We start from the raw sequence: 57,407 nt of genomic DNA, 5'->3' as shown, positions 1-57,407 counted from the left end.
GTAGGCGCCGTCCGGGCCGGCGCCCCAGAGGGCGGCGCGGCGCAGCAGGCCGCGCAGGCCGCGGCACGGGCGTGGAGCGGGCGCCGCAGCCGGGCGCCCGGGGTTCCAGGCGAGGTGCTCACCGTTCGGGCCGGCGCCCCAGAGCGCGGCGCGGCGGGCCAGCCCGCGCAGCCCGCCGGGCGCCGGCGGGGCGACGGCGACCGGCGCGGGGGTGGGGGCGACGACGGGCGCCGGCTCGGTCCGGCGCGCGGGAGCCGCGGGGGAGCGCAGCGGCGGCACGGGGCGCAGCGCCACGCCGCGGGACGAGCGGTAGGCCGTCGACCGGCGCGGGCGGTGCGCCGGGCGGTGCGCCGGGCGGGGCAGCATCGCGTCGGCCCGGTCGAGCACGTCCAGCAGGCCGGCGAGCGAGGTGTCGGCGTCGGCAGGGGAGGACGGCAGGAGCCGCGCGGCGGCCGGAGAACGCGTCTCGCTGCTCATGCCGTCCTCCCTTCCGTTCCGGTGACCGCGGCTGGGGAAGGTGCCGCGGACAAGGAGAAAAGTAGGCGGCGGGGCACGCCATTTCGGCTCTTTCACGACACCCCTGGAGTGCGCGTGACCGAACCGTTGCGGCAGCCCGCGGAACCCGGCGGTGACCTGCTCTTTCCGCCGTCCGCTTGTCGACATGAGACGCATTTCCCCGCTCGCGGGCGCCATTTCCGGCACCGGTCGCCTCGCGCGGCCACTGACACGCGCGGCGTGTCGGGGGATGTGGGGCTCGCGGCGGGTGGCGGCCTAGAGGCGCGCGGCGATCGCGGCGGCCAGCCGCTGGGCCGAGCCGGGCGCGACGGGCAGGTTGAGGCTCGGCTCGGTCAGCTCCACCTCGATCACGACGGGTGCGCCCTCGGCATCCGGCACGAGGTCGACCCGCGCGTACAGCGGCTCGCTGCCCGTTCGCTCGCGGACGGCGGCCAGCACCGCGTCGCCGACGGCGCGCTGCGCCGCGGTCGCGGTGCGGGCGGTGATGGTCTCGGCGGCGAACAGGCCGGGGCCGAGCGGCTCCCCCGCCAGCAGCGCCGCCTTGCCGAAGGCGTGGCTGTACGCGCCGGCGAGGTAGACCAGGCCGGTCTCGCCCTCGTCGTCCAGCCTGTGCAGGTAGGGCTGCACCATGACCGGCCGGCCGGTGCCGAGGACCCGCTCGGCGAAGGCGCCGGCCGCGGTCCGGTCGCCGGCCCGGAAGCGGGCCGTGTCGCGGGCCCCCGCCGACACCACCGGCTTGACCACCAGGTCGCCGTCCCACCGCGCGAGCGCGCCGGGCACCTGCGCGGCCGTGGCGGCCCAGGTCGTCGGGACGACGGCGATCCCGGCCTCGGCCAGCTCGGCGAGGTAGCGCTTGTCGGTGTTCCACTCGAGCACCGCTGCCGGGTTGTGCAGCGCCGTGACCGCCTCGACCGACCGCGCCCACGCGAGGAAGTCGGCGCGGCGCGGCGCGTAGTCCCAGGTGGAGCGGACGACGACCAGGTCGGCGCCCGCCCAGTCGGCGGCGGGATCGGCCCAGTCGGCGACGCCCGCGGTGAGGCCGGCGTCGGCGAGCGCGGCCAGCAGCAGCGGCTCGTCGTCGTCCAGACCCCGGGCCTCGGCGCAGCTGGCCAGGAGCACGGAAGGCACCCGGGCAGTCTGCCGGGCGGCACCGACGGGGCCCTCTGGTGGGATGCACCGGTGCCCACGCCACTGGTGATCGACACCGACCCCGGCATCGACGACGCCCTGGCGATCCTGCTCGCCCTGGCCAGTCCGGAGGTGGACCTGAAGCTGGTCACCACGGTGCACGGCAACGTGGAGCTGGAGCGGACGACGGACAACGCGCTGCGGGTGCTGCACCTGGCCGGCCGCAGCGACGTGCCGGTCGCCGCCGGGGCCGCGGCGTCGCTGGTGCACCCGCAGGCCGAGCGGGCCGGGCACGTGCACGGCAGGGCGGGCCTCGGCGGGGTGGTGCTGCCGCCGTCCCCGGCCGCCGTCGACCCGCGCCCGGCCGTGATCGCCCTCGCCGACCTCCTGCTGTCCTCGCCCGAGCCCGTCACCGTGGCGGCCATCGGGCCGCTGACCAACCTCGCCCTCCTGCTCGGCGTCTTCCCCGAGGCCGCCCGGCGGATCGGCCGGCTGGTCGTCATGGGCGGCTCGGCGTCCCACGGCGGCAACGTCACCGCGGCCGCCGAGTTCAACGTGTGGGCCGACCCCGAGGCGGCGCAGGCGGTGTTCGGCGCCGGCCTGCCCACCACGATGGTCGGTCTCGACGTCACCATCCCCACGGTGCTGACCGAGGACGGGATCGCCCGGTTCGCGGCCGCGGGCCCGGTGGGGGAGCAGGCGGCGGCGATCCTCCAGCAGTACCGGGACCACGCGCGCAGCTCCTACGGGACCAGCGGCGTGGTGGTGCACGACGCGCTCGCGCTCACCGAGGCCATCGCCCCGGGGACGCTGGGCAGCGTGCGCCGCTCCGTCGTCGTCGACACCACGCTGGGCGCCGGGCGCGGTCAGACGCTGGTCGACCGGCGCAACGTCTCGGCCGATCCCCGCGCCGTCGCGGTGGCCGAGACGGTCGACAGCGCGACCGCGGTCGAGTTCATGGTCGAGCGGCTGAGCCGCCTCGACCGGTGACGTCCCGGCTTCAGGCCCGGGCCGGCTCGCCCACGTCGTGGAGGTGGCGGAGCACCTGGGCGTAGGAGTCGAGCAGGCCGGTCTCGACGTACCGGACGCCCCGCTCGGCGCAGAACCGCTCGACCAGCGGCTTCGCGCGCCGCAGGTTGGGTCGCGGCATGCTCGGGAAGAGGTGGTGCTCGATCTGGTAGTTCAGCCCACCGAGCAGCCAGTCGGTGAAACGGCTGCCCCGGACGTTGCGCGAGGTCAGCACCTGGCGGCGGAGGTAGTCCTTCTCCTCCTCGGCGGTCAGCGGCGGCATGCCCTTGTGGTTGGGCGCGAACGAGCAGCCCATGTAGAAGCCGAACACCGCCTGGTGGACGGCGAGGAAGAGCAGCGCCTGGCCCCAGGTCAGGACGAGGAACGGCGCGGCGACGAAGGCGGCCACGTGGACGGCGAGCAGCGCGCCCTCCCGCCACCGCGCCCTGACCGTGCCGTCGCGCAGCGCCTCGATGCTGCCGACGTGCAAGTTCAGCCCCTCGAGCAGGAGGATCGGGAAGAAGACGACGGCCTGGTGGCGGGTGAGCCACCCGAAGAGCCCGGTCCGGCCCTCCGCCTGTCCGTGCAGGAAGACGAGCGGGCCGGCGGGCGCGACGTCGGGGTCGAGCTCCCCGTGGTTGGGGTGGGCGTGGTGCCGGTTGTGCTTGTCGATCCACCAGCCGAAGCTCAGCCCGGTCAGCAGGTTGCCCAGGAGCAGGCCGGTCACGTAGCTGCTGGTCCGGGTGCGCGTCACCTGCTTGTGACCGGCGTCGTGGCCCAGCATGGCGACCTGGGTGGACAGCACACCGAGGACGGCCGCGGTGAGCAGCTGCCACCAGCTGGGGCCGATGAGCGCGAACGCGGCCCAGGCGGCGGCGAACAGGCCCAGGGTCAGGGTGAACTTCGCGACGTAGTAGCCGGTGCGCCGTTCCAGCAGGCCGGCCGCCTTGATCCGGGCGGACAGGTCGGCGTAGTCGCTGCGCGCGCGGGTGCGCGCCGGTGCTTCGGCGGTGGTCAAGCGGGTCTCCTCGGCGCGGGAAACGCACGCGCCGGGGCCGGGGCGCTCGGGCCGGTGGCCCGATGGTCGTCCGGTGGTGCTCGGCCGGACGCCTGTCGTGCCCTCCACCATAGGCGCGTTCGCCGGTCCCCGCAGAACCGGCGGACGGACCGGTCCGTGCGCTAGGAGCCGAGGAGCGCCCGTGCGTCGAGCCGGCCCGCCACGACGGCCTCGGCGACCGCGGTGAGCGCGAGTCCGTGCCGCCGGGCGTGGGCGCGCATGCGGACGAACGCCTCGGCCACGCTCAGCCCGGCCCGGGCCGCCAGCACCCCCTTCGCCTGCTCGATGAGCACCCGGCTGTTCAGTGCCGTCTGCAGCTGCTCGGAGAGCACCGTCTGGTCGTGCAGGTTCCGTTCGTGCAGCAGGCCGATCGTGGCGACGTCCGCCATCGCCTGCCCGACCGCCACATCGTCGGCGGACAGGCGGCGAGGCGCGTCCGTGAACAGGTTCAGCGCACCGATCACCTGTCTGCGCAGCCGCATCGGCAGCGCGTGTGCTCCCCCGAACCCGGCCGCCACGGCCGCGGGGCGGAACCGCGGCCAGCGGTCGGAGACGGCCGCGAGGTCGATGTTGGCCTGCGCGACCCCGCTGCTGAAGCAGTCCAGGCAGGGGCCCTCGCGCACGTCCAGCTGGAACAGCTCCAGGAGCCGGGCCCGCTCCTCGGTGGCAGCCACGAGCTGCAGGTCCCCGCGCTGGTCGGCCAGCACCAGCCCGGCGGCGTCGGCGTCCAGCAGCTCGACGCAGCGGTCCACCAGCACCTGCAGGAAGTCGACCGGGTCGAACTCCTCCACCAGCGTGTCGGCGAGCTCGACGAAGACGTGCGCCAGACGCTCGTACCCGGCCATGCTCGGCTCCCCTCGTCCCGGACCTCGACGTCGCGTTGCTTCGATCACTGCCCCCGCTCGCCGGGGCGCTCGACCTCCGAGAAGGTCAGCACACCGGCCAGGACGTCCCGCGCGACCGTGCCGACCGGCCGCTCGGCGGCGTAGGCGCGCGCCCGCAGCAGCGCGAGGGCCTGCTCCAGCGGTACACCGGCCTGCACCGACACCATGCCGGTCGCCTGGTGCACCTCCGCGCGGTCCTCGACCACCGCCACCGGACCGGATGCGGCGTCGTCCCCCGGGTGCAGCAGGACGGCGGTCGCCACGTCGGCGAACGACAGCGCCTCGGCAAGCTCGGCATCGCTGAGCCCCCCGACGTGTGCCCGGTAGAGGTCCAGGCTGCCGAGCCGGATCGTGCCCACAACCAGCGGCAGCGCGAAGACCGCCCGGATGCCGGCGTCGAGAGCCGCGGCGCAGAAGGCCGGCCACCGCGTCGGTCCGTTCCGGCCGAGGTCCGGCTGCAGGACGAGGCGACCGGTTCGCACCGCGTCGACGCACGGCCCCTCGCCCACGGTGAACTGCAGCTCCTCCGCGAGCGACGCCCGCGGCCCGGCCACCGCGACCGTGGCGGGCGGGCCGTCCCGGCTCCGCAGCACGAGACCGACCCCGGTGCCCGGCAGTGCACGGGCGCAGGCGTCGGTCAGCCGAGGGAGCAGGCCGCCGTCGTCCTCGCCGGCCGCGAGGAGCGCGGCCAGGATCTCGCTCCCGCGCGAGGACACGGGGTCACCCGCGCTTCCCGTCCTGGGTGGAGGCGACGATGCCCTGGGCGATGTCACGCAGTTTGCGGTTGTAGCGCTGCGAGGCCTCGCGCAGCACCTCGAACGCCTGCTCGGCGTCGATGTGCCGCTGGGCCATGAGCACGCCCTTGGCCTGCTCGATCACGGCCCGCGAGTCCATGGCCAGCCGCATGTGCCGGGCCTGCTCGCCGAGCTGGGCGTGCGCGTCGGCGTTCACGACGGCGACCGCGATCGCCTCGGCGACCTCGAGGCCGGCCTCGAGCGACTCCGCAGAGGCGAAGGCCCGCGGCGTCGACGAGTAGATGTTGAGCGCGCCGATGCTGGTGCCCTGGTACGGCAGGGGGACCGACAGCGAACTGCCCACGCCCAGCTCGCGGACCCGCGCCACGTAGTCCGGCCAGCGCTGCTCGGTGGTCATGTCGTCGATCCGCAGCACGACGTTGCCGCGGCCGGCGTCGAGGCACGGCCCGTAACCGCGCTCGTACTGCAGCTCGTCGGCGTCGAGCGCCATCTGCCCGCTGTGCGCGGCGGTGAAGCCCTTGTCGTCCCGGATCAGGGTGATCGACGTCGACTCCGCCCCGGGGATGCTCCGCCGGGCGAGGTCGGTGATCTCGCCGAGGATCTCCTCGAGGCGGCGATCGGCCAGGACCACCCGGCTGAGCTCCCGCAGCAGCTGCTCCACGCCGGACAGTCTGCCAACAGCCACCCGGGATTCCGGGCCCCCTCTGCACGACGGCCAGCTTTCGGTCAGGATGGAGGCCGCCCGGGGACGCCGTCCCGACCGTGCGGAGCAGACGCGAGGGGTAGGGATGGTCCAGGAGCCGAGCCGGGACCCCGGTCCCCCTGCGGCCCTCGACACCTGGCCCTGTGCCCCGGTGCCCTCGGTGCCCGGCGACGTCTGGCACTGGCAGCTGGCCTCGATGCCCGTGGTGTCGCGGGTGCGCTCCGACCTGCGGGCGCGGATCGCCCACCCGTCGGTCAGCTCCCACTCCACCGACGACGCGCGCGACGGGCTGCTGCTGGTGTTCGAGGAGCTGGCGTCCAACGCCCTGCGGCACGGCGGTGGTGACGTGCGCGCGCTGGTGGTGGCCGGTCCCGACGGCTGGCTGCTCGACCTCAGCGACGAGGCGCCGCACAAGCCCCCGGTGCCGGCGGTCGACCGCGACCCCGCCCTGGGCGGCATGGGACTGCACCTGGTGGCCCAGCTGTCGGTCGACTTCGGCTGGGAGGGCCGGCCGGGGCGCAAGCACGTGTGGGCGCGGCTGCCCTCCGGGCGCACGGACCTGGAGAGCGCCCGGGACCAGCTGCCCGAGCCGCGGTCCCCCGACATCCGCTGGGGCGACTGACCCCTAGTCCGGGCGCTTGGCGCGGTCCTCGCGCAGCGCCTGGAACACGCGGCGGCGCACGCGGTCGCCCTCCCGCTCGGGCAGGCCGACGAAGCGCAGCGAGAGCAGCCAGCGGGTGCCCCGGGCCTGCAGGCGCACCACCTCCGCCCTGGTGCGCAGCGGCGCGTCCTCCATCTCGAGGACCAGGTCGACCTGGTCGCCGTTCTCGGGCGGCGCGCCGAAGCCCTCGGCGGTCACGCGCAGGCCGGCCTCGCTGAGGTCCACGGACTCGCCCTCGAGCTCGACGCTGCTGAAGCCGACCCCGGCCGGCAGCGTGAGCCGCGCGCGCACCGCCTTGCGGCGCTGGCTGACCCCGGCCGGTCCGGTGGCGCGCAGCCGCCAGCGCACCGCGGCGCCCTGCTCGACGTCGACGACCTCGGCGGGCAGCGCGCGGGTCTCCTCGTCGGCGATCCAGAAGACCTCGACCGCGTCACCGGGGACGACGACGACCTCGTCGACGAACTCGCTGACCGACGGCCGGACGGTCAGGGCACCTCCGCTGACCATCTCGACGCGCGTGCTGACCGAGACGCCCCGGCTGGTGAGCGTCACCTCGGCCTCGGTCTGCTCCTCCGGGTGGTCGACACCCGGCTCGCTGATCATCTGTGGTCACTCCGATCTGGGTCCGCGGTGTCCGAGGACCAGCCGGCGGACCCCGCGGTGACGAACCGTAGCCGTCACGCGGATCGTCAGGTTCCGTCGCCGGCCCGACTCGCCGACAGTGCCGCTCACCCCGACGGGGGAGCCGGTCACCCACGGTGAACGTGCTGTCGCCCGCGCATCCTTCCGCCCCGACCGGCGCGCGGGCAGACTGCGGCACCATGAGGTTCCGGACGACGGTGGAGCAGACCGGGGGGACGACGACCGGCCTGCCGGTCCCCGCCGAGGTGGTGGAGGCGCTGGGCGCCGGGCGCAAGCCGCCCGTGCGCGTGACCGTGGGCGGGCACACCTACCGGAGCACCGTCGCCTCGCGCAACGGCGGCTTCATGCTGTCGCTGAGCTCCGCGAACCGGGCCGCGGCCGGGGTGGCGGGCGGTGACGAGGTCGACGTCGACATCGAGCTGGACGACGCGCCGCGCGAGGTCGTCGTGCCCGACGACCTGGCCGCCGCCCTGGCCGGTGACGACGCCGCCCGCGCGACCTTCGAGAAGCTCGCCTACAGCCACCGGCAGCGCCACGTGCTGGCCATCGAGGATGCGAAGACCCCGGAGACCCGGGCGCGGCGGGTGGAGAAGGCCCTGGCGATGCTGCGTGAGGGCGGCCGCTAGAACTCAGGCCGAGTCGGCGACCGCGGCGCCCTCGTGCTCGTGCCGGGCGCAGTGGGCGCAGCAGTAGAAGTGGCCCTCGACCACGACGCCGTGGCCGATCACCTTGCAGCCGCAGTGCTCGCACACCGGGGCCATCTTGTGGATCGCGCACTCGAAGCTGTCGAAGGTGTGCCGGGCGCCGGCGGCGACCACCTCGAAGCTCATGTCGTAGTCGTTGCCGCAGACCTCGCAGACCGCCATCGCCCCTCCCCGGACCGGTGTCGGACGCGCTCCTTCCCCGGACGGCGCCGGCGGACACGCACGACGCACCGACCGTGTGCGCGAACTGTCAGCCCGCCGGGCCGGAACTGACAGTTCGCGCACACGGTCGCCGCCGGGGACGGCCCTCACCCCGCGGGGGCCAGGCGGGGTCGAGGCCCTCGGGTCAGCGGACCGGGGCGCCGATGGGACGGTGTGCCTGATCGCGGTGACCTGGCTGCCTCTGGCCGGCGCGGCCCTGCTGCCCGGGCTCGGCGGTGGGCGTGGAGGCGCTGACGACCGGCGTCTACCATGTCGCCACCGCCTGGATCATCGCGATCGTCGCCCACGCAGCGGGTGACCGTCAGCGAGCTCGGTGCGCGCGTGCGCCCGAAGCGCGAGCAGGACCGGACCCAGCGCCCTGCTGGCGCGGCTGGATCGGCTCAGCCACGAGGACCCGCTCACCGGGCTGGCCAACCGCCGCCGCTGGGACGCCGAGCTCAGCCCGGTCTGCGCGGAGGCCCGCGCTGAGGCCACCGACGTCGCCGTCGTCCTCCTCGACCTCAACCACTTCAAGCAGGTCAACGACCGCTACGGCCACGCCGGCGGCGACCAGTTCGGCATCCTGCTCCCCCGGGGCGGCCTGGAGCGGACCGTCGACCTGGCCCGTGCCCCGCGCGAGCGGGCCCGGGAGCTGTAGCGGGCCGGCTTGGAGCCCGGCGCGCGATCAGCCTGTCGCTCGGCGTGGCTGTCGGCACCGGCGCCCGGGCCTACCCGCTCGAGCGCGTATCCCGAGCCGACGCCCAGCTCCACCGCGCCAAGATCACCCACCGACGCGGTGGGCGCCCCCACCGCGTAGCGGCTCAGCCGCTGCGGCGGGCGGTGAAGCCGCTGACGAACTCGCGCAGGCTGCGGGTCGGCCGCAGCCACGCGCCGTCCGGCGGCAGCGCGTCCAGCCGGACCCGGTCCAGCGGCGCGGCGAAGGCTCCCGGCACGTCCTCGATGTCGATGAACTCGAGCAGGTCGGAGCTGATCGCGTAGCCGGCAACCTCGCTGAAGGCGACCACGACGACCTGCGTCCCCTGCCGGACCAGCTCCTCCAGCGGCTCGGCGAAGTTCCGGCCGTCACCCGAGAACACCACCAGCCGGCGCAGCCGGTGGCTGTGCGACCGGACGTCGATGTGGTCGAGCATGTCCTGGTCGATGTCGTCGTCCGGCTGCGTCTTGGGCCGGGCGAAGACGGCGAACCCGAAGCTGCGCAGCGCCTCCACCCACCGCTGCAGGCTGCCGACGACCGGCGGGATGTTGGCGAACACGCACGCCTCGACCTCGGGGGCGTCCGGCGCTCCCGGGTCCCCGGCCCCCTCGACGAACCAGGCGGCGATGGCGTCAAAGCGCGGCCGCGTCTCGGCGGTGGGCCGCGCGCCGATCACCGTCGACAGGGTCATGTCGATGTTCGGCGCGTCCCAGATGAGCAGGTCCAGCGGCGGTCGCGACCGGTCACCGGTCGACGCGGCGGCGGGGTCGTCCAGGACCGGGGTCTCGAGCACCCCCGCAGTCTGCCCGTCGCCGCCGCCGAGGACGCCGGGGAGGTCGGCCGCCGGCCGGGGTGGCCCCGCCGGGGCGCTGGCCCGGCGCACCCGCCGGCGGGCCGGCCGGTCGGTCAACGCCGCTGGCCCTCCACGGCGAGCGCGCAGCGGTCGCCACCGGCCGCGTTGACCGCGTGCACCCAGGCGGCGACCCGCTCGGCCGGCATCGGCTGCCCGAGCAGCCAGCCCTGGGCGAGGTCGCAGCCGGCGTCGCGGACCAGCCGCAGGTGCTCGGGGGTCTCCACGCCCTCGGCCACCGACCGGATGCCGAGCGTGCGGGTCAGCGCCACGATCGCGGCCAGCACGTCGCCGCTGCCGGACGCCGACACCTGCTGCGCGGCGCTGAGCAGCGAGCGGTCGATCTTCAGGGTGCCGATGGGCAGCGCCAGCAGCTGGGCGAGCGAGGACCAGCCGGTGCCGAAGTCGTCGATCGCGACGCGGACGCCGAACGACCGCAGGACCGACAGCTGCTCCTCGGCGCGGGCCGGGTCCTCGGCCAGGCTGGTCTCGGTCAGCTCCACGGTGAGGTGCTCCGGCGGCAGGCCGGACTCCCGCAGCGCCGATCGCACGTCGCGCACCAGGGTCTCGGTGGCGAAGTGCCGCGCGCTGATGTTGACCGCGATTCGCAGCGGCAGCCCCTCGGCCGCCCACTGCGCCGCGTTGCGGCTGGTCTCGTGCAGCAGCCAGCGGGTCATCGGGATCAGCTGGCCGGTCTCCTCGGCCACCGACAGGAAGGAGTCCGGCGGCAGCAGGCCGCGCTCGGGGTGCTGCCAGCGGACCAGGGCCTCGACGCCCTCGATCGCGCCCGTGTCCAGCCGGACGATCGGCTGGTAGTGGACGACGAGCTGGTCGAGCGCGCCGTCGCGCAGCCGGGTGGCGACCTCCAGGCGCCAGCGCGCGGCGTCGCGCAGGCCCGCCGAGAAGAGGTGGACGCGGTCGCGCCCGGAGGCCTTGGCCGCGTACATGGCCGAGTCGGCGTCGCTGAGCAGGCCGTGGGCGTCCTGGGACCCGGGCTCGGCCACCGCCACGCCGATGCTCGCCGACAGCGGCACGGCCAGCCCCTCGGCCGGGAACGGCGCGGTGAACGAGCCCTGCAGCCGGAACGCCAGCGCGGCCGCCTCGTTGCTGTCGACGTCCCGGGCCAGCACCAGGAACTGGTCGCCGGCCAGCCGGCCGACCGCGTCGCCGGGGCGCACCTGCTCGACCAGCCGGTAGGCCACCTGCCGCAGCAGCGCGTCGCCGACCTGGTGCCCCAGCGAGTCGTTGACCGTCTTGAACCCGTCGAGGTCGAGGTGCAGCAGCGCCGTCGAGCGGCGGCTGGGATCGTGCAGCGCGTCGGCGATCAGCTCCAGCAACCGGGAGCGGTTGGGCAGGCCGGTCAGCTCGTCGTGCCGGGCCTGCCACGCCAGCGCCTGCTCGCCGACCACCCGCTCGGTGACGTCGACGTGGCTGACCACGACCTGGCGGGACCCGACCACCCGGGACGCCTGCAGGTGGAACCAGGCGACCGACGGGCCCAGGCGTGTGGAGTACTCGTGGTCGAAGGGCCGGGTGTCCGCCGATCCCTCCACGAGCTCCTTGAGCCCGGCCGCGATCGCCGCGTGGTCGGCCGGGTCCAGCCCGTTGGCCATGCAGGTCAGGTAGTCGTCGCCGACGACGCCGGGCTCGTAGCCGTTCTGCCGGAGGAGGTCGCCGTTGAGCGCCCACGCCCGGTTGGCGGTCTGGATGCGGCCGTCCTCGCCGACCAGCACGGTCGCCGCGGGCAGCGACTCCAGGATCGCCGTCAGCTGGCTCGTGCGCGCCCGGCGCACCAGGTCAGCGCGGCGCCGCTCGTCGATGTCGCGGACGAAGATGGTGACGCCGAAGGAGTCGGGGGTCGCCCGGATCTCGTACCAGCGCTGGGACGGCTCGTGCACGTATTCGAAGGCGCGCGGCTGGCCGTCCTCGACGACGCTGACGAGCTGGTCGGCCAGCAGCCTCCCGGTGATCTCCGGACGGCAGTGCTTGAGCGTGTGGCCGAGGAGTTCGTCGGCGGAGGTGCGCAGCAGCCGCTCGCCGGCCGGGTTCACGTAGGTGAACCGCCAGCGGGGGTCCAGCTGGAAGACGGCGTCGGCGATCCCGTGGAGCGGGTCGTGACGGACCGGCGTCCGGTCGACGTCGTGAGACTCCACGCTGCCCGCTTCCTGCTCCCCCGGTGTGCCGGATCCGGCCGCGGGACACCGCGGACCGACCGACCTGGACGCCGCCGACGGCATCGGTGGCGCCGGCGCTCCCCACGAGAGTAGCCGGGGACAGCGGTGAGTCACACCGTTGTGACTCGCGCGCGATCGACGATCTTGCGGGTCGCCGTCCCCGCCGGGAGAGTGCCCAGCACAGCGCCCCAGTCGCCGCCCAGGCGTGTGGCGCAGAACGCGTCGGCGACGGCGGGAGGGGCGTAGCGCAGGAGCAGCGAGCCCTGCAGGCACAGGGCCAGCAGGCCCGCCACGCGGCGGGCGCGCAGGGGCAGCTGCTCGGGGTCGCCGAGCTCGGTGGCCAACCGCTTCACCGCCTCGTCGAAGCGGGCGTCGGCCCCGCGGGCGAGGTCGATCTCGGCGGTCACCGCGGCCAGCGAGTCGGAGTGCCGGCCGAGCGCACGCAGCACGTCGAGGGCGATGACGTTGCCGGAGCCCTCCCAGATCGAGTTCAGCGGGGCCTGCCGGTAGAGCCGGGGCAACCCGGAGTCCTCGACGTAGCCGTTGCCGCCGAGCACCTCCAGCGCCTCGGCGACGGTGGCCGCCGTCCGCTTGCACACCCAGAACTTCGCCGCGGCGCCGGCCAGCCGGAGGAAGTCGGCCTCCCCCGCGTCGAGCGCGGCCGCCAGCCGGACCGCCAGGACCGTGGCCGCCTCGCTCTCGACCGCCAGGTCGGCGAGGACGTTCTGCATCAGCGGCTGGTCGACCAGCAGCGCGCCGAAGGCGCGGCGGTGGTCGGCGTGGTGGACGGCCTGGGTCAGCGCCGCACGGACGGTGGCCGCCGAGCCGAGCACGCAGTCAAGGCGGGTCACGTTGACCATCTCGATGATCGTGGGGACGCCGCGGCCCGGCTCCCCCACCAGCCAGCCCGTCGTCCCGTCGAACTCCACCTCGCTGGAGGCGTTGGCCCGGTCGCCGAGCTTGTCCTTGAGCCGCTGCAACCGGAACACGTTGCGACTGCCGTCGGGCAGCACGCGCGGCACGAGGAAGCAGGAGACGCCCTCCTCGAGCTGGGCCAGCACCAGGAACAGGTCGCTCATCGGCGCCGAGGTGAACCACTTGTGGCCGGTGAGGGCGTACGTGCCGTCGGTGTTCGGGACGGCGCGCGTGGTGTTGGCGCGGACGTCCGAGCCACCCTGCTTCTCGGTCATGCCCATGCCGGCGACGAGGCCGGGCTTGCCGGCGGGGTCGGTCAGGCCGAAGGCGTACGCGGGCGCGGTGAGGCCGGGCTCGTAGCGGGCCGCCAGCTGGGGGTTGCGACGCAGTGCGGGGACGACGGCGTAGGTCATCGTGACCGGGCAGCCGTGGCCCATCTCGACCTGCGTCCAGCCGAGGTAGCCGACGGCGCGGCGGACGTGCGGGTGCGGCTCGGCGCTCGCCCACGGGGCGCCGGCCAGGCCGTGCGTGACGGCGGTGCGCATGAGTTCGTGCCAGGCCGGGTGGAACTCGACCTCGTCGATCCGGTGGCCGTAGCGGTCGTGCGTGCGCAGCCGCGGCGGGTTCTCGTTCGCCGCCCGGCCCCACTCCTGCGCCTGCTCGCTGCCGGCCAGCCGGCCGAGCTCGCCCAGGGACTCGAGGGCGTCCCGGCCCGCGTGCCGGACGCAAGCCTCGGCCAGGACGGCGTCCCCGGCGATCGGGTCGTGCCCGACCAGCGGCGGGACCTGGTTGGTCACCTCGTGGGTGGTGCTCATGCGCCGACGCTACCGGCCGGTAAGGCGCCGTCGACACCATCGGCCACGGCGGCGCCCCCGTGGTCGGCGTCGCGGTGGAACCGGCCGCTCGTGCCCGCCCGGCCCCGTGAAACCCGGGCGGACACGACGCGGCCTGCGTTCTGCCGGCGCACCGCGCGTGGCCGTCCGGCCCCGTGAAACCCGGGCGGACACGACGCGGTTCGTCCTGCTGGCGCCCCGCCCGCGCCCGCCCGGCCCCGTGAAACCCGGGCGGACGCGATGCGGCCGCCCCGGCGGATGGCCTCCCGACCCGCCCCGTGACGGGTCGGGCGGCCACCGCCGGTTCCGGTCGGAGGGGCCGCGCCGGACCCGGCGGAGCCTGAGCACGGCGACGGGTCCCTCCTCCCGGACCGCCCGGGCGCAGCGGCGTCCGGACGGCGGATCGGGAAAGGCCGGCCCGCCCCGGCGTCACGCGGACGCCCGGGGGGACCGGCCCGGAGGGACCTCAGTCGGGAGAGGTGGACGGCTCGGGATTCGAGCCGGTGCGGAGGACGGCGGCCGGGTCGGTGGAGACCGAGCCGACGTGCTCCGGATGCCGCGCCCCCGTCGGGATCACGGCGAAGAAAGCGGGCGCGGTCGAGCCGCCACCCGCCGAGGAAGAGGACGGCGGTGCCGAGGTCGGGACGTCGGCCGGCGTCCCGGAGGAGTGCGGAGCAGGAGCGCCCCGACCGGCGTCGGCCGGGGCGGTGCTGCCGTACGTCCCGACGGCGGGCACGGACGGCGAGAAGGCGAACAGGCCGGCGAGGGCCGCCACGGTTGTCGGGACGGCGGGGGAGACCAGGCTCGCGGCTGACGCGCTGACGTTCTCGGCGACCGGGATGAGGGCCTCGGCCATCGAGGCCGGCGTGCCGAGGACGGGGGTCGGCAACGGGGCGACAGCGCCGGTGACGACCGGAGCGAGGATCCCGCTCACCACCGGCGCGACGGCCTCGACCGCCGGCGTCAGGACGGGCGCGAGTACCTCGACCACCGGCGTCGCGACGGGCGCGAGGACCTCGACCGCCGGCGTCGCGACGGGCGTAAGGACCTCGACCACCGGGGTGAGCACGACGACGTCCGCGACCGGCGTCACGACGCTGTCGACCACCGGGACGACCTCGACGACGGGCGCGAGCACGTCCTCGACGATCGGGGTCACGACCAGCACTGCGTCCTCGACAGCGGGCGCCAGCACCTGATCGACCCCCGGGGTCACGACCGGGATGGCGACGTCCTGGACCACCGGCGTGACGACGTCCTCGACCACCGGCGTGACGACGTCCTCGACCACCGGGGTCACGACCTCGACCACCGGCGTCGCCACATCCTCGACCACCGGCGTGACGACGTCCTCGACCACCGGCGTGACGACGTCCTCGACCACCGGGGTCACGACCTCGACCACCGGCGTCGCCACATCCTCGACCACCGGCGTGACGACGTCCTCGACCACCGAGGCGATCACGTCCACAGCCGGGGTGACGACGCCCTCCACGACCGGCGCGAGCACCTCGTCCACGACCGGCGTGACCACGGGAGAGACGACGTCCTCGACGACCGGCGTCACCACCGGCGTCGCCCCATCCTTGACCACCGGGGTCACGACCTCGACGACCGGCGTCACCACCGGCGTCGCCCCATCCTCGACCACCGGGGTCACGACGTCGACGACCGGCGTCACCACCGGCGTCGCCCCATCCTCGACCACCGGGGTCACGACGTCGACGACCGGCGTCACCACCGGCGTCGCTACGTCCTCCACCACCGGCGTGACGATGTCCTCGACCACCGGCGCCACCACGTCCTCGACCACCGGGGTGACGACCGGGGCGACGATGTCCTCGACCACCGGCGTGACGATGTCCTCGACCACCGGCGACAGCACGTCCTCGACCACCGGCGTGACGACCGGGGCCACCACGTCCTCGACCACCGGCGTCGCTACGTCCTCGACCACCGGCGTGACGATGTCCTCGACCACCGGCGACAGCACGTCCTCGACCACCGGCGTGACGACCGGGGCCACCACGTCCTCGACCACCGGCGCCACCTCGTCCACCACCGGCGCCACGGACGACGGAACGACGTCCTCGACCACCGGCGTGACGACCTCGTCCACCGCGGGCGACACGGTCTGCTCGGCCACCGGCGCCACCTCGTCCACCACCGGCGCCACGGACGACGGAACGACGTCCTCGACCACCGGCGTGACGACCTGGTCGACCGCGGGCGACGGGGTCTGGACCACCGGCGTCAGGACTTCGTCCACCACCGGGGCGGGCGCCTCGGTCACCGGTGCGACCGAGTCCTGCAGCTCAGGGGTCGGGAGGGCAGGAGCGGGCAGGTCGGTGCCCGTGGGCAGGGGGGCGGTCACCTCGGCGGCGGGCTCGGTCACCGGTGCCGGGGTCGGGGCCACCACGTCCTCGGCGACCGCGGGCACGTCCTCGACCGAGGGGACCACGTCTTCGACCGCCGGGACCACGTCTTCGACGACCGGCACCACGGGGGCCGTCGACTCCTGCGCCGGCGCCTCCTCGGCCGGTGCCGTCACGTCCTCGACGGGTGCCGTCACGTCCTCGACGACCGGTGCCACCGGCTCCGACGGCGCGCCGGTCGAGTCCTCGACCGGCGCCACGACCGGCCCGGCGACGTCCTCGACCGGCGGGAGCACGTCTTCGACGACCGGCACCACGGGGGCCGTCGACTCCTCCGCCGGCGCCTCCTCGGCCGGTGCCGTCACGTCCTCGACGGGTGCCGTCACGTCCTCGACGACCGGTGCCACCGGCTCCGACGGCGCGTCGGTCGAGTCCTCGACCGGCGCCACGACCGGCGCGTCGACGTCCTCGACCGCCGAGCCAACCGGCTCCACGACGTCGGCCACCGGAGCGACCGGCGCCTCCACCGGCTCATCGGTCTCGACCGGCGCCTCGAGCGCAGTGGAGGGCACCTCGTCGGCCGCGCGCACGGGGCCGCTCAGGACGGCCAGGGCGAACAGGCCGCCGGCGGTGAAGAGCAGGAGGAGGAGCGCGCGCAGAGCCCACGGGTGGGGGAAGCGTCCCCCGGTCGCGGCCCCCGCGGGCTCGGGCATGCCACTGTCGTTAGGCAGGAGTTGGGGCCGCAAAACCTGCGATCGAGTGTTCTTCTGGTCGCGGCGCGGTGTGACGCATGTTGCACGTGGAACATGCCGGCACGGGTCAGACCCGCGGGCCGCCCACCAGCAGAACCCGCAGCAGGTGCATGGCGAGCACGACCGATCGGGCGCGGACCGCCGAGCGCGACCCGGGCAGCCGCAGCGACCGCTCCTGACGTCCGTCCGGGCCGACGGCGCACAGGTGCACCGTGCCGACGGGCTTGTCCGCCGTCCCGCCGCCCGGCCCGGCGATGCCGGTGATGCCGACGCCGATGTCCGCGCCGAACCGGGCGCGAGCGCCCTCGGCGAGCGCGGCGGCGACCTCGGGGCTCACCGCGCCGTGCGCGGCCAGGACGTCGGCGGGCACGTCGAGCAGCTGCTCCTTGGCGCTGTTCGCGTACACGGTGACCCCGCCGAGCACCCAGGCCGACGAGCCCGGTCGCTCGGTGAGGCGTGCGGTCAGCAGGCCGCCGGTGCACGACTCGGCCGTGGCGACGGTGAGCCCGCGGTCGGCGAAGCCCTGGGCGACGAGGTCGTCGAGGGTGGGGCCGCGGGAGAACAGCGTGTCGCCGAAGTCCGCCTCGACCACCGCGGCGAGCCGCTGGTACGCCTGCTGCGCGTCCGGCGCGTAGCGGGTGACGATCTCCAGCTCGCCGTCGCGAAGGCAGGTGGTGATCTCCAGGCCGGCCAGCTCGGCGTCGTGCTCGCGGAGTGTGGCCGCCAGCTGAGACTCCAGTGTCCCCCACAGCCGCAGCGTCTCCTGCCGCAGCTCGGTGCGGCCGGCCAGCGCGGTCTGCGTCGGCGCGGCGGCCAGCGCGGCCGCCCACATCCCCTGCAGCTCCCCGGGCGGGCCGGGGAGCACCAGCACCGGCGGTCCGTCGCGGCCGTCGGCGGGCGGCACGACGAGGCCGGGTGCCGTCCCCACCGGGTCCAGCACCGTGGCGCCCGCGGGCACCAGCGCCTGCTTGCGCACCCCGGCCGCCGTCGCCTCCGGGTCGGCCCGCCACCCGCGGCGGGCCATGAGCCGCTCGACGATGGCGCCGATCCGCTGCTCCAGCTCCGGGTCGACGGTCGACGGCCGCCCCTGGAAGTCCCCGACGACCTGCGCGGTGAGGTCGTCGGCGGTCGGGCCCAGCCCACCGGAGGTGATCAGCAGGTCCACGCCGGTGCCGACCAGGAACTCCAGGGCCGAGCGGACGTCGTCCGGCCGGTCGCCCACCACGACGACGTGCCCGACGTCGACGCCGAGCGCGCGCAGCTGCTCGGCCAGCCAGGGCCCGTTCCGGTCCGCGACCCGGCCGGTCAGCACCTCAGTGCCCGTGACGACGATGCCGGCGCGCGTGCCCACCCGGCGACCCTAACGGGAAGGGACCGTCCGGATGCGGACAGGAGCGACGCTCCCGACCCGCCCTCCGGCGTTCCCCGGGACGACGGACGTGGCGGAGCTAGCGTGCGCAATCGCAGCGGCGCCCGGCGGACGGGCCCGTCCCGTCCCCCTGGAGGCCGGCGTGTCCCTCTCCCCACCTCCCCCGCGCACGTCGACCCACCGCACCGTGCGGCTGACCCGCAACCGGGTCCGGGACGACGGCGCGCCGGCGACCGCGCCGCCGCCCGCGGAGGTGCACCCGACCGGACCGGTGGACGGCCTGCCGCGACCGCCCCGACCGACGTCGGCGGTGCCGCTGGTCCGCCCGAGGAGGGGCACCGCCGCCGTCCGCGTGCTGGTCCTCGGCTCGGCCGGGCTGCTGCAGGCCGGCCTGCTGCTGCGCCCGGACGGCGAGGCACCGCTGTGGTCGGCCGCTCCGCTCTGGGCCGCCTTCGCCACCCTCGCCGTCCTGCTCTCGCTGCTCGCCGCCGTGCGCTCGCGGCAGCTGCGCAACGACCGGGCGTGGAAGACCGCCGCCGCGGGGCTGACCGCGCTCGCCGTGTTCTGGGTGCTGGTGGTCCTGCCCGAGGCGACCACGAACCGGGGTTTCGTCCTCACCGCCGCGCTCGGCTGCCTCGGCGTGGCCCTCTGGCTCGCACCGGCCCACCGGCCCTGAGGCGGTCAGCGCCCTCGGCCGTTCCCGTTCCCGCCGCCGTTGCCGTTCCCGCCGCCGTTCCCGTTGCCCTGACCCCGGCCGTTCCCGGAGGACCCGCCGGAGCCGCCGGGGCCGGCGCTGCCGCCGTCGACCGTCTCCACCGGGGCGGGCGCCGGCGGCACGGCCGCCTGGACCGGGACGCTCGGCGCGGCGGGCTCCGGTGACGCGGACGGCGCCGACGCGGACGACGAGGCCGCGGACGGCGAGGTCGGCGGCGCGACGGCGTAGGTGACGGTGACCAGGTCGCCGGGGGCGAGCGCGCCGACCGGGCTGACGGCCAGCACCGTCCCGGGCGCGACGGTGTCCGTCGGCGAGGGCACCGTGGTCACCCGCAGCCCGGCGGCGGCGAGCGCGTCCTCCACCTCGTCCAGCGGCCGCCCCACGTGGTCGGTCGAGCGGAGCACGATCCCGGCGCCGGTCGCGGTGTCCGCCACGGCCGGTGGCACCGCGGCCGGGGCGGCGATCACCAGGGCGCCGACGCCGAGCCCGGCCCCCGCCACGAGGGCGGCCATCGGCACCAGCGCCCGCCGCAGCCGCCGGCGCGGCGCCCGGGCCACGTCCAGCGGCCGGGTCGGCGGGGGCGCCGGCAGCGGCCGCCCGGCGAGGACGGCGTCCACGGCGTCGCGGAAGGCCGCACCGTCGGGCAGGCGCTCCTCGGGGTCCTTGCGCAGCGCCCGCGCGACCAGCGCCCGCACCGGCTCGGGGACGTCGTCCGGCAGCGGCGCGGGCTCCTCGCGGATCTGCCGGAGGGCGATCTGCACGGGGGTGCCGCCGTCGAAGGCCCGCCGGCCGGCCAGGCACTCGTAGGCCACCATGCCGAGCGCGTAGACGTCGCTGGCCGGGCCGCTCCGGCCGCCGTCGGCCTGCTCCGGGGAGAGGTACTGGGCGGTGCCCACCACCTGCCCGGTCTGGGTGAGCGGCACGTCCGACGCCGACCAGGCCACCCCGAAGTCGGCGACCCGGACGACGCCGTCGGTGCCGACGAGCAGGTTGCCGGGCTTGACGTCACGGTGCACCACGCCGGCGGCGTGGGCGGCGGCCAGCCCGGCGGCCGCCTGGCGCAGCACGTCCAGGGTCCGGTCCACCGGCAGCCGGCCTTCGCGGGCCAGCAGGCCGGACAGCGACTCCCCCTCGACCAGCTCCATGACCAGGTAGGCCAGGTGCTCGCCGCTGCCGGCGGACGCCGGCACCTCGCCGTAGTCGAAGACCGCCGCGATGTTGCGGTGCACGAGCAGGGCGGCGTGATGGGCCTCGGCGCGGAACCGGGCGAGGAAGGTCGGGTCGTCGGCGTACTCGCTGCGCAGCACCTTGACCGCCACCGGCCGGCCGAGCAGGAGGTCACGACCGCGCCAGACCTGACCCATGCCGCCCGTGGCCAGCAACGACCCGAGCTCGTAGCGGCCGCCCAGCGGCGGACCACCCGGAGCGACCACCGACGCCTCCCTCGCGCGACCGGCCCCTCCCCTGCCCGGCGGAACCTCCCCGCACACCTGGGGCGCCCGAAGGGGTGACCGCGGGGTCAGTCCCCGTCGACGTCCGTCTCCTCGCCGGCGACGGTGCTCGTCGAGGTCGACGTCGAGGTGGACGTGCTCGTGCTGGTGGAGGTGGAGGTGTCGGAGGTCGGGGTGCTCGTCTCCGTGTCGCCCGCCGTCGTCCCGCCGGCGGTGGTGGTGGGCGGTGCGGACGTCGTCGTCGGCGCGGCGGTCGGCTCGGGCGCGTCGGTGATCTGCTCCTCGGCGCCGGTGACGTCGGCCGGCGCCTGCTCGCCGCGGACCCCGGTGTCGGGCAGGTCGGCGCCCGGGTCGGGCGCGCCCGGGTCGCGGGCGTAGGTGACGACGACGGTGTCGCCCTCGCGCAGCCGCGAACCGGCCGGGCTCACGTCGGTGACCTGCCCCGGCTGCACGGCCTCGTCGACCACCGGCTTGAGCTGGATCTCGAGGCCGAGCTCGCTCAGCTCGCCGACGACCTCGTCGACCGGCCGCCCCACGAAGTCGGCCGCCGTCAGCACGATGTCCTCGGTGCCGAGCTTGTTCGTGGCGGCCGCGGGCGAGGAGCCGCCGTCGTCGACGGCCCGCTGCAGGTAGAGGAATCCGACGCCGGCCCCGGCGACGAGCAGCACCAGCGCCAGCAGCACCAGCGCCAGGGATCGGCGCCGGCGCACCGGCGGCCGGGCCGGCGAGTCCGTGCGAGGGCCGCTCGCCCCGGTCACCTGCGTCGGCGGGTCGTCCGCGCGGCGCCGCGGGTGCGGGGGGACGGCCGCGGCGGGCCGCGGGACGGAGATCGTCTCGGGCTCGCGTCCGGCGATCACCGCCTCGACCGCGTCGACGAACGCCGCGCCGTCCGCGAAGCGGGCGGCCGGGTCCTTGTCGAGGGCGCGGGTGATCAGGGTGCGGATGCCCGGCGGCAGCTCCTCCGGCAGCGGGTCGGGGTCCTGCCGGACCTGCTTGAGGGCGATGGTGACCGGGTTGTCCCCGTCGAACGCCGGGCGTCCGGTGAGGCACTCGTAGCCGACCAGGCCCAGCGCGTAGACATCGCTGGCGGGGGTGGCGTGCTTCCCCTCGGCCTGCTCCGGTGAGAGGTACTGCGCGGTGCCGATGACCTGGCCGGTGCGGGTCAGCGGCACGCTGCCGGCCGACCAGGCGATGCCGAAGTCGGTGATCTTCACGCTGCCGTCGTCCCGGACCAGGATGTTCCCGGGCTTGACGTCACGGTGGACCATGCCGACGCGGTGCGCGTCGGCGAGGGCGAAGGCGGTCTGCCGCAGCACCGAGAGGGTGGCCGGCACGTCCAGCGGGGCCTCGCGGCGCAGCACCGCCGACAGCGGCTCGCCCTCGACGAGCTCCATGACCAGGTAGGCGAGCGTCTCCTCGCTGCCGTCCTCGGTCACGACCTCGCCGTAGTCGAAGACCGCGGCGATGTTCGGGTGCGACAGCGAGGCCGCGTGCTGCGCCTCGGCGCGGAACCGCGCCAGGAAGGTGGGGTCACCGGTGTACTCGCTGCGGAGCACCTTCACCGCGACGGGCCGCCCGAGCAGCACGTCGCAGCCGCGCCAGACCTGGCCCATGCCGCCGGCCGCGATCAGCTGCTCCAGCTCGTAGCGGTCACCCAGGCACCGTCGACCTGGTTCGACCACCGTGGGTCACTCCTCGCGCTGTCCGGCCCGACCTTCTGCGGGCCGCCACACTGCCGCCCCGTGGCACGTGCAGCGGGCGCCACCCGGATCACTGGATTCCCGGGCGGCGCACTGCTCACACATGCCCCAGGAAGACGATAGGACACCCCGCGCCGAGACGGACCGGTCCGCGCACGGGCGACCTGGGCTTTTGCGCCGTCAGCCCGCGAAGAGTGTCCGACCCCACCAGTCGTCGTCGTCCCGGACGCCCGGCGGGCAGGCGAACACCGCCGAGGAGCGGTGCCGGATGAACCGGTTGAGCGCGTCGCCGGCCAGGCTGCGCTGCACCTGGGTGAACCCGGTCGCCGGGTCGCGCTGGTAGGCGATGAAGAACAGCCCGGCGTCCATGCGGCCGGCGGCGTCGGTGCCTTCCGCGAAGCTGTAGCCCCGGCGCAGCAACGCCGTCCCCGCGTGGTCCGGGTGGGACAGGAACACGTGGGAGTCCGGCGGGATCGCCGGCCGGCCGTCGCGGACGACGGTGAAGTCGGTCGGGTCGAACTCCTCCAGCTGGCCCAGCGGCGCCCCGGCCGGCTTCGTCCGCCCGATCACCGCCTCCTGCTCGGTGACGGCGACCTGGTCCCAGTCCTCGAGCAGCATCCGGATGCGGCGGGTGACGAGGTAGGAGCCGCCCGCCAGCCAGGCTGCGTCGTCGTCGCCCACCCACACGAACCGCTCCAGCGCGGCCTCGTTCTCCGCCTTGAGGTTGGCCGTCCCGTCCTTGAAGCCGAGCAGGTTCCGCGGGGTCGCCTGCGCGGAACTCGTCGACGAGGTCCGGCCGAATCCCGACTGGGTCCACCGGGGGCGCACCACCCCGGCGCCGAGCCGCACGAGGTTGCGGACGGCGTGCACCGCCACCTGCGGGTCGTTCGCGCACGCCTGGATGCACAGGTCGCCGCCGCTGATCGCCGGGTCGAGCTCGTCGCCGGGGAAGACCGGCAGGGGCTGCAGCGGCGCCGGTCGCCGGTCGGCCAGGCCGAACCGGTCGACGCCGTCCTCGGTGACGAACAGCGTCGGCCCGAAGCCGACCGTCAGGGTGAGGCCGGACGGCGGCAGGCCGTGCGCCTCGCCGGTGTCCGCCTCCCCGAGGTCCCGCCCGGCGGTCATCCGTCGCGCCGCGGCCGTCCACGCCCGCAGCACCGCGACGAGCTGGTCGCGGCTGTCGGTCACGACGTCGAAGGCGGCGAAGTGCAGCCGGTCCTGCGCCGGGGTGACGATGCCGGCCTGGCGCGCTCCGTGGAACGGGACCGCATCGCCGGCCGACGACGGCTCGGGCGTCGGCGCACCTTCGGCGGGCGGCGTCCCCTCGGCGGTGGCCCGCCCGATGGCGCCGCCGGCTGCACCGGCGGCCAGGGCGCCCGCGGTCCCCGCGCCGAACCAGCCCAGCAGCCTCCGGCGGGACAGCCGGGCCGGCTCCGCACCTGGCTCCGTCATCCCCTCCAGGGTCGGCGATCCCGGGTTTGACGTGCCCGTCAGCAACCTGTGACGGTGGGCACACCGGACCGGGCCGTGCGCCCGTCCGGGTCCTCACCGCCGAGACCCCCTGGGAGACGCTTCATGACCAGCCCGCAGACCTCCGTGCCCGACATGACCGACGTGCTGGCCGACGCCCCCACCAACTGGGGCAAGTGGGGCGAGGACGACGAGGTCGGCGCCCTGAACTACCTCACGGCCGAGGAGGTCCTGCGCGGCGTCCGGCACGTGAAGAAGGGCGAGGTCTTCACCCTCCAGCGGCTCATCGGCGACCCCAAGGGCGACCCGGTGTGGCCGGGTCGCACCCCCGCCGTCCGGACGATGCTGCTCGACGAGTCCACCTGGGACGGCGAGGGCGCGCCGCAGTTCCCGGGCGGCCTGCACTACGCCGACGACAAGATCGACGCCTTCCTGCAGGGGTCGACGCAGTACGACGCGCTCGGCCACGTCTGGTACGGCGGCAAGATCTGGAACGGCTACGACGCCCGCACCACCGTGGGCGGCATGTCGAAGGCCAGCGTCGAGCCGATCGCCCAGCGCGGGGTGGTGGGCCGCGGGATCCTGCTCGACATGGCCCGCTTCCGCGGGAAGGACACCCTCGACAAGGGCGAGACCTTCACCCACGAGGACCTGCAGGAGTGCGCCCGGGCGCAGGGCGTGGAGATCGAGAAGCACGACGTCCTCGTCGTCCGCACCAACTTCCTGCAGCTGTTCTACGACCAGGGCGAGGGCTTCTACGAGGGCTTCAACGAGCCCGGCCTGGTCTACAGCCCCGAGCTGGTGCGCTGGTTCCAGGACATGGAGATCCCGAACCTGGTGACCGACACGATCGCCAACGAGGTCACCTACGACCCGAACAACGGCACGGCGCTGCCCCTGCACTGCGCGCTGATGCGCAACCTCGGGGTGACGCTCACCGAGATCGCCGACCTGGAGAAGCTGTCGGCCAGCTGCGCCGAGGACGGGCAGTACACGTTCCTCTACGCCGCCGCACCGCTGAAGGTGCACGAGGCGACCGGCTCCCCGGTGAACCCCCTCGCCATCAAGTGACCTGACCCGCCCGGGGTCCCAGGCAGAGGAACCTATACGTGCGTTTCCCGCTCGGATCCGCACGTATAGGTTCCTCTGCCTGACCCCGAGAGCAAGGGAGGACGACGATGTCCGACACCGTGACCCGCGAGGACGCCGACGGCGTCGCCACGATCACCCTCCAGCGGCCGGGCCTCTCGCACGCGCTGCGCACCGACCTGCTCGCCGCGGTGCAGGACGTCGCCGGCGACCCCGCGGTGCGGGCGGTGCTGCTCACCGGCACCGGCCGGGCCTTCTGCGTGGGCCAGGACCTGGCCGAGCACGTCGAGTCGCTGCGCGGGAACGCGGCGACCTCGCTGGACGTCGTGGAGCGCGAGTACAACCCGCTCGTCCTGGCGCTGTCCGCGCTGCAGGTGCCGGTCGTCGTCGGCATCAACGGCGCGTGCGCCGGCGCCGGGCTGGGCCTCGCCCTCGCCGGCGACCTCCGGGTGGCCGCCCTCGGCGCGAAGTTCACCACCGCCTTCACCGGCATCGGCCTGTCCAGCGACTCGGCGCTGGCGGCCCGGCTGGTGCACTGCGTCGGCGTCTCCCGGGCCACCGAGCTGCTGCTGCTGCCCGAGCCCTTCCTCGCCGAGACGGCGGCCGAGTGGGGACTGGTGCACCGCGTGGTGGAGGCCGACCGGGTGCTCGCCGAGGCCCAGGCGCTCGCCGCCCGGCTGGCCGCCGGCCCCACCGCCGCGTACCGGGCGGTGAAGACCGTGCTGGCCACGGCGCCGACCGCGGCCCTGGAGGTCACCCTCGCCCTGGAGGCGCGGCTGCAGACCGAGCTCGGGCAGACCGACGACCACCGCGAGGCCGTGGAGGCCTTCCTGGAGAAGCGCCCGGCCCGTTTCGTCGGTCACTGAACGCACGGGTTCCGCCGCTCCCGGTTCCGACCGGCTGGGTACGCGCCGGTACCGCTCCTCGCCGTGGCCCCACCGCCCCGTCCGACGCGATCGGCGGTGAGAGGTTCGCCCCAGTGTGAGGAGGCGTTCGTGACCCTGGCCCAGGACCGTCCGTACCCGTCTGCGCCCCGTGCGAGGAGCGCGCAGCGGTCCCGTCCCGCGGCCGCCCCACCGCCCCGACCGCGGCTGACGAGCGATCTGCCGCTGCCCGGGACCGCGCCCGCGCCCCGGACGGGGACCGGGGTCGTCCGGCTCACCGCGGCGGTGTGGGCGGCCGCCGGAGCCGCCGCGGTGGCCGGGGTGGCGTCCATGGCGGTGGACGGCGACGGGCTGCGGGAACGGCTGACGGCGAGCGCGCAGGCCGCTGACCCGGCGGCCTCCGAGGAGCTCGTCGAGTCGGGCGTCCGGACGACGCTGCTCGCGGTCCTCGGCGGGGAAGCCGCCCTCGGTCTGCTCCTGATCGTCTGGGCCGCGCTGCTGCTGACCCGCCGTTCCTGGGCACGCTGGGCCCTCGTCGTCACCGCCGCGGTCGCGGTGCCCGCCGCCGCGCTCGCGCAGAGCATCGTCGCCGGTGGGCCGGACGCCGACCGGATCGCCTTCCTCGGCCAGATCGGCCTGGTGGTGGTCGGGCTGGCCTTGCTGGTCAGCCGGCCCGTGCGCCGGGCGCTCGGGCGGCGCTACTAGGACGCCGCGCCGCCCGCCTCCGAGCCGGCGCCGTCCACCGCCGCCTGCACGGCGAGGCACGACCGGAGGACGACCGCGCCCGCGTCCGTCGCCGCCCGGTCGAGCAGCGGGTCCTCGAGAAGGGCACGCCAGCGGGCCACCGCTTCCCCGGCCGCCGCCAGCACCTGGTCCGGCGAGGAACCGGGCGGCAGCCCGAGGCGGTCTTCGGGGGCATCCCCCTCGGCGCCGAGGAGCCGCTCGGCGTCCCCCCGGAGCGGCGGGGGCAGCGGGCCGTCGACGGCGCGCAGGCGGGCGAGCAGCGCCAGTTCCGCCAGGTCGTGCGCCTCCAGGCGCACCCGCTCCAGTTCGTCCCAGAGGAACGCGGCTTCCGGCCGGGGCGCCGCGCGCAGCACGCGCTCGAGCCGGTGCAGCGCCGTCGCCGCCTTGACCTGTGCACCGCGGCGGGTGAAGTGCACGGCGATCCGCTGCTGCAGGTCGACCAGACCGCTCCGGCGCAGCAGTTCCTCCGCCAGCCCCGAGGCGTCGTCGACGCCGGCGCGGATGAGGACGATCGACTGCCGGATGCCGAACAGGCCGAACCGCTCCAGCAGCGAGGACCGGACCGCCGGCGCCAGCGCGACGGGCGCCTTCTCCCGGACGAAGCGGTCGGCGGTGAGCAGCATCGCCTCGACGTCGGGCCCCGGCGCGTTCGCCAGGGTGCGCAGCGCGACGAAGTCGCGGTGGCGCAGCATCCTCCCGGCCAGCGCGAGCAGGCCGGCCACCGGCACCACGTCATGGCTGACCGCGCGCACCGCGGGATCGCGGGCCATGCGCTCGGCGATACCGCGAGCGGCGCGCATCGAGTCGAGGCGTCCGGCGCCCACCTCGTCGGCGCGGGACAGCACCGTCAGGGTGGTGGTGCTGACCCCCACGTCGCCCGCCTCCTGCTGGAAGGTCGAGAGGAAGGCGACGTCGTCGGGCTGCATCTGCCGGGTCAGGAACACGACCGCGTCGGCTCCGGGCAGGCGGTGCCCCGCCTCGAGGAACGCCTGCGTGCGGCCGCTGGTGTCGGCCGACAGGGAGGAGATCCCCGGGGTGTCGACGAGGGTGGCGGCGGCCAGCCCCGGCGTCGGCCAGTCCACCACCAGTCGGGCGACCTGCTCCGGGGGGATGCCCCCGAGGTCGAGCTGGAGGGCGCCGTCCGCCCGGTGGACCGGGAGCACGTGGCTGGCACCGGACAGCTCCTCGAGCACCACCCGCGGTACCGCACCGTGCCGGTACACGGTGACCACCCGCGTGCACTCACCCGCGTCGGTGGGCGCCAGGCGCTCACCGACGAGGGCGTTGAGCAGCGTCGACTTGCCCGCCTTGACCCGCCCCACGATCGCCACCCGCAGCGGCTCGTCCAGCCGACGGCGCAGCTCGGAGAGCCGATCGGTCACCTCCGGGTCATCGGCGTAGGCCGCGCTCGCCTCCTCCAGGAGGTCCCGGACGGCGGCGACGGTCCCCGTGCCCGCGCCGGGGCCGTGCGGGGTGCTCACGCGGCCGGCCCGGCCTCGCCGGCGAGTCGGCGGACGTCGTGCGCCAACCGTTCGACGGCGTCCACCTGCTGGCGGACGCTCCGGATGCGCGCGTTGTGCTCCGCGCTCGCGGCGGAGGTGTCGCGCTGGGCCGCGCGCACCGCGTCGGACAGCGACTGGGACATCTCGTCCACCGTGTCGGTGATCAGGTCCCGGAGGGTCCGCTGGACGTCCCTCAGCCGGTCCTTCAGCTGCTTGCCGAGCTGGAACACCACCTCGTCGAGGTGGCGCCTGACGACGGTCTTGGCCTCGGCCTGGCGCCGCTGGATGCGCTGCTCCTTGTCGTCCTTGTAGGCCTTGCGGCCCAGCAGCACGCCCGCCGCGAGCGAGATGGGGTTGAGGATGGCCATGCCCGCGAGGCTGGTGACCAGGCCGGTCATGAGGACACCGGTGTAGGACCCGCGCAGGCCGATCAGCAGTCGGCTGCGCACGGTCATGTCGCCGCTGTCGATGTCGGGGATGTCCACCAGGGTGTCCAGGGTCTCGGCCGGGCTGCCGACCGACAGCTCGGGCACCAGACCGCCGCCGTCCTCGGCGAACTGCTCGACCACCCGCGCGGCCAGCCACTGCGACCGCTGCTCGGCCCACACGAAGCTGTCGGCGACTGCGCCGGCGACGCGCTCGTCGAGCCAGTCGGCGATCTCGTCCCAGACCGGGCCCGGGTCACGGGCGTCGATCGCCGTCTCCGCCTCGCGCGTGATCACGCGGGTGCGCTCGCGCAGGTCGAAGTCGATGTCCGCCATCAGGTCCGTGACGCCGTCGTTGAGGAGGATCTGCCACCGCGCCGAGCGGCGGCGCAGGTCCTCCACCGCGGCCCGGGCGGACTCCAGCTCGCTGACCAGCGCGTCCCGGGCCGCCGGGGTCTCGAGCGCTGCCAGCTCCGCACGCAGCGTCACCAGCAGGTGCTGGGTGACGGACGTGAGGTCGTGGACCAGCGACCGCTCGGCCAGGTCGGCGGCGCGCTGCACCACCTGCTCCAGCAGGTGCTCGGTGAGCGGGCGCAGGCCCGACTCGTCGTACAGCTCGCGATCGTTGCTGCGGACGGCGAGGGCGGCCAGCGGCGAGGACACCGGGAACACGGGGATCTCCAGGCCCTGGACCTGGAGGTGACCGCGGTCCAGGTCGACGATGCGGCGCCAGTGCGGCGTCGCGTCGACCTTGGTCACGACGCAGACGACGTGGGGGCAGAGCGCGACCGCCTGGCGGAGGAAGGCCATCTCCGGAGCGGTGAACTCCTGCGAGGCGTCGGTGACGACGACGACCGCATCGGCCGTCGGCAGCAGGTCCAGCGTGCCCAGGACCCGCGCGGCGCCCACGCCTCCGACGCCCGGGGTGTCCACCAGCTGCAGCCCACCGGCGAGCAGCTTGCGGGGCAGCTCCACCTCCGCCTGGACCACCTGCGTCGGGCCCTCCGCCCCGGGACCGGCGGCCAGGCGGCCGGCCAGGTCCTGCAGGGGCACGTCCTGCCGGTGCAGCTCCTCGTCGGGGACCCCTCCCGGGGGCACGTCCGCGAGTGCGGCGCGCGGGGCGTGGACCAGGGTCGCCCGCGGCTGCGGACCTCCCCTGACCACGGTGGGCACCCGCGTCGCGACGTCCTCGTCGACCGGGCAGACCGGAGCACCGACCAGGGCGTTGACCAGGGAGCTCTTGCCCCGCTTCGGCTCACCCACCACGAGCACCCGGACGCTGGGGTCCTCGATGCGCCGCCGCACGAGCGTCAGCCGTCGGTGCAGGTCCGCGCGGTCGCCCTCCTTGGCGAGGACGAGCGCGCGGTCGACGAGTTCGAGCGGTGCGGGCACGGTCACCTCCGGTTCGCGTCTGCCGGTCTACCACCTGCCCGCCCCGCGGGTGGACAGCCGGAAGCCCGGCTGCGGGTCGCGTGGCACCGCAGCCGGGCTCGAACCGGGTGGTGTGTCGGCTCAGGGAACGAGGCCCAGCTCCAGGTCGCCGGAGTTCGCCGCGGCGTGGTCGACCGCGACGGCGTTCTCGGAGAGGACGTCCTCCGAGTCGTCGATGTCCCCACCGGCGAGGTTGTTGTCCTCGATCGACAGGTCGTTGCCGACCACGGCGTCCGGCGAGTCGACGACGACGCTGAGGTCCTCGACCTCGACGTCGTACTCCTCCTCGTTGAAGCTGTTCTCCGGGTTGAAGCTGTCGTTCACCACGTGCCCGCCGTCGGAGGCGTTGACGCCGCCCTCGTCGGCGTTCTGGCCGCCCTGCTCGGCGATCTGGCCGCCGTTGGTGGCCACGTTGACGTCGGAGACGGTGATGGGCCCGACCTCGGTCGAGTCGCCGATGTGCTGGTCGCCGTCGCCGTTCTCGACGGTGCTGCCCGAGTTCCCGACGACGCTGTCCTCGTTGCCGGAGTTGGTCGCGCCCTCGTTGTTGCCGCTGTGGTCGCCCAGGTTGATGTCGTCGACCGTGATGGTCGTCGTGTCGTTGTCGTTGATGTGGGTGGTGTCGTTGTCCTCGCTGTTGTCGACGTGGTTGCCCACGCCGTTGACGTTGCCGTCGCCGTTGTTCTCGTTGAACGAGCCGTTGAAGGAGTCCTCGATCTTCACGTCGACGTCGATGTTCGTGGTGTCGATGTCGAGCTCGTGGACGTCCTCGACCTCGCCGATGGCGACCGCGCCGTTCGTGGCGAGCACGTTGTCGTCGCCGAAGAGGACGTTGACGTCGCCGTTCACCCAGACGTCGGTGCTCTTGTCGATCGTGTAGGTGTGCTGGATGTACTGCAGGTGCTGGATGACGGCGATCTCGTGCCCGTGGCCGTCGTTGTCACCGTGCCAGGGCGCCTGACCGTGGTGCGGCTTGTGGTCGTCGTCGCAGTCGTCGTCGTGGCCGCGCCACGGGGCGACGTGCGGCTTGTGGTCGTCGTCGCAGTCGTCGTCGTCGCGCTTCCACGGGCGGGACCAGCCGGCGACGTGGTCGTCGTCGTCCCGGTCGGGCTTGTGCCCGTAGCCGTGGCCGCCGTACCCGTGCCCGCCGTCCCAGTCGCGGACCGGCGAGCAGTCCGCCATGGCGCCCATGGCCGCGTCCACGTCGGCCGGGGTGGTGCCGGCGAGGCCGGCGGACTCGAGCGCGGCGTGCGGGTCGCGCTCGAAGTCCGCCGCGGCCTTGGGGTCGCGGAGCAGGTCGAGGATGAAGTCCATCAGCGACACGACGAGGTTCGACATGTGAGGCACTCCTGGGTCTGAGCCGGTCTCCCGCGGCCGGCTGGCGGAGTGGAGTCAACTGTCACTCCCGCCCCTCCCGTATCGGGGTCGGGCCCGCTCCCTGACACCGCCGATGGGGGGAACGCGCTGACGCAGCGTTAGGGGATTCGGGGTGTCGCCCCTCACTTGCGGCCCGAGAACCCCAATGGTGCGCAGACGCCCCACAGACCCCTCGCGGACAGTTACGTTCCATGGACGTCCGGTTGGTCAGCACGACCGCTCAGGCGGACTTCGAGGGGGGACCTGTGCCCAGTGGCGAGTACGGGTTGGGCGTCGACGTGGGCGCCTCGACCATCCGGGCAGCCGTGGCCGACGCCGAACAGCCCGCGTCGGCCGTCGCGGTCATCTTCAGCGGCAGCTGGGACGCCTCCGGGACCGACGCAGCAGCTGGCGACGGGATCCCCCTCCCCCTAGGGGGTCCCGCACGGACCCGCCCCGCCGTCCGGTCCGCTCCGGACGCCGGCGCCATCGCGGCGGCCGTCACCCGGGTCGCCGCGCTCGCCGAGGAGGAGCGCGGCAGCGCGCCGTCCTGGCTCACGGTCGCGGTCCCGCCGTCGTGGGCGGGTCACCGGCGGCGTCTCCTCCACGACGCCCTGCGCGCCGCCGGGTTCCTGCACGTCTCCCTGGTCTCGTCGGCCGTCGCGGCGGTGACCGCGCAGGTCGCCGAGGAGGCGCTGCCGGCCGAGGGCACCGCGCTCGTCGTGGACCTCGGCGCGGCCACGCTCGACCTCGCCGTCGTGGGCACCGGTCCCGACGGCTCCCCGGCGCACCTCGCGGTGCCTCCGGCCCCCCTGCCCTGGGGCGGGTGGGACGTCGACGACGCGGTCCTCGCGCACGTGCGGGACTGCCTGCCCGTGGGCGCCGGGTCCCCGCCGGTCCCGCCCGAGCGCGCCCGGGAGCTGCGGGCCGCGTGCGTCGCCGCCAAGGAGGCGGTGTCCGCGCACACGGTGGCCGACGTGGCGGTCGACGCCTCGTGGGCCGGCGGGTCCGTCCGGCTGACCCGCGAGGAGCTCGAGGAGCTCGTGGGCGACCAGGTCGAGGCCGCCGCCGACGCGGTCGCCACGGGCCTCGCCGACTCCGGGATCGCGGCCGCCGAGCTGACCGCTCTGCTGCTGACCGGTGGGGCCGTACGCATGCCGCTGCTCGTCGAGCGCCTGTCGACGGCTGTCGCGGCGCCGCTGGTCGTGGCGGACGACCCGGCGCTCACCGCGGCCATCGGTGCCGCTCGGCTGGCGGCAGCGGAGTCGCTGGCCGTCCCGGAGCCGCTCGGGCATGCGGATCCGGCCGACGAGGGACCGGACGAGGACGGATCCCCGTCGGGGGCCGGCTCCTCGAGCCAGGACTCCTCCGCATCGCGGCGGCCCGCCGCCCGTCGTGCCCCACGGGAGCGGGGGAGCAGCGAGGCGGGCAGGACGGGGACGACCGGACCGGCCGGCCGGCCGGCGCTGTCCCCACCCCCGGGGCGCCCGTCGCGCCGGCGGGCCCCCCGGCTGGCCGTGGTGGCCGGCTTCTTCCTGGCCCTCGTCCTGGGCCCGCCGCTGCTGCTCGAGTGGGTCAGCGCCGGTGGCGACCGTCCGACCGAAGCGGTCGCCGCGGCGGACGAGGACGCCGCACCCGGTTCGTCGACGGCCGCCGAGGGCGAGCGGGCTGCCGCGGCCGGTCCGGTGAGCGCAGCCGGCGCCGTCCGCCCCGCCGGCTCGACGCGTGACGCGCAGGGCTCCTCGCGGGACGCGGACGACCGCCCGGGCACCGTGCGATCGAGCGCATCGGCGTCCTCCACCACGTCCGCAGCGTCCGCCCCCGCGTCGTCAGCGGGCACGACGTCGTCAGCGGCCGCGGCGTCGTCAGCAGCGCCGACGGCCGCGGGGACGACCGCCGCCGCGCCCGGGACGACCCCGCCCGCGCCGACCACGTCCGCGCCCCCGGCCGGCACGACCACGCCCCCCGGCACGTCGACGGCGGACCCCGGCACCCCGACGTCCGAGGCACCCGCCCCGACGTCCGAGGCACCCGCTCCCGCCCCCGAGCCGCAGCCCGCCCCCGAACCGCAGCCGGAGCCCGAACCGCAACCCGCCCCGGAGCCGGCCGCCGAGCCGGCCGCCGAGCCGGTCGCCGAGCCGGTCGCCGAGCCGGTCGCCGAGCCGGTCGCCGCGGAGCAGACCGCATGACCGCCGCCCTGCGCGCACGACCCGTACCCGCTCCCCGGCCGTCCGCCGAGTCGGTCCTCGTGTCCACGGCGCCGCGCGAGCTGGTCCAGTGCGCACGAGCCGTCACCGTGGAAGGGCCGGGTGGCACGGGGAAGTCCGTGCTGCTCGAGGAGCTGGCCGACGCCCACCGGGCGGCCGGCCGCACCGTCGTGGACGCGTGGCGGGCTCCGCACCCGGCGGAGGCCGGTGAGGAGCTCGCCCTCGTCGTCGACGACGCGCACCTCCTCGACGAGGAGGTCGCCGGCCGCATCGCGCGCCTGCTCCACCACCCGGGCACCCGCATCGTGCTCGCGTTCCGGCCCGTCCCACGTCCGGCGCCGTTGGCGCAGCTGCTGAAGCAGCTCGGTGGCGACCGGCGGCCGGTCGTCCTGGCGCACGCCGACCACCGCGTGGTGACCGCCTGGACCCGGCGGGTCCTCGGCGACGAGGCCGGTCACCGGGTCGCCGATCAGGTCGTCCGGCTGACCGGAGGGCTTCCCGACCTGGTGCACCGCCTGCTGCAGGGGCTGGCCCGCACGGAGGCCACCGGCCGCCCGGCCCGCGGAGGGCAGGGGCAGCCGCCGCGCCTGTCCGTCCCGCCGGAGGTCGTCGAGCACGTGCGCTGCGGACTGCTGGGGGTGGACGACGACGCCCAGGCCTGCCTGCACGCGCTGGCCGCCGGCGCCCCGTTGGACGTCGACCTGCTCGCCGAGCTGCTCGACGTCCCCGTCCGGCGCAGTGCGGCGCTCGTGGCCGAGGCGCGGGCGAGCGGCTGGCTGCTCCCGGACGGCCGGCTGATCCCCCTGGTCCGGCGCGTCGTCCTGGCCGACACGCCCGGCGAGCTCACCCGCGGCGTCCGTCGGCGACTGCTCGGACTGCTGCTGAGCTCGGGGGCGGAACCGGTCGAGCTGGCCCGCGCCCTCGCCACCGACGGCGTCCGGGATCCCCGGGTGGCCGAGCTGCTCGAGCGCCGTGGCGTCGCAGCGCTGGCGGAGGAGCCGGCGCTGGCCGGTGAGCTGCTCGCCGAGGCGACGCTGGCGGGGGCGCCGCCCGACCGGCTGGCCGCGCGGCGAGCACAGGCGGCGGCGTTGTGCGGTGACCTCGATGCGGCGCTGCGCCTCGCGGACGAGGCACTGGTCCACCCGGACGTCCCCGACCGGACGCTCGCCGCCGACGTCGCCGCGGCGGTGCTGGCCCGACGGGGGTTGCCCGCCCGCAGCGCCGAGCTGTTCCGGCTCGCCGGGCCGGACGGTCACGGGTCGGCGGCCCTGCAGCTCCTCACCGTGGGCGATCTCGACGGAGCGCGTCAGCTGCTCGCGGAGAGCCGCGCGGACGGACGGGGTGCACCCTCGATGCTCGCCGGTGCCCGGGACCTCATGACGCAGGGAGTCCTCGAGTCCCTGCAGGGGGGACCGGACGCGAGCGCGGACGCCGCCGCCGCGCTGTCCACGCTCACCCGGGCCGCCACGCTGCTCGAGCCCGTGGGTCGCCGCACGCTGCTCCCGGACACCCCGTCCGCGCTGGCCGCGCTGGTCGCCCTGCACTGCGGTGAGCTCGACGTGGCGGAGTCGTCGCTGCGGCGTGCGGTCGCCGCCGACATCGGCGGCCCGGCCGCCCGGCCGCGCCACTCCCTGCTGCTCGCCTGGGTGGCCATGCTCCGCGGTCGGCTGGCGACCGCCCGGCGCCACGTCGAGGAGGCACGCACCCAGGCCGGGCACGCGCTGGAACCCCGCGACGAGCTCTACGCGCAGGCGCTCGACGTCGGGCTGGCCCGGCGGGCGAGCGACGTCGCCGGCATGGTGCGGGCGTGGGTGCACGCCCGCGAGGCCGTCCTGCGCTGCCCCGTCGAGCTCTTCGCCCTGCTCCCCCTGGGGGAACTGGTGGTGGCGGCCGCGAGGCTGCAGGACACCGAGCGCCTGCGGCCGCACGTGCGCGCAGCCGACGCGCTGCTCGACCGGTTGGGGGGCCCGCCGCTGTGGGCCACCCCGCTGCACTGGAGCGGCGCCCAGGCCGCGATCCTGACCGACGACCCGGAATCGCTCCGGCCGCACGCCGCCGCGCTGGTCGCTGCCGCGCGCACCAGCCCCTACGCGGCCACCCTCGCGGGCGCCGGACGGACGTGGTTGCGCGTGCTGACCGGGCAGGCCGACGCGGCGACGGTCGTCACGACGGCCGAGCAGCTCGCCGGGGTCGGCCTGGCGTGGGACGGGTCGAGGCTGGCCGGTCAGGCCGCGGCCCGGGCCACCGACCCTCGCGAGCGCACCGCCCTGCTGAGCTGCGCGCGCGCCCTGAGCGAGACCCACGGCGTCGAGACGCTCGGCACCGCACCGCCGGCGACGACGGCGTCGACCCCGACGCCGTCGGTGCCCGCGCCACCACCGGCGGCCTCGGCCCCGTGCCAGCTGAGCGAACGGGAGCGGGAGGTGGCGCGGCTCGTCGTCGCGGGGAAGACCTACCGGGAGATCGGCGCGCAGCTCTTCATCTCCGCGAAGACGGTCGAGCACCACATCTCACGGATGCGCCAGCGTCTCGGCGCCAGCAACCGGTCGGACCTGCTCGCGCGGCTGCGCGCCGAGCTGGCGGAGTAGGCCGGCCGCCGGGACGCCCGAGGTGTGCGCCTGTCGCCGGGGCTCCCCACCCACCCGGCGACAGGGCGTTGGCGAGCCTGCGGTTAGCGGGTCTGGGCGACGCAGGTGGGGCAGACGTCGCGCGCGGCGGTGGGCCAGGACGTCTCGGTCATGATGCGCGCGAGCGAGCCGCACACGGTGAGCTCGCAGGCCCCGTCGACCTCGACGGCGGGCCGGTGCACCTCGACCGCGTGCCAGAGGGCGGCGGTCGGGCCGTGCGCACGGCTGCGGGCGGCGGCGTAGACGGTGGTCGTCGCGACGGTCGGGGTCGTCATGCCCGAACGGTCGGCAGCCGGGCGTCCGGCGGTTACGCCGCCGGGGGCGGGCCTCCCCCCGAGGGGTGAGCCGCACAGCCTGCGCACGAACCCGGGCGCCGGGGCAGGATGCGCTCATGGAGCTCACCAAGCACGGTCACGCCTGCGTCGTCCTCTGCGAGGGGGACCGCCGGCTGGTGATCGACCCGGGCGCGTTCACCGACCCGTCGGTGCTGGACGGCGCGAGCGGCGTCCTGGTGACCCATGAACACGTCGACCACTTCGCGCCGGACGTGCTGCGGAAGGCGATGGACGCCGATCCGGGGCTGGAGGTGTGGACCAACGGCTCGGTGGCCGGCCAGCTGGAAGGTCTGGGGAACCGGGTGCACGTGGTGGGCCAGGGCGACGCGGTGACGGTCGCCGGCTTCGAGGTGACCGTGCACGGCGAGCTGCACGCGCAGATCCACCCCGAGATCCCCCGGATCCCGAACATCGGGTTCCTGGTCGAGGGCCAGGTGTTCCACCCGGGCGACGCGTTCACCGTCCCCGACGAGCCGGTGGCGACGCTGCTGCTGCCCTTGCACGCGCCGTGGTCCAAGGCCGCGGAGGTCATCGACTACGTGCGCGCGGTGCACGCCGACCAGGCGTTCGCCGTCCACGACGGGCTGCTCAACGACGCCGGCCTGGGCGTGCTGGCGGGCCTGCTGGGCGAGCGGGGTCCGGGCACCCCGACGCCGTTCAGCCGGCTGACCCCGGGGGACTCCGTCGAGCTGTAGGAGTCCTCCCGGGGTCGGCCGCGGTGGGCTTACCGGACGGCGCGGTTGCTGCGCCCGGAGAGGCCCTCGGCGACGCCGATCAGCAGGACCGCGGCGACGACGGCGATGATGAAGCCGAGGATGTTCAGCTCGAAGATGTTCGTGCTGTCGTTCAGCAGACCGCCGATGACGCCGCCGATGATGGCGCCGACGATGCCCAGCACGATGGTCATGACCATGCTCATCCGCTGCTTGCCGGGCTTGATCAGCCGGGCCAGGACGCCGATGACGGCGCCGACGACGATGAGGCCGAGAATCTGCCAGATCACGGTTTCTCCTCCGGTGAAGGACCGGTCCGCGCCCCGTCCCCGGCGGGCTTGCCGGGTGCACGTTCCGGTAGTCTGGTCCTCGCATACCCCCGACGACCGGCGTCGATGCACCGTTCCCCCGATCGGGCCTGGGCAGATGTCGCCGAACCGGCCCGGCGGATCTCGTGGTACCGCGACGATTACCCGGCGGCGACCTGGGCCACGTGCGCGGGGAGCTTGTCCAGCTCGTCCTCCACGGTCGAGCGCACCATGCGCTGCAGCGCCCGGCGCTGGATGCCCTGCACGAGGCGGCTGCCGCCCTTCGCCTCGTGGGAGAGCGTGATCGTCACCCGGGTGCCGCCGCCGTTGGCGTCGGCGAGCTGGATCCGCGTCGTCCAGGTCTCCGGCGTCAGGTCCAGCCGGGTCGCGACCGCCTGGCGCGGCACCCACTCCACGATCTCCCCGCGAAGGGCGCCCTCCGCGGGCGCGCGGCCCTCCAGCCGGCCGGGCACGCACACGAACGTCGTCCCGGTGCCACCGGTCGGCGAGCCGGTGACGACGTAGGAGACGTCGCACACCGCGCAGTACGGCTGGAGGACGGCGAGGGCCTGCCAGACCGTCGCGCGGGGGAAGGGCACCTCGCGGCTGGCGCTGGCCGTCGTCATCGCGGTCATCGTACGAAGGCCGCGGTCAGCGCCCGCCGACGGAGACCTCGAACTCCACCTGGCTGACGTCGGGCCGCAGCCGGGAGAAGCTGTGCACCAGGGGGTGCCCGCCGCTGTCGTGCACCGTCGTGCGCACCACCAGCAGCGGCGAGCCCGCCACGACGTCGAGCAGCTCGGCCTCGTCAGGGGCCGCCATGCCGACGTCGACGACGATCCGCGCGTGGGCGAGGTCGGCGGCGTACTCGGTGCGCAGGAACTCGTACAGGGAGCCCTGGCTGAAGTCCTGCTCGGCCACCCGCGGGTAGGCCGACGCCGGCAGGAAGCTGTGTGCCACGTGGTTGGGCGCGCCGTCGACGCTGCGCAGCCGCACCAGCTCGACGACGTCGGTCGCGACGTCGAGGTCGAGCAGCTCGGCCACCCACGGCGGCGCCGGGACGACGCGCTGGGTGAGCACGGACACGCCGACCTGCGCCCCCTGCTCGGCCATCACCGAGCCGAAGCCGGCGATGCGGTGCACGAAGCTCTCCCGGTACTCGTGCCGCATGGCCGGGCGGGTGACGAAGGTGCCCCGGCCCTGCTCGCGGACGAGGTGCCCGTCGGCGACCAGGCCGTCGACCGCGCGGCGCAGGGTGATCCGGCTGACGCCGTACTCCGCGCACAGCTGCGGCTCCGGCGGGAGCAGGGTGTGCTCCGGCAGCGCGAGGACCCGGCGCCGCAGGTGCTCGCGGACCGAGAGGTACTTCGGGCCGGCGATGGAGCTCGTCACACCCCAAAGGTACTGGACGGCTAGACGTCTGGTCGTCATGTCGTATGAGACGTCCGTCCTGCCAGGACATTCCCGGCGACGTCCCGACACATCAGGTCGTCATGACGTAATGTCCTCTGCGACCCGGCCCCTATCCGAGGAGTACCGCCGGTGCGCATCGGCATCCTGACCGGTGGGGGCGACTGCCCCGGCCTGAACGCCGTCATCCGTTCCGTCGTCCGCTCGGCGACGATCCACCACGACAGCGAGGTGCTCGGCTTCCGCGACGGCTGGCGCGGCCTGCTCGAGGACCGGACGACGCCCCTCGACGTCGCCGCCGTCGACGGGTTGCTCACCCGCGGGGGGACGACGCTGGGCTCGGCCCGCGTCGCGCCCGAGAAGCTGCACGCCGGCGTCGACCGGATGAAGGAGGTCATGGGCGCGCACGGCGTCGACGTCCTCATCCCGATCGGCGGCGAGGGCACCCTGACCGCGGCGAACCTGCTCTCCCAGGCCGGCGTCCCGGTGGTCGGCATCCCGAAGACCATCGACAACGACATCGACGGCACCGACCTGACCTTCGGCTTCGACACCGCGGTCAGCATCGCCACCGAGATGATCGACCGGCTGCACACCACCGCCGAGTCGCACCAGCGGGTGCTGCTGGTCGAGGTCATGGGCCGGCACGCCGGCTGGATCGCGCTGCACGCCGGCCTGGCCGCGGGGGCGCACGTGACGCTCGTCCCCGAGGAGCCCTTCGACGTCGCGGAGGTCGCCAAGCTGGTCGAGGACCGCTTCGCCCGCGGGGACAGCCACGTCATCGGGGTGGTCGCCGAGGGCGCGCACCCGATCCCGGGGACGATGCTGGTCCGCGACGGCGGGGTCGACGAGTACGGCCACAAGCGCTTCACCGGGGTGGCGCAGCAGCTCGGCGAGGAGCTGGAGGCGCGCACCGGCAAGGAGGTGCGCACGACCGTCCTCGGCCACGTCCAGCGCGGCGGCACGCCGACCTCGTTCGACCGGGTGCTGGCCACCCGGTTCGGCCTGCACGCCACGCAGGCCGCGCACGCCGGTGCGTTCGGCACGATGGTGGCGCTGCGGGGCACCGAGATCGAGCTCGTCCCGCTCGCCCGCGCGGTGGCCCGGCTGAAGACCGTGACGCCGTCGCGGCTCGCCGAGACCCACGCCTTCACGGGCTGATCGGCCGTCCACGGGACGGTTGTGCAGGGGTACCTGTGCAGACCCGGCCGTCACAGAGCACGATCCACCCGTGACCGGAACGCCGGACTGGCGCCAGCGCAAGCGCGAGGAGACGCACACCCGCCTCTACGAGACGGGCATGCGGCTCTTCCGCGAGCGCGGCTACGACAACGTCAGCGTCAGCGACATCGCAACGGCGTCGAAGGTGTCGGTGCCGACGTTCTACGCGCACTACCAGAGCAAAGAGCACATCGTCATGCCGATCCCCACGCAGGACGAGGTCGACGCGATCCTGGGCTCGCAGCCGCCGGACATGCCGCTGGCCGAGCGGGTCCGGACCGGCATCCTGGCGTGGATCGCCCACTACGGGCCGGAGGAGCGGCAGCAGCTGCTCGACCGCTGGCGGATCGTCGTGGCGACGCCGGGCCTGCGCAACCGCGCGGCGGAGTTCGAGCGGGCGACCGCCTCGCTGGTGTCCGACGCGCTCAAGGCCGAGGCCCAGCCGGGCAGCTCGCCGGTCGCCATGGACGTCGTCGTCACCGCGAGCCTGTCGGCCTACACGCAGATCATCCTGCGGTGGGCCGAGGGCGACGGCCGGACGCCGCTGGAGACGGTCGCCGAGGACGTGCTCAACGCCCTCCGGGAGCTCTGAGCTCGAGCACGGTCACCTCGGGACGGGCGCCGATGCGCATCGGCGGCCCCCAGAACCCGACGCCCGAGGTGACGTAGAGCTGGGTGTCCCCGTGCCGGGACAGGCCCTCCACCTCTGGCTGGTCGAGCCGGATCAGCGCGTCGAAGGGCCACAGCTGGCCGCCGTGGGTGTGGCCGGACAGCTGCAGGTCCACGCCGGCTGCCCGCGCCTGCGGGAGCATGTAGGGCTGGTGGGCCATCAGGACCACCGGCCGGCTGTCGTCCCGGCCGTCCAGGGCGGCGTCGAGGTCGGCGCCGTGACCGGCCACGCCGGACTCCGCCGCCGTCCGGTCGTCGATCCCGGCCAGGTCGAACCCCGCCGTCCCCCGCCGGATCTCGACCCGCTCGTTGCGCAGCACGTCGATGCCGAGCGTGGGCAGGTGCCGCATCCAGCCGCCGGTGTCGGCGAAGTACTCGTGGTTGCCGGTCACGAAGTAGACGCCCTGCTCGCTGACCAGGTCGGCCAGCGGCGCGACCTCCCCGCGCAGCTCGGCGACGTCGCCGTCGACCAGGTCGCCGACGATCGCCACCACGTCCGGGCGCTGCGCGTTGACCAGCTCCACCACCCGCTCGAACCGGCGGCCGCCGTAGGTGGAGGAGAGGTGGACGTCGGAGATGGTGACGATCCGCAGGCCGTCCAGGGCCGGGGCCAGCCGCGGCAGCGTGACCGGCACGCGGCGCACCGCGGGTGAGGAGTTGGCCAGGTAGGCGCCGGTGCCCGCGGTGCCGAGCGCGACGGCGCCCGCGGTGACGGCGAGACCCCGGGCGAGCAGCAGCCGGCGCTGCGGATCGGCGACCTGTTCGTCCGCGACGGCCGCGCCGGGCCCCTCCCTGCGGGGGCGGCGGGTCCACCGGCGCAGCACCAGGCGCACCGGCTCGAGGGCCAGCAGGGCGAGGAACGTGTAGAACGCGATGCCGAGCCAGGAGTAGGCGACCCAGTCCAGCGGCGCGGCGACGGCGAGCGGCAGCTCCCGGCGCAGCGCGAACGCCACGGGCAGCAGCACCGCGAGCAGGACGGTGAGGAGGGTCAGCCTCCGCCGGGCACGGCCCGGCCGCGTGGTGCTGCGGACCAGCCGCCACCACAGGTAGGTGTGCAGCAGGGTGATGGCGAGGATGAGGACGGTGATGAAACCGAACACCCGGACCAGGGACAGGGCGGCCTCTCAGGGGCTCGTCGGGAACGCGGCAGCCGGGGTCACCCGCGGGTGGCCTGCTTCAGCTGCGCCTTGAACTCGGGCCAGCGGGCCCAGAACTCCTGCTCGGCACGGTCGGCACGGGCCTCCTCGAGCGCCTCGAGGCGGCCGTAGGTCCACGCGTTCTCGCCGGCGGCGAAGGCGGCCAGCCCCAGCCGGCGGCACTCGTCGCGGGTGACCACCGTGTCCTGGCGCTCGCCGAGCAGGTCCTGCAGGTCCTTCATCGACTGGACGAGGTCGGCCGCCGCCGCGCCCAGCACGGGCGCGGCGACCTCGGCGGTGTAGCGGACGCGCTTGGCCGCCTTGCGCGTGTCGTGCAGCAGGTGGTCGCGCTCGGCCCGCTGCTCGGTGGCCCGGGCGGCCCGCACGTCCCGCCGCAGCCGGTGCACCGTCTTCTGCAGGACCGCGCGCAGCACGGGCGCCGCCGGCTGCTGCGCCTCGTCGGTGAACGGCGGCTCCGCCACGAGGGCGTCCAGGGCGTCGCGCAGGGCGAGGTAGCGCTCCGACCGCAGGGTGCGCAGCCCCTGCGCCGACCCCTTCGCGTGGTCCTTGATCTCCTCCTGCTGCAGCCGCGCCGCGACCGGGCCGAGGACCAGCTCGACCGGCTGCTGCCGGACCAGCGCGCGGAGGTGCTCCAGGGCCACCTCGCCGTCGCGGGCACCGGAGAACTCCTGCCCGAGCCAGCGCAGCTCCTCGCGGATGCCGTCGGTCCGCGCCCGGTCCAGCACCGGCCGGAAGGCGGCCAGGATGCTGCGGATCCGGCGGCAGGCGACCCGCAGGTCGTGCACGCCCTCCGCCTGGTCGGTGCGGACCATCAGGTCGGCGTCCTGCAGCGCCTGCACCTGGGCGGCCAGCGCCGTCCGGACGATCTCCCCGGCGGTCGCCTTCTTCGGCTTGCGCACCTCCTGCGGGACCGCGCCGTCGAGCGCGGCCAGCCGCGGGGCGAGCACCCGGGCCAGCTTGGACGCCGAACCCGACGGGCGGGCGCCGGCGGCCTCGACCCGTGCGACCACGGCGGCCAGGAGCTCCTCGTCGCCGTCCACGAGCTCGACCTCGACCTCCCGCCAGACCTCGACGGTGGCCGGCTGGTCGGGCGTGACCGACAGCAGCGTGGCGGTCACCGAGTCGTCGGCCACCTCGGCCAGGACGGCGCCGCCCTCCCCCCGGAGCAGGGTCACCGTCCGCCGCGTCGACAGGATGGCCACCGGGCCGAGCTCCGCACCGCGGGCGATGCCCAGCACCGGGTCCTGCACGCGCCTGGGCGGGACCCGCCCCGCCCGGCCCAGCGGCGAGTGCAGCTCCCGCCGGGCGCCGTCGACGCCGGGCAGCTTGACGTGCCACCCCGCGTCGGGGCCGCCGGTGCGGCGGCGCATCGTCACCTTCGCGCGGGCCAGCCGGAGATCGGCGGTGTCGTGGTAGACCGCCTCGAGCTGCCGCTCCTCCGGGCCGTCCACCGAGGCCACGCCCTCGACGGCGGACAGGTCGGGCAGCACGAAGTCCGCCTCGACGTCGAACTTGCGCTCGATCTCGACGTGCACGTCGGTCACCGGGGGCCTCCTCTTGCTGGGGCGGTACACCGACGATCCCACCTGATGGCACCGGGTGCCCCCGTGATGTTCGCAGGTCGCGACGGCTGGGCACCGTCGGGACGACATCGTCTGGCCCAGAGGGGAGCCGGTTCATGCTCACCGACCGCGAGGTCTCCGCCGCCGTGGGCACCACCGCTTACGACGCGCACGGCGGCAAGATCGGCACCGTCGAGCACTTCTACGTCGACGACCGCAGCGGCACGCCGTCCTGGGTGGCGGTGATCACCGGTCTGTTCGGCACCCGCACGTCGATCGTGCCGGTGCAGAGCGCCACGTTCACCGACGGCCGGCTGGTCCTGCCGGTCACCCAGGAGTCGGTGCGGTCCGCGCCCGACGTGGGCACCGGCGGGCACCTGTCCCCCGACGACGAGTCGCAGCTGCGCCGGCACTACGGCCTCGACGTCGCCGGTGTCGGGGAGCCGGCGTGGACGAACAGCGGCACCGGCCTGACCCCGGCCGGGGCGGGTCCGGCGGACGACGTCGGGGAGACCCGCGCCGGGATCGCCCCCGAGCCGGCCCCCGCACCGGGCACGGCACCCGCCCCGGCGCCGACGGCGGCGCCGGCTCCCGACGGCGGGATGGTCCGCAGCGAGGAGCGGCTGCGGGTGTCCACCGAGCAGGTCGCCGCCACCCGGGTGCGGCTGGTGAAGTACGTGGTCACCGAGGAGGTGCAGATCACCGTCCCGGTGCGCCGGGAGGAGATCCGCATCGAGGAGGTGCCCCTGGACGGCGCCGAGCCCGGGCCGGGCGAGTCGCTGGTCGACGTCCCCGCGACCGGGGGCGGGCTGCCGGACGAGATCGTGCTGCACACCGAGCGGCCGGTGGTCAGCGTGGAGGTCGTGCCGACCGAGCGGGTGCGGCTGCGCACCGAGCTCGTGCAGGGGCAGGAGCAGGTGACCGGGCAGGTGCAGCGGGAGCAGATCGTCGTCGACCAGGACGTCGTCCCGCGCAGCGGCGGCTGAGGGCGCCCGGCTAGCGTGCGGGGCGGACACCGCCGTCCCGCCGCCAGCCAGGGAGCCGCCCCGTGGACTTCGCGCCCGACCCCCGCACGACCGAGCTCGCCACGAGCCTGCAGGCCTTCCTCGACGAGGAGGTCTACCCGGCCGAGAAGGTGTTCGCCGAGCAGGTGCAGACGTCGGGCTGGGACCGCCCGCCGGTGATCGAGGAGCTCAAGGCCTCGGCGCGCGAGCGCGGGCTGTGGAACCTGTTCCTGCCGCGGGAGCACTTCGAGCGGCACGGCTACGGCGCCGGGCTGACCAACCTGCAGTACGCGCCGCTGGCCGAGCTGACCGGCCGCAGCCCGGCCCTGGCGCCGGAGGCGGTCAACTCGGCGGCCCCCGACACCGGCAACATGGAGCTCCTGTCGCTGTTCGGCACCGACCAGCAGCGCGCCGAGTGGCTGGAGCCGCTGCTGGCCGGCGAGATCCGGTCGGTGTTCTCGATGACCGAGCCCGCGGTCGCCTCGTCGGACGCCACCAACATCCGCACGCAGATCCGCCGGGAGGGCGACGAGTACGTCATCCAGGGCCGCAAGTGGTGGTCCTCGGGGGCGATGAGCTCCTCGTGCCGGATCGCGATCGTCATGGGCGTCACCGACCCCGGCGCCGAGCCGCACCGCCGGCAGTCGATGGTGCTCGTGCCCTTCGACACCCCCGGCGTGAAGGTCGAGCGCTCGACCAGCGTGTTCGGCTTCTCCGACGCCTCGCACGGTGGGCACGCCGAGATCCACTACGACGACGTGCGGGTGCCGGTGGCCAACCTGCTCGGCGAGCCGGGCTCCGGGTTCGCGCTGGCGCAGGCGCGGCTGGGTCCCGGGCGGATCCACCACTGCATGCGGCTGCTGGGCATGGCCGAGCGGGCGGTGGACCTGATGGTGGACCGGGTCAAGCAGCGGGTCGCCTTCGGCAAGCCGGTCGCCGAGCAGGGCGTCGTCCAGCACTGGATCGCCCAGTCGCGGATCCGGATCGAGCAGGCCCGGCTGCTGGTGCTCAAGACCGCCTGGCTGATCGACACCGTGGGCAACAAGGGCGCCCGCACCGAGATCGCGGCGATCAAGGTCGCCGTCCCCGAGGTGACGAAGTACGTGGTCGACCGGGCCATCCAGGCGCACGGCGGCATGGGCGTCAGCCAGGACACCCCGCTGGCCTCCCTCTACGCCCAGGCGCGGCTGCTGCAGATCGCCGACGGCCCCGACGAGGTCCACGAGATGGTCATCGCCCGCCGGGAGCTCAAGGCGCGCGACTGACCCGGAGGCCCGGCGCGCAGATCTCCTGGGCGTCCGGCCGCCGCTGACGCCAGGATCTCCCCGTGCGGGGTCTCGAGATCGTCGTCGTCATCGGCGTCCTGGTGCTGCTGGGCGGGGTGCTCGGGCAGCGCCTGCGGCTGCCGGCGCCGCTGGTCCAGCTGCTGCTCGGCGTCGGGTTCGGGTTCGTGCCCGGCCTCGGCGACGTGGAGATGCCGCCGGAGCTGGTGCTGTTCCTGTTCCTGCCGGCGCTGCTGTACTGGGAGGCGATCAACACCTCCCTGCGCGAGGCCCGGGCGAACCTGCGCGTGATCTCGCTGTTCGCCATCGGCTTGGTGCTGGCGACCGCGGGCACGGTCGCCGTCGTCGCGCACGCCCTGGGCCTGTCGTGGCCGATGGCCTTCGTCCTCGGCGCCGTCCTGGCGCCGACCGACGCGACCGCGGTGGCCGCGGTGGCCGGCCGGCTCCCGCGGCGGATCGGGACGACGCTGCGGGCGGAGAGCCTGGTCAACGACGGGACGGCGCTGGTGCTCTTCGGCGTCGCCGTCGGGGTGGCGGTCGGCGAGCTCGAGGTCGGCGCGGGCGACGTGGCCTGGGAGCTGGTGCTCTCCTACGCCGGCGGGATCGGCATCGGCCTCGCCGTCGCGGCGCTGTCGTACCGGGTGCGGCCGAGGCTGCACGACGTCCGGCTGGAGGGCGTCGCCAGCGTGCTCACCCCGTTCGTCGCCTTCCTGCCCGCCGAGCTGCTGCACGTCTCGGGCGTGGTCGCGGTCGTCGTCGCCGGGCTGGCGCTGTCCCAGGTGACGCCCCGGGTCATGGGCGCCCGCACCCGCGTGCAGGCACGCGCGTTCTGGAGCCTCTCCACCTACCTGCTCAACGGCACGCTGTTCGTCCTCATCGGGCTGCAGCTGCACGTCGTCGTCGAGGGCCGGTCGGCCGCCGACCTGCTGGCCGGCGCCGGGACGGCGCTGCTCGTCGCGCTGGTCGTCCTGGGCACGCGGCTGCTGTGGGTGAACACCATGCCGTACGTCATCCGCGCGCTCGACCGGCGGCCGGCCCAGCGGCTGCGCCGCATGGGCTTCCGGCAGCGCCAGCCGGGCGCCTGGGCCGGGTTCCGCGGGGCCGTCTCGCTGGCCGCCGCGCTGGCCATCCCGTTCCAGGACGCCGACGGCGACCCGCTGGCCGGCCGCGACACGGTCCTGCTGGTCACCTTCGGCGTCATCGCCTTCACGCTGCTGGTGCAGGGGCCGACGCTGCCCGCCGTCGTCCGCTGGGCCCGGCTGCCCGAGGACCGCGCCGAGGTGCGCGAGCAGCGCCTGGCCGAGCGGACGGCGACCCGGGCGGCGCTGGACGTCCTCGACGACCGCGCCACCGACCTGGACGTGCCCGCCGAGGTGGTCGAGCGGGTGCGGTCGGCCTACGGGGAGCACCTGCGCGAGATCGACCTGCGGGAGACCGTCCTCGACGACGGCGGCGGCGCGGAGGAGGAGCGCGCGGCGCTGCACGCGGTCAAGGCCGAGCGGAGGCTGCGCCTGGCGCTGCTGGCCGACAAGCGGCGCGCGGTGGACGAGCTGCGGCACACGCACGCGATCGACGACCTGGTGCTGCTGCGGGTCCAGGCGCAGCTCGACGCCGAGGAGGTGCGCCTCGACGGCGTCCCCGAAGCTGAGTGACCGGAGTGGATCCGTCAGGGTCACGCCGACGGATCCACTCCGCTCACGCCCGGCGGTCGGGGAGGAACCGGAAGCGGTCGCGGGTGGCGGTGACCTCGGCGGGGTCGACGTCGGCCAGCACGATGGTCTCCACGCCGGCCGCGGTGGCGAGCAGCTCCCCCGTCGGGCTCACGATCCGGCTGTCGCCCACGTGCTCGGTGCCGTCGCCGGCGACCCCCACCCGGTTGCAGCCGACGACGTAGGCCTGGTTCTCGATCGCACGGGCCTGCAGCAGCGTCTGCCAGTGGTGCCGCCGCGGGCTGGGCCAGTTGGCCGGGACGAGGTAGACGTCGGTGTGCGCCGCGGCGTCCCAGAAGACGTTGGCGAAGCGCAGGTCGTAGCAGATGAACGGGGTGACCCGCAGGCCGCCGATCTCGACGGTGGCCGGCTTCTCCCCCGCCCGGAACCGCTCGTGCTCGCCGGCGTGGGTGAACGGGTGCAGCTTGCGGTAGCGGTGCGTCGTCCCGTCCGGCCCGGCGAGGACGAACGAGTTGTAGGGCAGCTCGCCGTCGGCCGCGACCTCCGGGCAGGTGCCGCCGACCCAGACGCCGTGCTCGGCGGCCTGCGCCTGCAGGAACCGCGCCGACGGGCCGCCCTCGGGCTCGCCGATCCCCGGCGTCATGGAGAACCCGGTGGAGAACGTCTCGGTGAGCAGCACCAGCTCCGCGCCGGCGCCGACCGCGCGGGCCACCCACGGGGCGAGCCGCGCGAAGTTGGCGTCGCGGTCCTCCCACACGATGTCGTGCTGCACCGCCGCGATCCTCATGCCATCCCCCTCAGCCGCTCCACCGCTTCGCCCAGCACCTCGTCGCGCTTGCAGAACGCGAACCGGACCAGGTGCCGGCCCAGCGCCGCGTGCGCCGGGTCGTAGAAGACCACGGTCGGGACGGCGACGACACCGGCCCGCTCCGGCAGCGACCGGCAGAACGCCAGCCCGTCGCCGTCCGGCTGCACCGGGCGGACGTCGACGGTGGCGAAGTACGTCGCCTCCGGGCTGACCACCGGCAGGCCCGCCGCACGCAGGCCCTGCACCAGGACGTCGCGGCGGTACTCCAGGTCGCTGGCGATGCCGGCGAAGTACCCGTCGGGCAGCGCCAGGCCCGCGGCGACCGCCGGCTGGAACGGGCCGCCGTTGACGTAGGTGAGGAACTGCTTGGCGGTGCGGACGGCGGCCACCAGCGGCGCCGGCCCGCAGATCCAGCCGATCTTCCAGCCGGTGGTGTTGAACGTCTTCCCGGCGCTGCTGACGACCAGCGTGCGCTCGCGCATGCCGGGCAGCGTCGCGATCGAGCGGTGCCGGGCTCCGGAGAAGACCAGGTGCTCGTACACCTCGTCGGTGAGGACGAGCAGCTCGTGCTCCATGGCCAGGGCCGCCAACGTCGCCAGCTCCTCGGCGGTGAACACCTTGCCGGTGGGGTTGTGCGGGGTGTTGAGCACCAGCAGCTTGGTGCGGGGGGTGACGGCGGCGCGCAGCTCGGCGGGGTCGAACGTCCAGCGGCCCTCGCCGGACGCCGGCGGGTGCAGCGGCACCGGCCGCAGCACGCCGCCGGCCATGGCCACGCCGGCGGGGTAGCTGTCGTACATCGGCTCGAACAGCACCACCTCGTCGCCCGGCTCGAGCAACGCGATCAGGGCCGCGGCCAGCGCCTCGGTCGCCCCGGCGGTGACCAGCACCTCGCCGTCCGGGTCGTACGCCAGCCCGCCGAAGCGCCGCACGTGGTCGGCGATCGCGGCACGGAGCTCCGGGATCCCCGGCCCGGGCGGGTACTGGTCGTGCGCGGTGCCGATCGCGGCGCGGGCGACGTCGAGCACCTCGGGCGGGCCGGGGTAGTCGGGGAAGCCCTGGCCGAGGTTCACCGAGCCGGTGGCGACGGCCAGCGCGCTCATCTCGGCGAAGATCGTCGTCCCGAAGCCCTGGAGCCGGGACGAGAGGTACGGCACGCGGGTCACGGGACCACCTTCTCGAACCGGACGCGCCGGGTGGCGACGTCGGCCCCGACCAGCCGCACCTCCACCCGGGTGCCGGGCGTCAGCGCACCGGCGCAGCGGGCGCGGACGGCGAGGGCGTCGAGCACCACGGTGCCCTCGTCGACCGCGACGCCGGCGAACACCGAGCCTTCCCGGCCGTGCAGCAGCCAGGACTCGGTGGCGTCGACGACCGCCCGCTCCACCTCGCGGGTCCGCCGGTCGGAAGCGGCCATGAGCGCGGGCAGCTCGGGCAGCGCGGCGCGCAGCCGCTCGTCGGGGGCGCGACCGGCCGCGAGGGCGAGGCAGACCTCCGTGGCGAACCGGTCGACCAGCCGCCGCAGCGGCGCGGTGACGTGCGCGTAGGGCGCCGCGACCCCGGCGTGCAGGGGCTGCTCGGGCGGGGCGCCGTCGAAGGCGGTGTACCCCGAGCCGCGCAGCAGCGTGGCCGCCTCCTCGAGGAAGGCCGCGTGCCGGGCGTCGCCGGCGTCCAGCCCGCTGATGACCGCGCCCGGCGCCGCCCCCGCCGGCCAGTCGACGCCGAGGGCCGGGGCGAGCAGCCGCAGCCGCTCGACGTCCTCGACCCGGGCCGGGGGCAGGGTGCGCAGCAGCCCGACGCCGCCGTCGAGCATGAGCCCGGCCGCGCACCGGCCGGTCAGCAGCGAGATCTGCGCGTTCCACGCCTCCACCGGCAGGTCGCCGCGGAAGGCGAGGGTCCAGCCGCCGTCCGGCGCCGGGCGCACCTCCTGCTCCGGGGTGCCCAGCTCGATCGCCCCCCGGTCGGCGGCGCGCGCCAGCAGCAGCCGGCCGACGTCCGGCAGCAGGGCCAGCGGCCCGGGCAGCGTGCCGGCGTCGGCCTGCTGCTGGACGGACGGGTAGTCCAGCTGGGCGCGGCTGCGCACCCGGGCCCGGCGGACGGCGGAGCTCCTCAGCTCGCCGTCGCCGTCCAGGTCCATCGTCCAGACGACGGCCGGGGTGATCTGGCCGGGCAGCAGGCTGGCCGCGCCCTCGCTGAGCACGGGCGGGTGCAGCGGGGTCCGGCGGTCGGGGCAGTAGACGGTCTGCCCGCGCCGCCGGGTCTCGGCGTCGAGCGGGCCGCCGGGCCGCAGGAAGGCCGCGACGTCGGCGATCGCGTAGGTGACGCGGCACCCGGAGCCCAGTGCGGCCAGGTGCACCGCCTGGTCGAGGTCGCGGCTCCCCGGCGGGTCGACGGTGACCAGCTCGACGTCGGTCGCGTCCAGCTCGGGCAGCGGCGGGCGGGCGGCCGCGGCGGCCGCCTCGGCGAGGGCGTCGGCGCCGAACTCCTCCGGCACGCCGAGCTCCGCGCGGATCGCCGCGAAGTCCGGCGGGGCCGGCGCCGCGGGCGCCCAGCGCGGGACCCGGAGGGGGTGGCGGGCGGGACGGTCCACCGACCACCTCCGGCGTTCCACGTGGAACCAGGCGGCTGGTCAGCCCCCGGCCGGCTGCGTGCGCAGCTCTCGCCTCAGGATCTTGCCCGTCACCGTCTTGGGCAGCTCGCCGACCAGCTCGATCGAGCGCGGGTACTTGTAGGCGGCCATCCGCTCCTTGCAGAACGCGATGAGCTCCTCCGGGGTCGCCTCGGTGCCCGGCTTGAGCGAGACGAAGGCCTTCACCGTCTCGCCGCGGTACTCGTCCGGGACGCCGACGACGGCGGCCTCGCGCACCGCCGGGTGCCCGTACAGGACGTCCTCGACCTCCCGCGGCCACACCTTGTAGCCCGACGCGTTGATCATGTCCTTCTTGCGGTCGACGATGAAGATCCAGCCCTCGGGGGTCATGAACCCGACGTCGCCGGAGTGCAGCTCGCGGCCGGGCAGCGACTCCTCGGTCTCCTTCTCCTTGCCCCAGTAGCCGAGCACCACCTGCGGCCCCCGCGCGCAGATCTCGCCGACCTCGCCCAGCGGTACCGGCTGCCCGTGCTCGTCGAGGATGCGCACGACGGTGTTGTTGACCGGGCAGCCGACGGAGAAGGCGCCGGAGGTGGGGTCGACCGGGGAGGCGACCCCGCGCGGGGTGGCGGTCATCGGCGAGGTGGTCTCGGTGAGCCCGTAGGCGTTGTGGATGGGCAGGCCGGTCGCCTTCTCGAACGCCTCGGCGGTCGACGGCGCGATCGCCGCCCCGCCGGAGTAGATGTACTCGAACGAGGAGAAGTCCTCCCGGTCGAAGCCGGGGGCGTTCATCAGCGCGATGAACACGGTGATCGCCCCGATGGTGAACGTCGGCCGGTGCTCGCGGATGGCGTCGAGCACCACCTGCGGCTCGAACCGGTAGGCGAGCACCAGCGCCGAGCCGCTGAGCAGGCAGACGCCGATGTGCCCGATCAGGCCGGTGATGTGGAACAGCGGGGCGACGCCGAGCACCGAGCCGTGCGTGCCGACGCCCACGTAGTCGCGGTAGACCTGCGCGGTGAAGCAGACGTTGCCGTGGGTGTTCATCGCACCCTTGGGCACGCCGGTCGTGCCGGAGGTGTAGGTCAGGAACGCGACGTCGTCGACCCCGTAGCGGACGTCGGGGACCGACTGCCCGCGGTGCTGCTCGATCAGCTCGGCGAGGTCGGTGGTGCCCTCGTGCCGCTGGCGGGTGACGCGGTCGAACAGGCGGGCGTCGGCGCGCGACTGGTGCTCCAGCTCCGACGTCGTCAGCACGAGGGTGACGTCGCTGTCGGGGACGACCTTGCGGGCCACCGAGTCGTACAGCGACTCCAGGCAGAGCAGCACCTTCGCCCCGGAGTCCTTGAGCTGGTAGTCCAGCTCGCGCTCACGGTTCATCGGGTTGATCGAGACCATGATCCCGCCGGCCTTCCAGGTGGCGACCATGGCCAGCACGAACTGCGGGACGTTCTGCAGGTACACGGCGAGCCGGTCGCCGCGCCGGAAGCCGTGGGCCAGCAGGCCGGCGGCCAGCGCCGTCGACTGCTCGTCGAGCTCCCGCCACGTGAGGGTGCCGTCGAAGTACCTGATCGCCGGGTCGTCGGGCCGGGCGGCGATGGTGGCGCGGGCCATCGCGAGGGCGTCGTCGAACTCCACGTCGACGTCCGGCGGCTGGTCGGGGGTGTAGTTGGCGAGCCAGGGACGGTCGTCGTACGTGGTCACGGTGGAGGCCCCCTCGACGGCGGTGTCAGGTTCCCCCATACAAGCCGAGAGCCACGTCGCAGTCCACCGAGGGCGGTCAGCCGATGCGGACCTCCTCCAGCCCCTCGATCGCGACCACGTCGCCCCGGCGCAACTGGCGGCCGCGGCGCTCCTCGGGCTCGCCGTTCACCCGCACCGCTCCGGTGAGCAGCACGTCCTTGACCTGCGCGCCGGTGGGCACGGCGTCGACGAGCTTGAGCAGCTGCCCGAGCCGGATGGTGTCCTCGCCGGTGCGGAGCTCGACGGTGCGCACTCAGGCCCCCGTCAGCTCGTCGCCGACGGCGACCGCGCCGGCCCGCCGGACCAGCGCGCCGACGGCGAGGGTGCTGGCGCGCTCGCGGTGGATGGTCTTGAGGACGCCGTTGTCGCGGCCGATCCCGCCCGGCTGCGGGCGGGTCACCATGACGCAGCGGGACACGGGCTCGCGCAGGTCCAGCACCGCCGAGCCGAGCCGCTGCCGGGTGCCGACCAGCGCGTCCTCGCCCTCGCCGTCCAGGACGACGTTGGCGCGGAACCGGCGGCGGTCCCACGGGCCGAGCGTGCCGGTGGAGACGAGCGTGACGCGGAACTCGGGGTTGTCGTGGAAGGCCTCGGCGGCCCCGTGCCACGGGTACCAGCCGTCGCTCTCGTCGTCGTCGACGCCCTCGTACCGGGGGGCGTTCCCGGTGGCCGGCCGCAGCCCGATCCCGCGGCCGGCCCAGTCGGACAGGACCCCGTCGTCGGTGGTCACCGTGCCGTCGGGCAGCACCACCTCGACGCCGCCGTCGTCCCGCAGGCGGCCGGCGGCGAACAGCAGGTCGGGCACCCGGCGCGCGGTGAGCCCGAACCCGGTGTCGAGGTCGAACAGCGCCCACTGCCGGTCGCCGGCGACGCCGAGCGCGCCGACCTCGGCCCGCTGCAGCCGCTCGCCCTGCAGCGACTTGACGGGGTACCGCCAGAGCTCCGCGACCCGCACGGTCAGCCCGCCGGGGTCCAGGAGACCGACCAGCTGCTCCGCCACTGCCGCCCCGGCTCGAGGACGACGAGGTCGACGCCGTCGGCCAGCGCGTTGGGCGGGCAGGTCATCGGCTCGACGGCGAGGCTGCGGCGGCGCTCGCCGGCGGGCAGGGTGTCGCCGCTGTAGACCTGCAGCCACGGCCAGCCCTCGTCGACCGCGACGGTCAGCTCCCCCGCCGGGCCGGCCAGCCGCACCCGCGCCCAGCCGTCGTCGTCGCGGGCCAGGTCGGTGAGCGGGTCGTCGAAGCGGCGGTCGCCGATGCGGCCGACGGCGCCGTCGAACGGCCGCGTCTCGCCGGTGGGCAGCCCGTCGTCCCCGACCACCACGAGGGTGCGGGCGGGCAGGGTCAGCTCCGCCTCGGCCAGTCCGCCGTCCTCCCGCGCCCCGACGCCGAAGTAGGGGTGCATCCCGGCACCGAAGGGCGCCGGCGTGTGCCCGGCGTTGCCCACCCGCAGCGTGACGTCGAGCTGGTCGGCCGACAGGGCGTAGTCGACCGCGACCGCCAGCCGGAACGGGTAGCCCGGGCGCGGCTCGACGACCGTCCCGACGGAGAGCACGCCCTCGCTGCGGTCGAGGATGCTCCAGGGCTGCCAGGAGACCAGCCCGTGCATGGCGACCGGGCGCTTCGTCGAGGCGATCTCGAGCTGCAGCTCCTCGCCGTCCCAGGTCCAGCGGCCGTCGCGCAGCCGGTTCGGCCAGGGCAGCAGGACGTGCCCGCGCCGGCCGTTCGGCACGGTGCCGGACGGGTAGCCGTCGAGGACGTCCCACCCGCCGACGACGAGCCGGCGCAGCCCGCCGCCGCGCAGGTCGACGTCGAGCCGGGCCTCGTCGCAGAGGACCCGCGCCTCGGCCGGCTCGGTGGCCGGCCACTCGGGCGAGGTCCGCGGGTTGATCGACACGGCGTCAGCTCACCACAACGTCACGGCAGTTCGTAGTCGAGGGTGAGGACGGCGCCGGACTCCCCGTGGGCGATGGTGATCCGCCCGCGCAGACCGGCGAGGTCCCCGGTGCCGGTGCCCGGCAGCACCACCCCGGTGGAGCTCGACCGCTCCCCGTCCACGACCCCGGTGTGCTGGAGGACGAAGGAGCCGCTGCGGCCCTCCAGCTCGCCGGTGACCAGCTCCAGCGCGGCGTAGCCGACCGGCGCCTCGCCCAGGGCGGCGCTGGTCATGCTCACCACGCTGGAGCCGGTCAGCGGGCCGGAGAAGGTCTTGCGCAGGGTCACCCGGCCGAAGGTGACCGGCCCGGCCTCCCCCAGCTCCAGCGGCTCGGGTTCCCAGCCGGTGACCTCGAACGGAACCTCGACGACGGTGCCCATGCGCGCAGTGTGCCGGGCCGCAGCGGCAGCACGGTTCAGGCGTCGTCGAGCACCCGCTCGAAGAACAGCGAGTCCGCGGCGTCGGGGTCGCCGACGTACGCCCCGAAGGCGCCGGTCGGGCGGTAGCCGGCGCCGGTGTAGAGCGCGATCGCCTCGGGCTGGCGCGGACCGGTCTCCAGCCGCAGCGTCGTCCAGCCGCGCTCGCGGGCGGCCGCCTCGAGGCCGGCGAGCACGGTCTTGGACATCCCGCGTCCGCGCGCCGCGGGCACGACGTACATCCGCTTGACCTCGGCGGCGCCGTCCCCGAGGGCGCGCAGCGCGCCGCAGCCGATCGCCGTCCCGTCGTCGTCCCGGACGAGCAGGACGACGCTGACGTCGCGGGCCGACGGCGGTGCGCCGGGCTCGCTGCCGCCGTCGTAGCGCTCGCGCAGCTCGGCCTGCTGGGCGGCGGTCAGGCGCTGGACGTCGGGGTCGTCCCAGGCCACCGGCAGCGGCGTCACAGGCTGATCCCGTGCAGCAGCAGCGCGGCCAGCTCGCGGTAGGCGCTGGCGTCGTCGAGGCCGGTGGCGCGGGCGGTGTCGCCGCGGCCGATGCGGAACATCAGCGTCGTCACGGTGTCGGCGATCAGCGCCGGGTGGACCTCGCGGAAGCGCCCCTGCCGCACGCCCTCGTCGATCAGCTGCCGCACCCGCTCGGCGGCCGCGGCGGTGTTGCGCTCGTAGACGGCGCGGCCGGGCGCGAAGGAGTCGAGGTCGCGGTGGAAGGCCGGGCTCGCCGGGCCGAGCGCCCGGGCGACCGCGGTGAGGTAGGCGGTCACGCGCAGCGCCGGGTCGGACTCCGTCAGGGTCTGGGCCTCGACCACCTCCGTCGCCTTGCGGAAGAAGTGCCGGACGACGCGCAGCGCCAGCTGCTCCTTGCTCTGCGCGAGCGCGTAGAGCGTGCTCTTGGAGCAGTGCAGGCGGACGGCGAGGTCGTCGAGGGTGAAGCGGGCGAACCCCTCGGCCAGGAACAACTCCTCCAGCTGGTCGAGCAGCTCGGCCTGCCGCCGCGTCATCGTGGGCGTCGTCGTCTCCGCGGTCATGGCACCTCCTCGTCGGACAGCATCCCGCCTGGACGCCAGACAGTACTGGCGTATCGTCCTCAGTACTGTTTCTCGAACGGGGAGAGGTGTCGTGCGGGTCGAGCGAGAGCTGCCGTCGGACGAGGCGCGGGACCTGATCGCGCTCACGCGCGAGCTGGCCGACGCCGAACTGGCCCCGCGGGCCGCGGAGTACGAACGCGAGGAGCGCTTCCCCCGCGAGGTCTTCCGCACCCTCGGGGACGCCGGGCTGCTCGGCCTCCCATTCCCGGAGGAGGTCGGAGGCGGCGCGCAGCCGTACGAGGTGTACCTGCAGGTGCTCGAGGAGCTGTCGCTCCGGTGGGCCTCGATCGCGCTGGGCATCAGCGTGCACACGCTGTCCTGCTCGCCGATCGCGAACTTCGGCACCGAGGCGCAGCGGCGGGACCTGCTGCCCGCGCTGGTCGGTGGCGAGCTGCTCGGGGCGTACTGCCTCTCCGAGGCGCACGCGGGTTCCGACCCGGCGGCCATGCGGGCGGCGGCCACCCCGTCGGACGACGGCTGGGTCGCGCGCGGCGAGAAGGCGTGGGTCACCCACGGCGGGCAGGCCGACTTCTACTCGACCTTCCTGCGCACGCCCGAGGGCATCTCGTGCTTCCACCTCACGCCCGACCTGCCCGGCTTCACGCCCGCGCCGCCCGAGCACAAGATGGGCCTGACCGCCTCGCACACGGCGGCGATCCGGCTGGACGACGTCCCCGTCCCGGGTGACCGGCTGGTCGGTGAGCCGGGTCGCGGCCTGGCGATCGCGCTGTCGGCGCTGGACTCCGGCCGGCTCGGCGTCTCGGCGGTCGCCGTGGGGCTGGCCCAGGCGGCGCTCGACGTCGCCGTCGACTACGCCGTCGAGCGCGAGGCGTTCGGCCGGCCGATCGCCGAGCACCAGGGGGTGGCCTTCCTGCTCGCCGACATGGCCGCGGCGGTGGAGTCCGCCCGCGCGACCTACCTGGCCGCCGCACGGCGGCGGGACGCCGGCAAGCCGTACTCGCGCCAGGCCTCGATCGCCAAGCTGGTGGCGACCGACGCGGCGATGAAGGTGACCACCGACGCCGTGCAGGTGCTCGGCGGCGCCGGCTACACCCGCGACCACCCGGCCGAGCGGTACATGCGCGAGGCGAAGGTCTTCCAGATCTTCGAGGGCACCAACCAGATCCAGCGCATGGTCATCGGCCGCCACCTGGCCAAGGAGGCCGTGCCCGCCACCGCCTGAGGCGGCAGGCCGGGCGCCGTGCGCGTCCTCACGCTCAACCTCTTCGGGCTCGGGCCGGACCGGTCGCGCCGCGACGCCCGCCTGGCTCAGGGAATGGCGGAGCTCGCCCTGGACCACGTCCTCGTCCGGTGCGGGCTGCACGGCGGGCCGACGCTGCGGATCACCGGCTGCCGACTGGTCTTCGACACCCCGGAGACGGCGGTCAGCGACCACTTCCGGGGGCTGGCCGACCTCGGGGCGCCACCTCTTTCCTGATGAGGCGCAAGGCCTGCGCAACATCTGTGGACAAGCCGCTGAGCTGGGGATTCAGGAGGCGACCCGGCCGGTCCGGCGGTAGACTTCGAACACCTGATCGAGCTGGTGAGGAGGTGTTCCGGTGGACGAGGTGGCCTCGGCGCTGGACGCGCTCGCCGGCGAGGATCTGCACGCGCTGCCCGCCGAGGACCTGCTGGACC

At 75.2% G+C, this 57,407-nt stretch carries 52 protein-coding genes; 18 read left to right on the top strand and 34 right to left on the bottom strand.

Features of this window, described 5'->3' with window-relative positions; translation table 11 throughout:
* Positions 1-771: 771 nt before the first annotated feature.
* Complete coding sequence (locus ACI797_RS14055) at positions 772-1,644, bottom strand: ATP-grasp domain-containing protein (protein WP_456859288.1); 873 nt, start codon at positions 1,642-1,644, stop codon at positions 772-774.
* Positions 1,645-1,695: 51 nt separating this feature from the next.
* On the opposite strand from ACI797_RS14055, the gene ACI797_RS14050 reads away from it, so the two are divergent.
* Positions 1,696-2,634, top strand: coding sequence for a nucleoside hydrolase (locus tag ACI797_RS14050; protein WP_456859287.1), 939 nt, complete (start codon positions 1,696-1,698; stop codon positions 2,632-2,634).
* A 10-nt stretch (positions 2,635-2,644) separates the two neighbouring features.
* On the opposite strand, the gene ACI797_RS14045 is transcribed toward ACI797_RS14050, so the two are convergent.
* From ACI797_RS14045 to ACI797_RS14030, 4 genes are all read right to left on the bottom strand, one after another.
* Complete coding sequence (locus ACI797_RS14045) at positions 2,645-3,670, bottom strand: fatty acid desaturase family protein (RefSeq protein WP_456859286.1); 1,026 nt, start codon at positions 3,668-3,670, stop codon at positions 2,645-2,647.
* 161 nt (positions 3,671-3,831) lie between these two features.
* Complete coding sequence (locus tag ACI797_RS14040; RefSeq protein ID WP_456859285.1) at positions 3,832-4,554, bottom strand: GAF and ANTAR domain-containing protein; 723 nt, start codon at positions 4,552-4,554, stop codon at positions 3,832-3,834.
* Between the two features lie 44 nt (positions 4,555-4,598).
* Positions 4,599-5,309, bottom strand: a complete 711-nt coding sequence (locus ACI797_RS14035; RefSeq protein ID WP_456859284.1) for a GAF domain-containing protein — start codon at positions 5,307-5,309, stop codon at positions 4,599-4,601.
* 4 nt (positions 5,310-5,313) lie between these two features.
* Positions 5,314-6,009, bottom strand: coding sequence for an ANTAR domain-containing protein (locus ACI797_RS14030; RefSeq protein WP_456859283.1), 696 nt, complete (start codon positions 6,007-6,009; stop codon positions 5,314-5,316).
* A gap of 202 nt (positions 6,010-6,211) precedes the next feature.
* Here ACI797_RS14030 and ACI797_RS14025 point away from each other — a divergent pair, with 202 nt between their 5' ends.
* The gene (locus ACI797_RS14025; RefSeq protein WP_456859282.1) at positions 6,212-6,673 is read left to right on the top strand and encodes an ATP-binding protein; all 462 of its coding nucleotides are present in this window, start codon (positions 6,212-6,214) and stop codon (positions 6,671-6,673) included.
* Between the two features lie 3 nt (positions 6,674-6,676).
* Here the strand turns inward: ACI797_RS14025 and ACI797_RS14020 are convergent, their stop codons facing one another.
* A complete protein-coding gene (locus ACI797_RS14020; protein ID WP_456859281.1) occupies positions 6,677-7,315 on the bottom strand; it encodes a PilZ domain-containing protein in 639 nt (212 codons plus the stop codon).
* 218 nt (positions 7,316-7,533) lie between these two features.
* On the opposite strand from ACI797_RS14020, the gene ACI797_RS14015 reads away from it, so the two are divergent.
* Positions 7,534-7,980 (top strand): YdeI/OmpD-associated family protein, encoded by a 447-nt coding sequence (locus ACI797_RS14015; RefSeq protein ID WP_456859280.1) that lies wholly within the window; start codon positions 7,534-7,536, stop codon positions 7,978-7,980.
* Positions 7,981-7,983: 3 nt separating this feature from the next.
* Here ACI797_RS14015 and ACI797_RS14010 read toward each other — a convergent pair whose 3' ends face one another.
* The gene (locus ACI797_RS14010) at positions 7,984-8,220 is read right to left on the bottom strand and encodes a hypothetical protein (RefSeq protein ID WP_456542469.1); all 237 of its coding nucleotides are present in this window, start codon (positions 8,218-8,220) and stop codon (positions 7,984-7,986) included.
* A 373-nt stretch (positions 8,221-8,593) separates the two neighbouring features.
* On the opposite strand from ACI797_RS14010, the gene ACI797_RS14005 reads away from it, so the two are divergent.
* Complete coding sequence (locus ACI797_RS14005; protein ID WP_456859279.1) at positions 8,594-8,917, top strand: GGDEF domain-containing protein; 324 nt, start codon at positions 8,594-8,596, stop codon at positions 8,915-8,917.
* 163 nt (positions 8,918-9,080) lie between these two features.
* Here ACI797_RS14005 and ACI797_RS14000 read toward each other — a convergent pair whose 3' ends face one another.
* From ACI797_RS14000 to ACI797_RS13980, 5 genes are all read right to left on the bottom strand, one after another.
* Positions 9,081-9,884: an NYN domain-containing protein gene (locus ACI797_RS14000; protein WP_456859278.1), complete on the bottom strand. Its 804-nt coding sequence runs from the start codon at positions 9,882-9,884 to the stop codon at positions 9,081-9,083.
* Positions 9,881-11,977 (bottom strand): putative bifunctional diguanylate cyclase/phosphodiesterase, encoded by a 2,097-nt coding sequence (locus ACI797_RS13995; RefSeq protein ID WP_456859276.1) that lies wholly within the window; start codon positions 11,975-11,977, stop codon positions 9,881-9,883. Before ACI797_RS13995 ends, ACI797_RS14000 begins: the two co-directional genes overlap by 4 nt.
* A gap of 131 nt (positions 11,978-12,108) precedes the next feature.
* Positions 12,109-13,728 (bottom strand): acyl-CoA dehydrogenase family protein, encoded by a 1,620-nt coding sequence (locus ACI797_RS13990; RefSeq protein ID WP_456859274.1) that lies wholly within the window; start codon positions 13,726-13,728, stop codon positions 12,109-12,111.
* A 484-nt stretch (positions 13,729-14,212) separates the two neighbouring features.
* Positions 14,213-16,834, bottom strand: coding sequence for a hypothetical protein (locus tag ACI797_RS13985; RefSeq protein WP_456859273.1), 2,622 nt, complete (start codon positions 16,832-16,834; stop codon positions 14,213-14,215).
* Between the two features lie 106 nt (positions 16,835-16,940).
* On the bottom strand, positions 16,941-18,224 hold the full coding sequence (locus ACI797_RS13980; RefSeq protein ID WP_456859271.1) for a competence/damage-inducible protein A: 1,284 nt from the start codon (positions 18,222-18,224) through the stop codon (positions 16,941-16,943).
* A 160-nt stretch (positions 18,225-18,384) separates the two neighbouring features.
* Here ACI797_RS13980 and ACI797_RS13975 point away from each other — a divergent pair, with 160 nt between their 5' ends.
* Positions 18,385-18,918 carry a hypothetical protein gene (locus ACI797_RS13975; protein WP_456859270.1) on the top strand — a complete coding sequence of 178 codons (534 nt, stop codon included), beginning with the start codon at positions 18,385-18,387 and terminating at the stop codon, positions 18,916-18,918.
* 5 nt (positions 18,919-18,923) lie between these two features.
* On the opposite strand, the gene ACI797_RS13970 is transcribed toward ACI797_RS13975, so the two are convergent.
* The 3 genes from ACI797_RS13970 to efeB all read right to left on the bottom strand — a co-directional run bounded on the left by ACI797_RS13970 (position 18,924) and on the right by efeB (position 23,560).
* The gene (locus ACI797_RS13970; RefSeq protein ID WP_456859269.1) at positions 18,924-20,390 is read right to left on the bottom strand and encodes a protein kinase domain-containing protein; all 1,467 of its coding nucleotides are present in this window, start codon (positions 20,388-20,390) and stop codon (positions 18,924-18,926) included.
* 86 nt (positions 20,391-20,476) lie between these two features.
* The gene (locus tag ACI797_RS13965) at positions 20,477-22,090 is read right to left on the bottom strand and encodes a protein kinase domain-containing protein (protein ID WP_456859268.1); all 1,614 of its coding nucleotides are present in this window, start codon (positions 22,088-22,090) and stop codon (positions 20,477-20,479) included.
* Positions 22,091-22,288: 198 nt separating this feature from the next.
* Entirely contained in the window at positions 22,289-23,560 is a 1,272-nt protein-coding gene (gene efeB, locus ACI797_RS13960) for an iron uptake transporter deferrochelatase/peroxidase subunit (protein WP_456859266.1), read from the bottom strand.
* Between the two features lie 123 nt (positions 23,561-23,683).
* On the opposite strand from efeB, the gene ACI797_RS13955 reads away from it, so the two are divergent.
* From ACI797_RS13955 to ACI797_RS13945, 3 genes are all read left to right on the top strand, one after another.
* Positions 23,684-24,649 (top strand): cyclase family protein, encoded by a 966-nt coding sequence (locus ACI797_RS13955; protein WP_456859265.1) that lies wholly within the window; start codon positions 23,684-23,686, stop codon positions 24,647-24,649.
* A 107-nt stretch (positions 24,650-24,756) separates the two neighbouring features.
* Positions 24,757-25,533, top strand: coding sequence for an enoyl-CoA hydratase-related protein (locus ACI797_RS13950; RefSeq protein WP_456859264.1), 777 nt, complete (start codon positions 24,757-24,759; stop codon positions 25,531-25,533).
* Between the two features lie 348 nt (positions 25,534-25,881).
* Positions 25,882-26,256, top strand: coding sequence for a hypothetical protein (locus ACI797_RS13945; protein WP_456859261.1), 375 nt, complete (start codon positions 25,882-25,884; stop codon positions 26,254-26,256).
* Here the strand turns inward: ACI797_RS13945 and ACI797_RS13940 are convergent.
* The 3 genes from ACI797_RS13940 to ACI797_RS13930 form a co-directional block, all read right to left on the bottom strand.
* The gene (locus tag ACI797_RS13940) at positions 26,253-27,776 is read right to left on the bottom strand and encodes a dynamin family protein (protein WP_456859260.1); all 1,524 of its coding nucleotides are present in this window, start codon (positions 27,774-27,776) and stop codon (positions 26,253-26,255) included. The two genes, ACI797_RS13945 and ACI797_RS13940, sit on opposite strands and share 4 nt — an antisense overlap.
* Complete coding sequence (locus ACI797_RS13935; protein ID WP_456859259.1) at positions 27,773-29,614, bottom strand: dynamin family protein; 1,842 nt, start codon at positions 29,612-29,614, stop codon at positions 27,773-27,775. The genes ACI797_RS13940 and ACI797_RS13935 overlap by 4 nt, the downstream gene beginning before the upstream one ends.
* A gap of 120 nt (positions 29,615-29,734) precedes the next feature.
* Positions 29,735-30,991, bottom strand: a complete 1,257-nt coding sequence (locus tag ACI797_RS13930) for an IniB N-terminal domain-containing protein (protein ID WP_456859257.1) — start codon at positions 30,989-30,991, stop codon at positions 29,735-29,737.
* A 230-nt stretch (positions 30,992-31,221) separates the two neighbouring features.
* Between ACI797_RS13930 and ACI797_RS13925 the strand changes: the two genes are divergently transcribed.
* Both ACI797_RS13925 and ACI797_RS13920 read left to right on the top strand, forming a co-directional pair.
* Positions 31,222-33,198 (top strand): Hsp70 family protein, encoded by a 1,977-nt coding sequence (locus ACI797_RS13925; protein ID WP_456859255.1) that lies wholly within the window; start codon positions 31,222-31,224, stop codon positions 33,196-33,198.
* On the top strand, positions 33,195-35,804 hold the full coding sequence (locus tag ACI797_RS13920) for a LuxR C-terminal-related transcriptional regulator (protein WP_456859254.1): 2,610 nt from the start codon (positions 33,195-33,197) through the stop codon (positions 35,802-35,804). The genes ACI797_RS13925 and ACI797_RS13920 overlap by 4 nt, the downstream gene beginning before the upstream one ends.
* A gap of 83 nt (positions 35,805-35,887) precedes the next feature.
* Here ACI797_RS13920 and ACI797_RS13915 read toward each other — a convergent pair whose 3' ends face one another.
* The gene (locus tag ACI797_RS13915; protein ID WP_456859253.1) at positions 35,888-36,118 is read right to left on the bottom strand and encodes a hypothetical protein; all 231 of its coding nucleotides are present in this window, start codon (positions 36,116-36,118) and stop codon (positions 35,888-35,890) included.
* Positions 36,119-36,234: 116 nt separating this feature from the next.
* Here ACI797_RS13915 and ACI797_RS13910 point away from each other — a divergent pair, with 116 nt between their 5' ends.
* Positions 36,235-36,873: an MBL fold metallo-hydrolase gene (locus tag ACI797_RS13910; RefSeq protein WP_456859252.1), complete on the top strand. Its 639-nt coding sequence runs from the start codon at positions 36,235-36,237 to the stop codon at positions 36,871-36,873.
* A gap of 29 nt (positions 36,874-36,902) precedes the next feature.
* Here ACI797_RS13910 and ACI797_RS13905 read toward each other — a convergent pair whose 3' ends face one another.
* The 3 genes from ACI797_RS13905 to ACI797_RS13895 form a co-directional block, all read right to left on the bottom strand.
* The gene (locus ACI797_RS13905) at positions 36,903-37,181 is read right to left on the bottom strand and encodes a GlsB/YeaQ/YmgE family stress response membrane protein (RefSeq protein WP_456539395.1); all 279 of its coding nucleotides are present in this window, start codon (positions 37,179-37,181) and stop codon (positions 36,903-36,905) included.
* 179 nt (positions 37,182-37,360) lie between these two features.
* Positions 37,361-37,825, bottom strand: coding sequence for an SRPBCC family protein (locus tag ACI797_RS13900; protein WP_456859251.1), 465 nt, complete (start codon positions 37,823-37,825; stop codon positions 37,361-37,363).
* A 25-nt stretch (positions 37,826-37,850) separates the two neighbouring features.
* On the bottom strand, positions 37,851-38,591 hold the full coding sequence (locus ACI797_RS13895; RefSeq protein WP_456859250.1) for a GntR family transcriptional regulator: 741 nt from the start codon (positions 38,589-38,591) through the stop codon (positions 37,851-37,853).
* 150 nt (positions 38,592-38,741) lie between these two features.
* Between ACI797_RS13895 and ACI797_RS13890 the strand changes: the two genes are divergently transcribed.
* Both ACI797_RS13890 and ACI797_RS13885 read left to right on the top strand, forming a co-directional pair.
* Positions 38,742-39,770 (top strand): ATP-dependent 6-phosphofructokinase, encoded by a 1,029-nt coding sequence (locus ACI797_RS13890; protein WP_456859249.1) that lies wholly within the window; start codon positions 38,742-38,744, stop codon positions 39,768-39,770.
* 70 nt (positions 39,771-39,840) lie between these two features.
* Complete coding sequence (locus ACI797_RS13885) at positions 39,841-40,422, top strand: TetR/AcrR family transcriptional regulator (RefSeq protein ID WP_456859248.1); 582 nt, start codon at positions 39,841-39,843, stop codon at positions 40,420-40,422.
* Here ACI797_RS13885 and ACI797_RS13880 read toward each other — a convergent pair.
* Both ACI797_RS13880 and ACI797_RS13875 read right to left on the bottom strand, forming a co-directional pair.
* On the bottom strand, positions 40,400-41,599 hold the full coding sequence (locus tag ACI797_RS13880; protein WP_456859247.1) for a metallophosphoesterase: 1,200 nt from the start codon (positions 41,597-41,599) through the stop codon (positions 40,400-40,402). The genes ACI797_RS13885 and ACI797_RS13880 overlap by 23 nt on opposite strands.
* 56 nt (positions 41,600-41,655) lie before the next feature.
* Positions 41,656-43,200: a CYTH and CHAD domain-containing protein gene (locus tag ACI797_RS13875; RefSeq protein WP_456859246.1), complete on the bottom strand. Its 1,545-nt coding sequence runs from the start codon at positions 43,198-43,200 to the stop codon at positions 41,656-41,658.
* Between the two features lie 134 nt (positions 43,201-43,334).
* Between ACI797_RS13875 and ACI797_RS13870 the strand changes: the two genes are divergently transcribed.
* The 3 genes from ACI797_RS13870 (at position 43,335) to ACI797_RS13860 (ending at position 47,157) form a co-directional block, all read left to right on the top strand.
* Positions 43,335-44,204 (top strand): YsnF/AvaK domain-containing protein, encoded by an 870-nt coding sequence (locus tag ACI797_RS13870; protein ID WP_456859245.1) that lies wholly within the window; start codon positions 43,335-43,337, stop codon positions 44,202-44,204.
* Positions 44,205-44,266: 62 nt separating this feature from the next.
* Entirely contained in the window at positions 44,267-45,487 is a 1,221-nt protein-coding gene (locus tag ACI797_RS13865; protein ID WP_456859244.1) for an acyl-CoA dehydrogenase family protein, read from the top strand.
* 62 nt (positions 45,488-45,549) lie between these two features.
* Complete coding sequence (locus ACI797_RS13860; protein ID WP_456859243.1) at positions 45,550-47,157, top strand: Na+/H+ antiporter; 1,608 nt, start codon at positions 45,550-45,552, stop codon at positions 47,155-47,157.
* 43 nt (positions 47,158-47,200) lie between these two features.
* Here the strand turns inward: ACI797_RS13860 and ACI797_RS13855 are convergent, their stop codons facing one another.
* The 10 genes from ACI797_RS13855 to ACI797_RS13810 all read right to left on the bottom strand — a co-directional run bounded on the left by ACI797_RS13855 (position 47,201) and on the right by ACI797_RS13810 (position 55,709).
* Entirely contained in the window at positions 47,201-47,962 is a 762-nt protein-coding gene (locus tag ACI797_RS13855) for a nitrilase-related carbon-nitrogen hydrolase (protein WP_456859241.1), read from the bottom strand.
* Entirely contained in the window at positions 47,959-49,146 is a 1,188-nt protein-coding gene (locus ACI797_RS13850; protein WP_456859240.1) for a pyridoxal phosphate-dependent aminotransferase, read from the bottom strand. Before ACI797_RS13850 ends, ACI797_RS13855 begins: the two co-directional genes overlap by 4 nt.
* Positions 49,143-50,570, bottom strand: coding sequence for an RNB domain-containing ribonuclease (locus ACI797_RS13845; protein ID WP_456859239.1), 1,428 nt, complete (start codon positions 50,568-50,570; stop codon positions 49,143-49,145). The genes ACI797_RS13850 and ACI797_RS13845 overlap by 4 nt, the downstream gene beginning before the upstream one ends.
* 39 nt (positions 50,571-50,609) lie before the next feature.
* Positions 50,610-52,274: a class I adenylate-forming enzyme family protein gene (locus ACI797_RS13840; protein WP_456859238.1), complete on the bottom strand. Its 1,665-nt coding sequence runs from the start codon at positions 52,272-52,274 to the stop codon at positions 50,610-50,612.
* A 76-nt stretch (positions 52,275-52,350) separates the two neighbouring features.
* On the bottom strand, positions 52,351-52,566 hold the full coding sequence (locus ACI797_RS13835) for an RNA-binding S4 domain-containing protein (RefSeq protein ID WP_456859237.1): 216 nt from the start codon (positions 52,564-52,566) through the stop codon (positions 52,351-52,353).
* The gene (locus ACI797_RS13830) at positions 52,567-53,313 is read right to left on the bottom strand and encodes an MOSC domain-containing protein (RefSeq protein WP_456859234.1); all 747 of its coding nucleotides are present in this window, start codon (positions 53,311-53,313) and stop codon (positions 52,567-52,569) included.
* Complete coding sequence (locus ACI797_RS13825; RefSeq protein ID WP_456859233.1) at positions 53,271-54,209, bottom strand: aldose 1-epimerase family protein; 939 nt, start codon at positions 54,207-54,209, stop codon at positions 53,271-53,273. Before ACI797_RS13825 ends, ACI797_RS13830 begins: the two co-directional genes overlap by 43 nt.
* Before the next feature lie 20 nt (positions 54,210-54,229).
* Positions 54,230-54,628, bottom strand: a complete 399-nt coding sequence (locus tag ACI797_RS13820; protein ID WP_456859232.1) for a DUF3224 domain-containing protein — start codon at positions 54,626-54,628, stop codon at positions 54,230-54,232.
* Positions 54,629-54,663: 35 nt separating this feature from the next.
* The gene (locus ACI797_RS13815; protein ID WP_456859231.1) at positions 54,664-55,128 is read right to left on the bottom strand and encodes a GNAT family N-acetyltransferase; all 465 of its coding nucleotides are present in this window, start codon (positions 55,126-55,128) and stop codon (positions 54,664-54,666) included.
* Positions 55,125-55,709 carry a TetR/AcrR family transcriptional regulator gene (locus ACI797_RS13810; RefSeq protein WP_456859230.1) on the bottom strand — a complete coding sequence of 195 codons (585 nt, stop codon included), beginning with the start codon at positions 55,707-55,709 and terminating at the stop codon, positions 55,125-55,127. The genes ACI797_RS13815 and ACI797_RS13810 overlap by 4 nt, the downstream gene beginning before the upstream one ends.
* A gap of 91 nt (positions 55,710-55,800) precedes the next feature.
* Between ACI797_RS13810 and ACI797_RS13805 the strand changes: the two genes are divergently transcribed.
* A complete protein-coding gene (locus tag ACI797_RS13805; RefSeq protein ID WP_456859229.1) occupies positions 55,801-56,952 on the top strand; it encodes an acyl-CoA dehydrogenase family protein in 1,152 nt (383 codons plus the stop codon).
* Between the two features lie 93 nt (positions 56,953-57,045).
* Entirely contained in the window at positions 57,046-57,207 is a 162-nt protein-coding gene (locus ACI797_RS13800; RefSeq protein WP_456859228.1) for a hypothetical protein, read from the top strand.
* The last annotated feature ends 200 nt before the right edge of the window (positions 57,208-57,407 follow it).

Source organism: Geodermatophilus sp. SYSU D00691, assembly GCF_054050275.1.
Note: the sequence above shows the minus strand (reverse complement) of the source record. Positions and strands in the feature narration are given on the sequence as shown.

Bases quoted from the DNA above. Each gene is read 5' to 3' on its own strand.
- ACI797_RS13985 (WP_456859273.1), bottom strand. From the start codon at position 16,834: ATGCCCGAGCCCGCGGGGGCCGCGACCGGGGGACGCTTCCCCCACCCG.
- ACI797_RS13870 (WP_456859245.1), top strand. From the start codon at position 43,335: ATGCTCACCGACCGCGAGGTCTCCGCCGCCGTGGGCACCACCGCTTAC.
- ACI797_RS13915 (WP_456859253.1), bottom strand. From the start codon at position 36,118: ATGACGACCCCGACCGTCGCGACGACCACCGTCTACGCCGCCGCCCGC.
- ACI797_RS13810 (WP_456859230.1), bottom strand. From the start codon at position 55,709: ATGACCGCGGAGACGACGACGCCCACGATGACGCGGCGGCAGGCCGAG.
- ACI797_RS13945 (WP_456859261.1), top strand. From the start codon at position 25,882: ATGGCGGTGGACGGCGACGGGCTGCGGGAACGGCTGACGGCGAGCGCG.
- ACI797_RS13955 (WP_456859265.1), top strand. From the start codon at position 23,684: ATGACCAGCCCGCAGACCTCCGTGCCCGACATGACCGACGTGCTGGCC.
- efeB (WP_456859266.1), bottom strand. From the start codon at position 23,560: ATGACGGAGCCAGGTGCGGAGCCGGCCCGGCTGTCCCGCCGGAGGCTG.
- ACI797_RS13800 (WP_456859228.1), top strand. From the start codon at position 57,046: ATGGCGGAGCTCGCCCTGGACCACGTCCTCGTCCGGTGCGGGCTGCAC.
- ACI797_RS13925 (WP_456859255.1), top strand. From the start codon at position 31,222: ATGGACGTCCGGTTGGTCAGCACGACCGCTCAGGCGGACTTCGAGGGG.
- ACI797_RS14015 (WP_456859280.1), top strand. From the start codon at position 7,534: ATGAGGTTCCGGACGACGGTGGAGCAGACCGGGGGGACGACGACCGGC.
- ACI797_RS14040 (WP_456859285.1), bottom strand. From the start codon at position 4,554: ATGGCCGGGTACGAGCGTCTGGCGCACGTCTTCGTCGAGCTCGCCGAC.
- ACI797_RS13820 (WP_456859232.1), bottom strand. From the start codon at position 54,628: ATGGGCACCGTCGTCGAGGTTCCGTTCGAGGTCACCGGCTGGGAACCC.
- ACI797_RS13855 (WP_456859241.1), bottom strand. From the start codon at position 47,962: ATGAGGATCGCGGCGGTGCAGCACGACATCGTGTGGGAGGACCGCGAC.
- ACI797_RS13920 (WP_456859254.1), top strand. From the start codon at position 33,195: ATGACCGCCGCCCTGCGCGCACGACCCGTACCCGCTCCCCGGCCGTCC.
- ACI797_RS13900 (WP_456859251.1), bottom strand. From the start codon at position 37,825: ATGACGACGGCCAGCGCCAGCCGCGAGGTGCCCTTCCCCCGCGCGACG.
- ACI797_RS14020 (WP_456859281.1), bottom strand. From the start codon at position 7,315: ATGATCAGCGAGCCGGGTGTCGACCACCCGGAGGAGCAGACCGAGGCC.
- ACI797_RS13910 (WP_456859252.1), top strand. From the start codon at position 36,235: ATGGAGCTCACCAAGCACGGTCACGCCTGCGTCGTCCTCTGCGAGGGG.
- ACI797_RS13990 (WP_456859274.1), bottom strand. From the start codon at position 13,728: ATGAGCACCACCCACGAGGTGACCAACCAGGTCCCGCCGCTGGTCGGG.
- ACI797_RS13950 (WP_456859264.1), top strand. From the start codon at position 24,757: ATGTCCGACACCGTGACCCGCGAGGACGCCGACGGCGTCGCCACGATC.
- ACI797_RS13930 (WP_456859257.1), bottom strand. From the start codon at position 30,991: ATGTCGAACCTCGTCGTGTCGCTGATGGACTTCATCCTCGACCTGCTC.
- ACI797_RS14010 (WP_456542469.1), bottom strand. From the start codon at position 8,220: ATGGCGGTCTGCGAGGTCTGCGGCAACGACTACGACATGAGCTTCGAG.